Here is a 55,457-nt window from a genome sequence, read left to right as displayed (position 1 = left end):
CACAACGTGCCGATTTGTTTTTCTAAATGGTATTTAGGGTTATCTTTCATCAGATTCTTCTTCCAACGATAATAAGATGCTCGTGAGATACCTAAATGAATACAGATATCCTTTATGGTCATTGTGCTGCGCAATGCTTCTACAAGCTCGACTGGCGTTTCGCTATCAGCTTCCTTTCCAATTCGTTGTACTTTTTTAACACTTCATTCTGTTGTCTCAGATAACGATTTTCTGCCTGCAGTTTCTCTAATTCGGAAGAATACTCTGGACCTTTTCCATAAGAATATTGCTTTCCGACAGGTTGTTCGAATCGATGTGTGTCCCCAGCTTTATACCACCTGACCCATGTCTGCACCTGCGTCTTATTCTTTATATTCAATTCCTGCATGATCTCCTTCACAGGCACGCCCGCCAATCTCATTTCTACAGCCTTCTGTTTGACTTCAACCGGATAACTCACTCTTGCCCTCATAGAAAAACACCTCCAAGTCTAATTTCGGATAACAACGATCCGTTTTCAAACTTGAAGGTGTTTTTTGTTTGTCTCATATTATGGGGTCAGTCCCATTCCGGCCTGCGTTTTTTTATTGCGCCCGGGGCTGCTTTTCTCCGGAGACGCATTTATCCAAAACGAAAAAAACCCCCGCCACAATCAGCTCCTCCGTCGTTGACAGCCAAATCTTTTCAATCAGTTTATCCGTCGTATACGCGGTCATCCAGAGGAACAGCAGCTGAACGGTGCTGGCTAAAAGGAGAAAAGGCAGCCTGCCCGTCCCAAAAAAGGTAAAGCTATGTATCATCAGCCGCTCAAGCGGTTCAAAACATAAACCGAGAAGAATAAAAAGCACGGAAAAAAGCAGGACGTACGCCATCGATCCGTAGCTCGTCCCGGCTAATGAAAATACGGCCATCATCACCATAAAATACCCGAATAATACGGCAGCGGCTGCCAGGACATACCGAAGCACATGAAGAAAAAACATTTTCGTCCCGTTTTGATTGATCATCTGTTCAGCTCCTTTTCACACAGAGGAGACTTGCAGAGACGGAACTCTGCAAGCCGGTGTGTATCTTCTTCAGCATTTCTTTTTGACGACAGGGTGTTTCTCTTTTGAAAGAATATCCGTAAAGTCTTTGCCCAGATCCAGATGCTGCTGGACGAATTTCTCAGGAAGCATGGCAAGCCATTGGTTCAGGGACACATCGGCATAGTGGTCATCCTTGAAGATTTCCAGGAAGACGAGCGGCTCATCTCCCAAATTCTCCACATAGTGGCCCATTGCGAACGGGACGTAACCGACATCCCCGGCCTGATAGTTAAATGTTCTCGCATGGCCGTCCGATGCAAAAACCGTCATCCGTCCTTTACCGGAAATATAATACTGCCATTCATGCGTGTTCGGATGCCAGTGCAGCTCTCTCATTGCGCCCGGTTCGACCACGACAAGCGCTGAAGCGATCGTTTTGGACACTTTGAAGTTTGTGGAATCCGCGATATATACTTTGCCGCCATCCGTCTCAGCAGTCGGACCTTCATCCAGCAGGCGGTAAGTGAACGGATAAGGCACTTCACCGTTCGGGCCTTCCACAATGTCATCTTTCAGCTTCCCGGGAACCGGCTCTTCAAAGATATATTTTTCTTTCCCGGGCAGGCCGGCGAGGTCTTTTTCTGAAACCCCGAAGTTGTTGGCGATGACATCAAGCGGTGTGTGGGCAAGCCAGTCAGTCACTTGGAATGTGCTGTTTTCTGAGAAAGAACCGTCATCAAAAACCAAGAGGAATTCACAGCCTTCTTTCAGCGCCTGAATGGAGTGCGGCAGGCCTGACGGGAAGTACCACAGATCTCCTTCCTTCACGTCATCGATAAAACTGCGTCCCTGTTCATCAACAATCGTGACCCGCGCTTTGCCCGTCAGCATATATGCCCATTCCGCTTCTTTATGCCAGTGCAGCTCACGGATGGCGCCCGGTTTTAAACGCATGTTGACAGATGCCAGATTCTCAGAAATCGGCAGCTCGCGAACGGTCACCTCACGCGCGTATCCGCCCTTTTCCAGCCGGTTGTGCACATCTGAGAAAGAGAATTTCATATTATCCACTGTGCCGTGATCCGTTTCCGGCGGCGTCAGCATATCCGGATTTTGGCGGTCTCTTTCAAGGTTGCGCGGAATCGTGACGGTCGCCCCTTTGTCTCCTCTGATCGGCTGCGGGATATTGCAGTTGTTTTCTTTTGACATGTAAATCGTCTCCTCTCAAGCTTTGTTTTTTCAGAAAGAGAATGTGAAAGGCCTTTCGTTTTCCCTTCTGCTTTGTTAAGTGATGCGTTCCGATGAAAAGTCAACTTCGTGTGAAAATTAATTTTTCATTTTCTGATCTTTCAGTTCCGTCATCAGTTCGATCAGGGCGTCAAACTTCTTCTCAAACCGTGTGAGAAGATACATGGCAATCAGAGCCGGAAAGCCGAGATTGCCGAGCTGTCTGACCGCTTCTTCTATAAAAACCTGATCCATTATCAGCCACCTCCTGACTTGACCTGCAGTCATGTATATAAGTGAAAGAAAGAGCGGCTCCTGTAAACCTGATATCGCGGTTGAGGGTCTTTTTTTGTTCCGGAAAATCCGGGACATAAGGAGTGCGGAATCTTAGTCGGAAAGGAGTAGTTTACTTTTTTTTGCTTTCTTTCATTTAATTTAAATAGGGGGCGGTTTTATGGACTATCAAGTTCTTTTACGGTCAAAATGCAAGGAAATTATGAAACATCCGATCGTTAAACATTTTTTAAGTGACCCAAAGCATTACGAGAAATTTAAAAATGTGCTGGAACATTCAGACGAGAAGGATGCAAAATCACTGGACGACCATTTTAAACAGTTTTATAAGGAAATCCGGATCATCAAATATATGAACTCTATGATCCGGATTTTCTCCATCGATTTTGACAAGCGCATCCGTAAAAATCAGAAGCGCTATCCGCTGACGGTGGATCAGCCGGAGGGAGGTGAAGCGCTTCCCTATGAAATGGGAAAAGACGCGTATGAAGAGTTTCTGCGGAAGCAGGGGGATTTGAGCCAGCATGTCCAAAACCGTGATTTATACGAAGCGCTTCAGACGTTAACCGATAAACAAAAAAGCGTGCTGACGAATATTTATCTTCACGGAGCGACGATGAAGGAGATTGCCGAGTCGCTGGGTGAATCACGGCAGAACATTTCCAATATTCATAAAAAAGGGCTCGACAATCTCAGAAAGCAGCTGGACAAGCAAAAAAAGGGGGAAAATAAGCAGTGAACGGGCCATTTGACTTCAACAAAGAGAACACAGATACCGACGAAATGGAACTTTTGATTTCGCGTTTTTCGCCAATGATAAAAAAAAAACTGAGCAATACATCATACCAGGAAAGAGAAGATCTTGAACAAGAATTGAAGATTAAAATAGTTGAAAAAGCGGACATGCTGTTATGCCAGGAAGTGCCGGGTTTTTGGGAATTTATTCTTCATCTTATAAATGAAAGCTCCTGACAAAAGCGGCGGAATGATGGATATTCCGCTCTGACAACGTGAGAAAAACGAGAAGAGATGTCCGGTCTCGTTTTTCTTTTCTGTTTCCCCGCAAGACCTCCGCACTAAAAAGGTACCAAATCTTATCCATATAATGATATGATGAAAAAAACAAAGAGAAAGGAACGTCCAAGGTGGAAAATGCGTCAATTTTAATTGTAGACGATGAGAAGGCGATCGTTGATATGGTCAAACGCGTTCTCGTCAAAGAAGGCTATCACAACATTAAGACAGCCGGAAGCGCTGAGGAAGCGATCGAGTTTGTTAAACATGAAACCGCGGATCTGCTCGTGCTGGATGTGATGATGGAAGGCATGTCCGGTTTTGAAGCATGCACCGAAATCCGGAACTATACCGACGCTCCGATCTTTTTTCTGACCGCCCGTTCTTCTGATGCGGATAAGCTGTCAGGATTTGCATTGGGAGCTGACGATTATATAACAAAGCCGTTTAATCCGCTCGAATTGGCTGCGCGGATCAGAGCGACGTTAAAGAGAACCTATAAGCGCGAAGAGAAAACGGCGGTAAAGACGTATTCATACAGTCATTTTTCCTATTCACCGCAAAACGCCGAGCTGATCGTCGGGGGCGAGCCCGTCAGCTGCTCCGCACAGCTTCTGCAATTGCTTCAATATTTCTGTGAACACCCTGATGTGGTGCTCTCAAAAGATCAGATCTATGAAAAAGTATGGGGATATCCGTCTTACGGCGACAACAACACCGTCATGGTGCATATCCGCAAGCTCAGAGAAAAAATTGAAAAAGACCCCAGCAATCCGTCTTATATTGTAACGGTGCGCGGCCTCGGTTATCGGTTTATTCCCGATCAAGGAGAAAAAGGAACCCGCTCATGAGAATGCGCGGAAAATTTCTGCTCCACTTTTTCGGACAGCTGCTGCTTGTCATCCTGCTGATGTCCGTTTTGGCCGTCGCTTCTTTCTTCTATTTGGATTGGCGTTTCAGCGAAGCGGAAGCCAATGCGGGACTGACCAAAGCGACCGCGGACTCGTTTGAAGCGTGGCTTGATAAAAACGAAGACGGCACATGGGATGTCGATGAGTTTTTAAAGATGTCGGTCCGAAAGCAGAAGGGCTGGCTGCAGATCATTAATGATAATGAAAAAACGGACTACGCGTACAGAGTGCCGAAAGACGTCCCGAGCCATTACAGCAGAAAAGATCTCTTATCCATTTACCAGTACCGGAATTTTGACAACTACAAGCTGAATTACTGGACGGTCACGATAAATGATGAGACCTATTTGATTCTGTTCGGCTGGAAATCCGCCAGTGAGCAGCTTCTCACTTACATCGAATCACAGGAGCCATCCCTCGCTTCCCTTTCTCAATATAAAAAGAGCACGGTTGATTATATTAAACGGGAAAAAGGGGCGGTCTACCTTCTCGAAGACAGCGGCAGACTGCTCGGGGATATCAACAGCACGAAAAAAGAACGGAGCACCGTCAATGAGCTTGAATTGCTGAAATACAGTTCCAAGCCGTGGAATTACAAACGGGAAATTTCTTTTAAAAGACTCGATAAAACGAAATGGATGGTCGCGTCGGTGCCGAACCCCGTGTACATCCCCGATCACGAGTTTAACAAATCATTTTTGAGAAATGTGATGAAAACCCTCTTCCTCTTGATCGGAATCCTGGTATTTATGATCTGCATCCTGACCATCTGGTACTCTTTCCGTTTCGGCTGGCCGCTGTTTCATACCATCAAATGGCTCGTCAATTTATCAAAGGGCCGGCTTGAAGAGCCGAAGAACCGCAAAGGACAGCCGGTCAGCAAAAACAAAAAAGGCAAAACAAAACAGCCGTTCCGCTTTTTCGCCGAGATTTTCGAATCGATGGATCAGCTGACCGACACGCTGAAGCGGGATAAGAAAAACAGAGAAAAAATCCAGGCGACAAGGGAAGAGTGGATCGCCGGGCTGAGCCATGACTTAAAAACCCCGCTGAGCACGATTTACGGCTACAGCATGATGCTTGAATCGAAGCAATACGACTGGACCCCGGAAGAAGTCAAAGAAATGGGGCAGATCGTCCGGGAAAAATCAGAATATATGTCGAAGCTGATTGAGGACTTAAACTTAACATACCGCCTCAAAAACGCGGCCCTCCCGATCGAACGGCGGCTGATCAACGTCGTGCCGTTTATCAGAAACGTCACGAACGATTTCACGAAAAACACGTTCTCGGAAGGCTATGACATCGCCTTTGAAACCAAAAAGGAAGACATTCTTTTCGCCATTGATGAAGCGTGGTTCCGCCGTATTCTGGAGAATCTGCTGGCAAACGCGGTTAAGCATAATAAGAAAGGGACCGCCATTCGGGTCGTGCTTGAGGAATCAGCCGAACAGCTCATTCTGAAGGTGAAAGATAACGGAAGAGGAATGGACGACGAAACGATTCACCAGCTGTTTAACCGTTATTACCGGGGAACGAATACGAAGGGACCGTCAGAAGGAACGGGACTCGGGCTCGCCATTGCCAAGGAGCTGGTTCACCTTCATAACGGAACCATCCATGTCAACAGCAGAATCAGCGCCGGAACGGTGATTACGATTCTTTTTAAAAAAGATTGAGTTTGGACGCCGCTTTGTCGGGAATAACAATAGAAGACTGACAAGCAAAAGAGGTGTTCACACATGGAAGCAGCATTACGAGCAGATACGAGAGCAGTTATCGGAGAAGGCCCATTATGGGACAAGGATAAGCAATGCTTGTACTGGGTGGATATACTGGGCAGCCAGCTGCATATCTTCACTCCGGCTGACGGAATCAACCGTTCCGTTAAATTCAAATCATTTGTCACGGCTCTGGCCTTGTATTCAAAGGAAGAGCTGGTGATGACGATGAAAGACGGTTTTTACCTGTACAATCTTCGGGAAGACACATTGACGAAGATGAAGCAGCCGAAAGACATGCGGGAAGATATCCGTTTCAATGACGCAAAATGCGACCCGTCCGGCAGATTATGGGCGGGAACGACGAGCATGGAAGGCAAAGAAGAGGAGGCTTCGCTGTACCGTCTGAATACGGACGGCAGCCTTGCCAAAATAAAAGACCAGGTCTCCACCTCGAACGGTTTGGATTGGGATCGGGACCGAAACCTGATGTACTATATCGACACTCCGACGCAGGAAATCGTCTGTTATGCATACGATCCTGAAACCGGAGCCGTATCAGATCCGAAAACGGTCTACCGCTTTCCGGAGTCGCAAGGATCTCCCGACGGAATGACCATTGACCGTGACGGAATGCTGTGGGTGGCTCTGTTCGGAGGCGGCCGTGCCGTCCGGATTGACCCGTTTTTGCATAAGGAAATTGCATCTATCGAAGTTCCGGCGAAATACGTCACCTGCTGCGCGTTCGGAGGCAGAGACTTGAACACGTTATACATTACGACCGCGACGGAAAAATTGACGGAAGCCGAAAGACTTGAGCAGCCGCATGCGGGCGGCCTGTTTTCAGCAGAGCTTGAGACGGGCGGCTGGGAGCCGGTTCCGTTTGCAGGCATGATGTAAAAAAAGCCCTGGCATATGGGGAAGTCCCCATTGTGCCCGGGCTTTTTTGTGTTAAATGGAGCGGATGATGCCGCCTTCAACCCGCTGTGCGGTGCCATTAATGGCAGAAGCCGCTGATGAAGCGAGAAATACAATCGTATTGGCGACTTCTTCCGGGGTTGCATAGCGCTGAATCAATGATGTCGGTTCATTCACTTTAAAATAATCCCGGACGAAGCTGTCTGTGTCTTCTCCGGCAGCCTTTGCGGCTCCTTCCATGTAAGAAGCGACGCCTTCGGTCCATGTCGGTCCCGGCAGCACGGAGTTGACCGTGACATTTGTGCCTTTCGTCATTTCCGCCATTCCCCGGGACAAGCTGATTAACGCCGTTTTCGTCATTGAATACGGAATCATTTGCGCAAGCGGTTTGACTCCGGCTTCACTGGAGATGTTCAGAATCCGTCCGCTGTTTCTCTCGAGCATTTGCGGCAGAAAACGCCGGCACAGGCGCACGGCGCTCATAACATTCACTTCAAAATACCGAGTCCATTCGTCATCAGACACCTCAGCGAAGTCTTTTACTTCAAAAAAACCGAGATTATTGACGAGAATATCGACTTCCCCGATTACACCCGCGCGCTTTATCAAGTCATCCGCCTCATCCTGACGCGATAAATCCGCAGCGATGCCGTGGACCGTTCCGTAAGCGGAAAGCTCCTCAACCGTCCGTTCCACAGTTTCTTTTTTTCTTCCGTTTATAATCACCTCGGCGCCTTCGGCTAAAAAGCTTTTTGCCGCGGCTTTTCCGATGCCTGAGGTTGATCCTGTAATCAAAACGAGCTTTCGTTCAAGCTGTAATTCCATGATAATCCTCCTTTTTACACCATTGTGTAACAGTATACATGATGAATTTTAGTGTGTACGAACAATTTGCTTTCATGCAAAAAGGCCGGATATACAAGCCTTAAAGACTTATAGTATAATTACTGCGAAAAAAGGATACGAATGTCAAAGAGACAATCGTTTACCATAATCAGGGGGAGTTAAAAGAATGAAGAAGATCACTGCCGTCTGGGCGGCGCTTTTGGTCACCGCCTTTGTGATCGCCGGCTGTTCCGGCGCACAGGAAGAAGGAAGCGCGGCCAAACAAAAAGCCGTCTCAACCGAAGCATTCCCGGTAACCATTAAGGATGCCGCGAACGAAAAAGTAACCATAAAGCAGGCACCGGAAAAAATCGTTTCCCTCATGCCGAGCAATACGGAAATTACATACGCGCTCGGACTGGGAGATAAGGTCGCAGGCGTCACGACAAATGATACATATCCGAAAGAAGCGGTAAAAAAACCGAAAGTCGGAGATATGAATGTGAACGCTGAAAAAGTCATCGCGCTGAAGCCGGATCTCGTGCTTGCCCACGCGTCCTCTATGTCCGCTTCCGCCGATGCGATGAAGCAACTGAAAGATGCGGGCATCACCGTCTTAACGGTCAATGATGCGCAATCGTTCCAAGACGTGTACAAATCTATCAGCATGATCGGGAAAGCGGCCGGCAAAGAAAAGCAGGCGGATCAGCTGATCAAATCGATGAAATCCGACCTTTCCGGCATAGAAAAGAAAGCGGCGGCCATTTCTGAAAAAGACGAAAAGAAAGTATTCGTCGAAGTGTCTCCTGACGGCTACACGACGGGAAAAGGCACGTTTATGAACGAAATGCTTGAAGATATACATGCGAAAAACGCCGCCGGCAGCCAGACCGGCTGGGTGCAATTGACAGATGAAGCGATTGTCAAAATGAATCCGGACGTCATCATTACGACAGACGGCGTAAAGGCCGCTGAAGTGGAAAAACGCGCCGGCTGGGGTGCCGTCAATGCGGTCAAACACCACAATGTCTATTCTGTTGATCCCGACCTTGTCACACGCTCAGGCCCGCGCCTTGTCAAAGGGGTCGAGAAGCTTGCAGAAAGCGTTTATCCTGAAACGTTTAAAAAGTAACCGCCCGCTGGCCTACACGGTCAGCCTGCTGTTTTTAGCCGTTTGTACGGCACTCGGCATTTCAATCGGCAGTCTGCATATTCCTTTATCCGACGTTTTTTGGATCGGGATCGGCCGGACATCCTCGGCTGACCCTATGAATGTAAATATTATGATGAATATCCGCCTGCCGAGAGTCGTTCTGGCTGCCCTTGTCGGAGCCGCGTTATCCATTGCGGGAGCGGCGTTTCAGGGACTTCTGAAAAATCCGCTCGCCGACCCTTATACACTCGGGGTATCTTCGGGAGCCTCAGCGGGAGCCGTTATCACCTTGTTTTTCGGCATTCAGATTCCCGTCATCGGCCGGTTCACACTACCGGTTGTCAGCATCGCCGCAGCCATTGCGGTCATGGCGGCGGTTCTGTTTTTCAGCCGCCTCGTTCATGCGTCGATGTCGGTTTCGACGCTCATTTTGACAGGCATCATCATGAATTCTTTTCTCGGGGCTCTCATATCGCTTGTGATCGCTTTAACGGGCAATGATCTGCTCCCGATTGTCCGCTGGCTGTTAGGAAGCGTGTCAATGAGGGGCTGGGGCTATGTCGCGCTGTTTCTGCCTTTTTTTCTGGCCGGGACGGCGCTTCTGCTTATCAATGGCAGAGAATTAAACATTATGACTTATGGAGAAGAAAAGGCAAGGCTGTTAGGCGTCAGTACGGGAAAAAGAAAATGGCTGATGATCGCCGCCGGATCTCTGCTGACGGGAGGAGCGGTTGCCGTCTCGGGGACGATCGGATTTGTCGGCCTTGTCATTCCCCACGTGACACGGCTTTTGTGGGGGACGGATCATCGCCATTTACTGCCGCTGTCAGCATTGACGGGCGCCGGGTTTCTCATTTTGGCGGATTTGTTTTCCCGCACCGTCATTGAGCCTGTCGAATTGCCGATCGGCATTATGACGGCTTTGGCGGGAGCGCCTGTGTTTGCCTTGATTCTGCTTCGCCAGCATCATGGAGGGAAACGCTTATGATCAGGGTGAGCAGCCTGTCCGGCGGGTACGGAGGCCGGATGATTGTAGAAGATGTCAGCTTTACCGCCGGAAAAGGTGAATTTGTCGGCATACTCGGTCCGAACGGCTCGGGAAAAACAACGCTGATGAAATTGCTGACGGGAATGCTCTCTCCGTCAAAAGGCGAGGTGCTCGTAGCAGGCAGGCCCGTCGGCGGATACAAGCCGCGGGAACTTGCGAAAATCATGGCCGTTTTGCCGCAGCATACGAAGCAAGCTTTTACATTTACCGTTAAGGAAACAGTGTCCTTCGGCAGATATCCGTATCAAAAAGGACTCTTCAGACAGATGGATCAACATGACGAAGACATTGTCCGGGAAGCGATGGAAATGACGGGCATCGACCGATATGCGCAGCAATCCGTCCGCAATCTGAGCGGCGGGGAGCGGCAGCGCGTCTTTCTGGCGCAGGCGCTGGCTCAGCAGCCTGAGGTGCTGTGTCTGGATGAGCCGACGACCTTTCTTGATCTCAAATATCAGAAAGACCTGCTTGATACGGTGAAGCGGTTGACGAGAGAAAGAGGCCTGACGGTCATCAGTATTTTTCACGACCTAAACGCCGCAGGCCAATATTGTGATCAGCTCCTGATGATGAAAGACGGACGCGCTTTTCCGAAGCAGACGCCGGATCAGGCTTTGAAAAAAGAGACGATTGAAGACATTTACGGCATCACCGTCAGCGCTGTTGCCCAGCAATCGTCACCGAAACCGCTGATCGCTTTCATGCCGGAAGCGCAGGAGGAAAGAGAGCCTGTCAACGTTCCGTTCGCCTCTCTGATAAACAAAAGCGGAAATACCGTAACGCTTCATACAGAACGGCCGTTCAGAATGTTGTCAACCGCATCTGACGGCCCGGGCTTTTCGTGGAGCCGCCGGCTTTCCGGCTCAGCGGCCGCTGGTTTGATCTGCCGTACGTTTGATTCGGTCACAATTGCCGTGACTGCGCAGCATACCGTTTGGGTGCTGATCAGCGGACGTTTATCGGAACAGGGATTTGTACGGCTGTTAACGGCAGCGGCTGAAGCGAGAATGCAGGCTCTTTCCGGCAGACAGGCAAAAGGCGACATTGTCATTTGTGCCTTGCAGACAGGAGAGGCGATGGATGTCCCTCACGCGGAAAGAGCCGTCAGAAGAGGAACCGCGGCATGTGTAAAAGCGGCGGAAGAAGGAGGAATACAACGATGAAGCTGTATACGAAAACCGGTGATAAAGGACAGACAAGCCTGATCGGCGGCAGAACGGATAAAGACAGTCTGCGGGTTGAAAGCTACGGGACGATTGATGAGCTGAACAGCTTTATCGGGCTTGCGCTTGCGGAGCTTGATGATTGTGAGAATTGCGGTGATGTGAAAGCCGAACTCCGAAACATTCAGCATGAGCTGTTTGACTGCGGCGGCGACTTGGCGACGGTCACTGAACATAGAAGCTATACATTAAGAGAGACATCTATTTCCGCATTGGAGGACTGCATAGACCGTTACACGGCTGAAGCGCCCCCGCTTGAGAAATTTATTCTTCCGGGCGGGCATAAGGCGGCTGCTCAGCTTCACATCGCGCGGACCGTCACGAGACGGGCTGAGCGTCTCATCGTGAAACTCGGCAAAACAGAAGAGATAAATGATACGGTGATGCGTTACTTGAACCGCTTGTCTGATTATTTTTTCGCGGCGGCAAGAGCAGTTAACGCAAGACAGGGCGTTCAGGATATAGAGTATGAAAGAAGCGCCGCGGTATTCCGTGATGATGAATAATGTTTTGTTCAGCCGGCAGCAGCAAGCCGGCTGTTTTTTTATAGAGATATCCATCAATTGAACCTTTATTGACAGGAGGAAAATGTATCTTATGCATTATTGACTGAAAAATTAAAAAATGAGATATTATAAGAAACATTGTAAAATAATGGGGGATTTGATAGATGGATACATATAATAAGAGCGAGAGCATCTGGAATAAAAATTTCACCCTTCTGTTTATCTCAAGGCTGGTTAAATTGTCAGGCGACGGTTTTGCCTTTAATTCCATTCTGTGGTTTTTGATTTTTGACGGGGAAGGCGCGATCGGCACGTCCCTGCTCATTGCGGTCACGTTCCTTCCGGAGGCGATGCTGGCGCCGATTACCGGGCCTTTTATGAAGCAGCATACGCTGAAATTCTGGATGTATTTCTCCGACCTGACGCGCGCGGCGGTCGTGTTGATCATTCCGGTCTGTTACTTTAACGGTTTTTCTCCTTTATGGTTTGTCATGCTTCTCATGATTGTGCATTCAGCCACGGGAGCCGCTTATAATCCTGCATCTATCTCATTAATCCCCAATATTGTCAGAGAAAACAGCCTGCAGAAAGCGAATGCGGTCATCCAGTCATCAGGCCAGATCGTCAGGCTTGCCGCCATTACGCTGAGCGGGGTGTTCTTAACATTTATCAGTCCCGCTTATTCTTTGTTTATCGCTCTTATATTCTATCTTCTATCAGGTTTTCTCGTACTCTTTATGTCATACCAAGTCCAGCATGCCAAACAGGATACAGTCGCCGTCAGACAGCGCGGGACGTATTTCGGAAGGCTCAAACGGGGTTTCGTTCTTGTCAGGAAACACCAGATTTTATACCCGCTCGCCATCTATTGTATCTTCATGAATTTTGCGGCCGCTCCGTGGGAGGCGCTCTCTGCCGTTTATGTCGCCGAAGATTTAAACATGCCGCCGATCATCTACTCGCTTTTGAAAGCGACAGGCACGGGCGGAGCCTTTTTAATGGGTTTTATTTTGGCTAAGGTGAAGGTGAACAAATACGGCCTCCTGTTTGTGTCAGCGGGAATCATAGAAGGAGCGGCATTTTTCATCACCGGCCTCAACACTTTTCTGCCGCTCGTCTTCCTCGCCGCGTTTGCGTTCGGATCTGCCGTCAGCGCTATTAATGTGCCGGAATATACGATTATTCAGACGTCTGTGGACCATGATGACCAGCCGCAAGTCTATGCCGTCATCCATATGATCTCAAACATATCCATTCCGCTCGGCGCGGTTCTTTGCGGATACGCGGCTAACGCCTTCGGTCCCGGAAAAGTCATTGCCGCCGGCGGTCTCGTTGAAGTCCTGTCCGGTCTCGGAATATTGTTCTTTACGAAGCTGGCCAAAGCCGAACGCTCAGATCTCATCAGGGAAAAAGAAGCGAGCATCAGAATATAGATTTTTCGTGAAACGCCCTGCGCCGTCCGGTGCAGCGGCGTTTTTTTATGCGAAGGTCCGGGGGCTTATACGACTCCGGTCTGATATGAAAATCAATCTCTGACTCGTTTTGCCGGCCGCGGGATTTGTTTATAGTAAAGACAAGGAAAACGAAAGGAGGATCTGCATGAATATAAATGGCAAAACGGCAGGCGGCTTTCTGCTGATTGTGTTCGGACTTTCTGTCTTTTTCGGAGGAGGCCATTTCGCATTTATCATCCCGCTGGCGATCGGAGGCCTGATGCTTTACTGGGGAATCAAACGTTTTTCAAAAGGCCGGGCGGTATCGGGTATCATCGCGGGCGTCATCGGAGCTATGATTCTCGTCGGTTCTCTTCCATTTATCGTTGCGATCGGACTGGCCGGCGCCATGGTGTATTTCGGGTGGAAGATGATGAAGCAGGGCGGCTCAGATACCGCTTCCCGCCAGTATGAACCGGAAGCGGCATCACCGGGCTATCAATCCGGATTTGACTCTGAATGGGAAGAATTTCTGAAGAAAAAATAAGGAGGAAGACAAAATGGTCTTAAAAAGAATAAGAAATATGTTCGTCGCATCTGTTAACGAAGGGCTTGATAAATTAGAAAATCCGAAAGTCATGCTGAATCAATATGTGCGTGATATGGAAAGTGACATCGCTAAGGCGAAACAAACGATTGTCAAACAGCATACGATCGTCCATCAGTTTAAGAAAAAACAGGAAGACGCCTCCGAAACGGCGGCAAAACGGAAAAACCAAGCTCAGCTTGCTTTTGACGCCGGGGAAGAGGAGCTAGCGAAAAAGGCGCTGACTGAAATGAAATACCTTGAGGGAAAAGCGGCCGAACATGAAAAAGCGTATGAGCAGGCGAAAACACAGCTGGCAGAGCTGAAAGAGCAGCTGGAAACTTTAGAAACGCGCCTCCGCGACGTAAAGGATAAAAAACAGGCGCTCATCGCCCGCGCAAACGCGGCAAATGCGAAGGAACATATGAACGCTTCTTTCGACAAAATTGACAGCGAAAGCGCCTACAGAGAGTTCCTTCGAATGGAAAGCCGCATTGAAGAAATGGAAGTCCGCGTTAAATACGGCACTTCAGCTGAGGCGAACACAGAATACAGCCGCTCCCAATATTCAGACGAGGTGGAAGCTGAGATTGAAAAAATGCGCTCGCTTTCTCTGGAAAAAACAGAGCGTCAAAAAGCGGCTCATGAATAATGTGCACAAGGGAAGATCGGCGCGTTTACGCCTCTTCCCTATACGCACGTATCAATTATCCGGCTTTTCCTTTATAATAAAATGAATGAAAAAGGATGGAACGTAATGAAGCGTAAGATTGCCAAAGGACTGATGGCGGCGTCCGTTCTGATCTGCTGTCTGTTTTTGGTGAAAGAAGTGTTTGCCGGGCGTTTTTTTCCGCTGTACGAAACAGAAGCGGAATCGGCAAGCATACCGCCGCGTGCCGTCAACAGCCTGTCGGTTTCATCGGAACAGACGGATGTAAAAATCATCGCGGAAGCGCGGAATGATATCGCGGCAAACATGACTGGACCGGCGGGGAAAATGTTTGTCCAAAGCAGGGGAAAGACCCTCAATCTTAAAGCAAAGGAGAAAGGGTTCCAATTTCTGAATCTCTTTCAGCGTCCTCTGCTGATTGTCCGCATTCCGTATGATTATCATCGAGACATCACCGTCCATACATCAAGCGGCAGCATTGCCGTCGACGGAAACAAGGGGCTGTCTCTTGCGCACCTCGGCGTCCGTTCTGTAAGCGGGAACATGTCGCTGAAGCACGTGAAGACGGATGTGTTTGAAGCGAAGGGGCTGTCGGGCAATCTCACAGCAGCAGGCCTTGCGGCAAAAACGGGGGCTGTCCGTTTATCCTCGGGACATGTCGGGCTTCAACATGTGGCGGGCGCCCTTGACGTGCGGGTCGCTTCCGGCAGTGTCGATGCCTCGCTTGAGACGGCGGATGCTCCCGTATCCGTCAGGCTTGCGAGCGGCAGCGCAGCGATCAGCCTGCCGAAAGACGGAAGTTTTACGGTGAACGCCGAGACGGCAAGCGGAAGGATTCGGCCGTCTTATTCCTTTGAGAAAACGAGTAAGGAAGGCGGGGCATTTACCGGCATGAAAGGCAGCGGCGCCAGGCCGATTGATATAAAAGTGACGAGCGGCAATATTGCACTGCAATAGTCAAGGAAAGGAGGGGCAAGCAGCTGATGGCAAAAAAACAGATTCTCGGACTTATCATCGCCTTATTAGGAGTCAGCATGTTTTTGCGTATTATCGGCATCGGCGACTTCTTGTTTTGGCCGCTCTTTTTTCTGATCACAGGTTATATTTTTAATAAATATTCCCGCGGCTGGCTCGGCTCCGTCCTGTATATCTTCGCCGCTTTTTTATTTTTGAGGAACCTGTTCAGCGCCACCTTTAACCTGTTCGGCTATGCCTTCGCCGCCTTTCTCATATACGCGGGCTACAGGCTCCTGAAAGGAAAGCGCGTGTATGAACATAAAGAGAAGAAAATCAATCTTGAAAAAGAAGAAAAGCCTTCCGCCCAGACGGAAAGCAGACAGCCGGACCTCCGCAGCTTTTTTATCGGCGAGCTCCGGATGATGAAGGACCCGTTTGAGCTGAATGATTTAAATGTTTCCGGATTCATCGGCGATGTGAAAATTGATTTGTCAAAAGCGATGATTCCCGAAGGAGAAAGCACGATGACCATCAGCGGTGTCATCGGCAATGTCGATGTGTACGTCCCGCCGGATATCGAAGTGTCCGTCAGTTCATCGGCTTTTATCGGCGATATGAACCTGCTCGGCTCTAAGAAAAGCGGCATGAGCCCGAATCTGTATAAAGTATCGTCTGAGTACGGCGACTCGCCGCGGCGGATTAAAATTTCAATTTCGTTATTCATCGGCGATGTGGATGTGAAGTATTTATGAGGAAAAAATTACTCGCCAATATTCAGTGGCGCGCCATGCGGATGACCGCGGGACTCAGTCTGCTCCTTTGCGCGGTGTTTATTACGCTGATGCTGCTGTATTACGGGCTTGACCCGATGCTGCTGTTTTCTTCCGGCTGGTTCGGTATTCCGTTTGTGGTGATCCTGCTTCTGGCGTCTCTTTCGGCGGGATTGATTTCCGGTTATGTATACGGCGGCCGCCTGAAAACAAGGATGGATACACTGATTGAAGCGGTTTTGAAATTTGAAAACGGCAATTTTGCTTATCGGGTGCCGCCGCTCGGCGATGATGAAATCGGTCTGGCGGCAGACCAGCTCAACGAAATGGCCAAGCGGGTCGAGCTCCAGGTCACATCGCTGCAAAAGCTCTCCAACGAACGGGCGGAATGGCAGGATCAAATGAAAAAATCGGTCATCACTGAAGAACGCCAGCGGCTGGCGCGCGATCTGCACGATGCCGTCAGCCAGCAGCTCTTTGCCATTTCTATGATGACATCCGCCGTCTTAGAGCAGGTGAAAGATGCGGATGACAAAATCGTCAAACGGATTCGCATGGTTGAACATATGGCGGGGGAAGCGCAAAACGAGATGAGAGCGCTGCTATTGCATTTGCGGCCCGTCACTTTAGAAGGAAAAGGCTTAAAAGAAGGGCTGATTGAGCTGTTAAAAGAGTTCAAAGCGAAGCAGCCGCTGGATATTGAGTGGGACATCAGCGATACGGGTGTGTCAAAAGGCGTTGAAGACCATCTGTTCCGCATCGTGCAGGAGGCGCTTTCCAACGTTTTCAGACATTCAAAGGCGACCAAGGTCACCGTCAGGCTCGGCGCGAAACATCAAAAACTTCAGCTTAAAGTCATTGATAACGGGGCGGGTTTTACGATGGATCAAGTCAAAGCATCCTCATACGGCCTGCATTCCATCAAGGAAAGAGCGAGTGAAATCGGCGGCATAGCGGAAATTATCTCCGTAAAGGGAAAAGGCACGCAGATCGACGTGAAAGTCCCGATTTATCAGAAAACAAAAGGAGAGAACGACAGTGATTCGAGTGTTACTGATTGATGATCATGAAATGGTCAGGATGGGTCTGGCCGCATTTTTAGAAGCACAGCCGGACATTGAAGTCGCCGGTGAAGCATCAGACGGGCAGCAGGGCGTCGATCTGGCCGCAAAGCTTTTGCCGGATGTGATTTTAATGGACCTCGTCATGGACGGCATGGACGGTATCGAAGCGACAAAACAGATCTGCGCGACACTCAATGACCCGAAAATCATCGTGCTGACGAGCTTTATTGATGACGACAAAGTGTATCCGGTGATCGAAGCGGGAGCGCTCAGCTATTTGCTGAAAACGTCCAAGGCGGCAGAAATAGCCGAAGCCATCAGAGCGGCTGCCAAGGGCGAACCGAAGCTTGAATCGAAGGTGGCGGGAAAAGTGCTGTCAAGGCTGCGCCATTCAGAGAATCAGCTTCCGCATGAAACGCTGACAAAAAGAGAACTGGAAATCCTCTGTCTCGTCGCGGAAGGCAAGACGAATAAAGAGATTGGTGAAGAGCTGTTCATTACGATTAAAACGGTGAAAACCCACATTACGAATATATTGTCAAAGCTTGATGTCAGTGACCGCACGCAGGCAGCCGTATATGCCCACCGCAATCATCTCGTGACATAAGAAAAGGAGAGCGGTGCCAGCACACTCTCCCGAGGAACGGGGTCATTGGGACATTCCCTTTGTTCCGAAATCCCTGATGGCGACTTTGACTTTGTATTCAATATCCGATTCACTGAAGTGATGATCCCAGTCAGAGGATATCTTTTTCCATTTATCGGGATAATGAATCCGGACTTGATCGCCTAACCCGGTAATATCCACTTTCAACTCATGCTGCATGTAATCAATGAATGCCATGACATCTGAATGAATGCTGCGTTTTACCGCGTTTTTGATTTCATTTATATAGGACTCCTTGAAGGAATCTTCTTTCGGGTTCCAATCCTCAGATAGACGGCCTTCAACAAACCGGGTAACGATAAACTTGAATTTTCCGTTTTTATATTGTGTTTTTACATCATATTTGCTGGAAAATACCTCGAAAGACAAATAATAATTGTCATGCTTTGCAAACGTAACGCCTCCCTTTACCGTGCCTGTGAACAGGTTCATATTCTGGACTTGTAAAGGAGTTAGATTCGCATACCAGAATTTATTTTTAATAATGGTAGCGCCCCAGATTTCCAGTCTGCTGCCCACTTGGCGAACTTGAGGAAGGGCAAAGGTCTCGCCCTTGGCGATTCTCTCGGATATTTCCCCCAATGTCACGGGCTCCATCATCCGGATGGTGACCGCATTATTCTCCGTTAAGTCATAGATCGTATTTGACGCAGGCTCTCCCTGGTCACTGATTTTGAAAATATCTTTCGTTTTATCCGGCACCGTCATCACATTGCAGCTTCTTCTCGTACCGTTGTCCCTGATAAATTGGTTCATCAATGCGTCAAGCGGGATGTCGTCCTTTAACAGCGCCTCGGAAAACAGCATGATACGCAAGTGCTGGGAGAAAGCGGGGTGATTTTTTAATGATGCCGTTCGTAAGGCTTGATGGACGGTTTCTCCGGAAGTGGAAGTCACCTTTGTCGTGTCGCTCCCTGACGACGACTGCTGGGAACTTGCTTTTTGCGGAACCAGAATCTGCTGCGTCACTTCCACGTTTTCTTCCTCGGGTTTATCGAGCCCGACGCCGATAACGAGACTCAAATCTTCTATATTGCGGCTGTCCCAGCATCCGGCTAAAAGCAATGTGCAAAGAATGATTACGATATATTTCTTCATTGCGCTTTTTTCACCTTCCTTTTCACAGCGACGACTGCAAACATCAGTAAAGGCAGCAAAAAGAAAACCAAGAAGATATAGCCTAGAATATCACTGAACAGCATCAGCTTGTTAGCGTCTTTGGGCATCAATGATCCGAAGAATGTCGCAATGCCTACGAAAATGATGCCCTTTTTGTGCTTCAGCCCGAAAATTTTATTAAGACCCGATGTCGCGAAATATCCGTACGATACATAGGTGGCGAAAAATTGGATAATCCAGACGGCAAGCAAAAAAGACTCGAATCTTTCGATAAAAAGCCCTTTGATTTCAAATGATTGAAAAAGCGCAATCGTAGGCCAGATCATTGTTTTGACATCCTGGGTGGTTAAGGCGCCGACGACGAGCACGTAGGTAATGATGTATAAAATAATCGGGATGCCAAAGCCCATGGCCGACATACGGAACGTGTGCTTTTTATTTTTGATGTGCTCAGGGAGAAACAGCATAATCTCAATTCCTAAGAATGAAACAGAAACGACGGTCAAGGAAGCCATAACGGGAGAAAACCCCTGTCCGAGCACCGGCCGCAGGTTGTCCAGATCAAATATTTTAAAGCTGAAAGAAAACACCACCAGCAAAATAATGATCGTAATCGTTAAATAGAAAGGAAAGAGCCTGCCGAGATCGCTCATGCCGCCGATAATTAAATAAACGGAACAGGCGATAAAGATAAACAGCGTAACCGGCACGGGCGTTCTCTCCAATAAAAAGAACTTGACCATTTCCGCCATCGCCCGGGCTTCGAAGCTGGCGACTCCTATAAAATAGAGACAGATCATAAGATTGACGATATTTCCCGCCCATTTGCCGAGGCCTTCGTTCATATAATCAAACAATGATCCGTACTGATGCTTTTTCATAATGAGCGTATTGAGATAAATCAAAAAGATAAAGATGACGCCTTCCAGACATAATGCAATCCAGCCGTCCGGCGAATTCGCCCTTGATGACAGCGACCGCGGCATGGTAAGGAGTCCCGCCCCGAGCATCGTGTTGGAAATCAATGCCGTCCCTTGATAGCTAGTAAGCTTATTGAGAGTTGTTTTCTGGCTCATTTACGTTTTTCGCCTCTTTTGGTTGATTTTTAATAGGGAGACGGAGAATAGAGTCGTTTGCGTTTTTTAAGCTGAAAAATCCATTCGGCGAGAAATACGGAGAACCGAAGCTTCGCTGTCTCGATAAATGAGTGTAGATCGCCAGCATAAATAAAATCATGCCGTACAGCCCGAAAGCTGCCGCGGTAAACATCGAAATGAAACGGAGCACACGGAACGACAGACCCATCCCGTACTGCGGCACCGTAAATGAAGCGAGCGCGACAATGCTGACCACGATGACCATGATGGAGCTGACAATATTCGCTTCAACGGCCGCTTGGCCGATGACGACTCCGCCCACCAATCCGATCGTCTGGCCGAGCGGGCTGGGAAGCCTCAAGCCCGCTTCTCTCAGCAGCTCTATCGTAATTTCCATTACCATCGCTTCAATGATAGGCGGGAAGGGAACGTTTTCTCTGTTCGCCGCGATGGTGACTGCAAGCGACGTCGGCAGCAGCCCTTGGTGAAACGAAACGAGGGCGATATAAATGGACGAAAAAAACAGCGTAATAAAAATAGACGTAAACCGCAGCACCCGGATGAGCGAGGCGGAAATCCACCGTTCATAATAATCATCGGGAGACTGCATTAAAATTCCTAAAGAAGCCGGAACCACCAGCGCAAACGGCGAGTTGTCGACAAGGATGGCGACGCGGCCGTTGAACAAGGCGGAAGAGACTTTATCAGGCCGTTCCGTATTTTGTATTTGCGGAAAGGGCGAATACTTATTATCCTCAATAAGCTCCTCAAGCGTTCCGGAATCCTGAATGTCGTCCATCTTCACTTCGCTGAGGCGCTTTACAACATCGCTGACGACAGATGGGTCCGCCTTATCATCTATGTACATGACCGTGGCGTATTTTAACTTATTTTCTCCGATCGGAACCTTTTTCGTTTTCAGCTTCGGATGGTTCGTGCGCTGCCTGATCATGGCGACGTTTGTATCAGAATCTTCTATGAAGGCGATTTTCGGACCTCTTACGACCTTTTCGGATGTGGGTTCATTCACGCTTCTTTTTTCTCTTTTTCCCGTGGACAAAATGTATACGCTGTCAAGTCCGTTAATAAACACGGCGCATTTTCCCCGCAGAATGGAGATGACGGCTTCCTTCGACGTAAAGACGGGACGGGCGTCGATCTTATCAAGACGTTTCGTCACCGTATCCAGCGTCAGAGTGTCTTCCTCCCGAAGCAGCGTTTCAATCGCCTCTTTTATTTTGTCTTCGTCGTTCATTTCACTCAGATACATATAATAAAAAACAAGCCCGTTTGGAAGCATCTTTTTATTTTGAACCAGGTCATCATTCTGCTCTACGTGGGGAAGCACCAGTGCCAGATTAACGTGTATGTATTCCTTGAATTCCGATTGCGCCATCGACAGTCACCCGCCTTCCAATCCTTAATTGAGGTTATCTTTTCCTGTTAAAAAAATGATATACTATGATAAAGTATTTAATGGTACAAGTTTTTTTATGAAAGCGGAGGAGAGATGTGGCACAAGTCAGACTGGCAGGAAATGCCGAAGAAATTGAACAGCTCATCAAATCATTTGAAGCGCATTACGAAGTGGCTTACACGTCGAAAGAATACCGTAAAACAAATCCGAAGTATAAATACTCTAAGGATTCGCGCGTCTATCTTGAGCTGAAATTAAAAACGGCCAAGGCCGAAAAATAAAAAGGGTTTCATCTGTTACTGGCGAATAATACTCAGGGTGAAGCAACTGTTATGGAGGGATACATAAATGGACTACAGAATTGAAAAAGACACCATGGGAGAAGTTAAAGTTCCGGCAGATAAATTTTGGGGCGCTCAGACACAGCGCAGCAAAGAGAACTTCAAAATCGGTTCAGAAAAAATGCCTCAGCGTGTTGTGAAGGCGTTTGCAATATTGAAAAGAAGTACAGCGATCGCCAACGAACGCCTCGGCAACTTAGAGTCTGAAAAAGCACAGGCGATTGCCGCTGTATGTGACGATGTTTTAAACGGCAAATACGACGATAACTTTCCGCTCGTTGTCTGGCAGACGGGAAGCGGCACGCAAAGCAACATGAACATGAATGAAGTGGTGGCCAACCGCGCGACTGCTTTATTGAAAGAAAAAAATTCCGAGCTGAAGATTCATCCGAATGATGACGTTAACCGCAGCCAAAGCTCAAACGATACATTCCCGACGGCGATGCACGTTGCGGCGGTTCTTGCCGTATATGAGCAGCTCGTTCCGGCGCTTGATCAGCTGCGCGCGACGCTTGATGAAAAAGCGAAAGCTTATCAGGATATTGTGAAAATCGGACGCACGCATTTGCAGGACGCCACTCCGCTGACGCTCGGACAGGAAATCAGCGGCTGGGTATACATGCTTGACCGTTCGAAAGAAATGATTCTTGAGTCAACGGAAAAAATCCGCGCGCTTGCCATCGGAGGCACGGCAGTCGGCACGGGAATCAACGCTCACCCGCAGTTCGGTGAATTCGTCGCGGAAGAAATCACAAAAGTAACGGGGCAGACATTCAAAAGTTCGCCTAACAAATTCCACGCGCTCACAAGCCATGATGAAATCACTCACGTTCACGGCGCGTTAAAAGCATTGGCTGCCGACCTGATGAAGATTGCCAACGATGTCAGATGGCTGGCTAGCGGCCCACGCTGCGGAATCGGCGAAATCGTCATTCCTGAAAATGAGCCGGGAAGCTCTATCATGCCGGGCAAAGTCAATCCGACGCAAAGTGAGGCGCTGACAATGATCGCCGCGCAAGTGATGGGAAATGACGCGACAATCGGATTTGCGGCCAGCCAAGGAAACTTCGAGCTGAATGTCTTCAAACCGGTTATTATCTATAACTTCCTGCAGACCGTGCAGCTGCTCAGTGACGGAATGAATTCCTTCCATGACAAATGCGCTGTCGGTATTGAGCCGAACCAAGAGACGATTCAGGAAAATCTCTCTAACTCATTAATGCTTGTTACGGCGCTTAACCCGCACATCGGTTATGAAAACGCCGCGAAAATCGCCAAGCTTGCCCACAAAGAAGGCCTGACGCTGAAAGAAGCGGCATTACAGCTGAACCTTCTGACAGAAGAACAATTTAATGAAATGGTGCGTCCGGAAGATATGGTGCACCCGAAAGCATAAAAAGAAAGAACGGCTGCAGTCATTGCGGCCGTTCTTCTAAATAAACTGCTGTTTCAGTAAAAATCTGAGCTGTTCTGCATCTTCAGCCAGCAGGTCGGATTCCTTCAAATTCAGTATCATTCCTTTGATGATTGCCGGTTTCGGCGACTTTTTCTTCATTTCCGCTTCCAGAATATCCAAGCTCTCGGTGAATTCAGATGCTTGCGCCTTGTCCATCGTGCCGATGCGCGTGCGGAGGGTCTGCAAGATCGATTGGCTTAAAGGATCGGGCTGCCCGTTATGAAGGGGCCCAAACAGTGAGCTTGCCTCATCAAGAGAAATAAACGCTTCATCATGTCTGTCCGCCATTCCGTTTACGATGTCATCAATTCTGTGAATCACGGTATTTGCCAAAAGCGAAGGCTGTACGGACCGGCCGGTCAGAATGAGATATTCAAGATACATCTGACTGATTCCTTCTATTAAAAAACAAAGCTCGGCTGTGTATGGTTCAGCTTTTTCTCCGTAAATCGCAAGAAGACTGTCGATATGAAACTGCAGGATCGACCGGCGGATTCTCTTTCCGCACTGCGCCGCTTCTTCGGTATAAGGAAGTGAACCGTCTTTCATCTGCACGGTAATAAAATCCTGATGGGCGAGAATCGATTCGTAAAACACCGCAAGCTGTTTTTGGTAAGCGGCTCTCGGACTGTCGCCCTCCGTTTGGATCGTCGTGATTCGGGTAAACGTTTTATCATAGTAGTAATTCAGCATGGATAGAAGCAGTGCTTCTTTGGAAGGAAAGTATAGATAAAAAGCGCCTTTTGAGATTTTGCATTCATCGGCGATTTCCTGAACCGATGTAGATTTGTACCCTTTTCGGGCAAACAGTTTAATTGCTGCTTCAATGATCAGCTTTTCTTTTTCCTTCAATGGTTCCACCCTTTCGGAGCCAGGAGGCTGGCTTGTGCTGCTCTTGTATGACTATATGGTCATATTGATATTCCGTAAATTTAACCTGATTGTAACTTGTTTTTTTGTTTTGTTTTATTTATATTATAAAGTGAGCTGACCGAATGGTCAAAGTTCTGGCGAAAGGGTGAATCTGAAAATGAAAGAATTAGATGAAATGATCAGCCGCTTGCGAAACAGAGGAATTAAAGTCGAAAAGGTGAAATATCCGAAAAAGACAATTTGTGAAAAGAAATGGGTTCATCAATGCCAAAAACCGCTGAAAGCAAACTACAGAGATTTTAACGGCTATTCCTTCACATAAAAAAAAGACTGCAATGAAACACTACAGTCTACTTTGGTATGATAATTTGGTAGATTACACCCGATTGGTCATTTTCAATTGAAATTGATGCTTTATGCAGGGTTAAAATCCGTTTTACGATGCTGAGTCCTATGCCGAACTCGCCTTTCTTCCCTTTATTAAAAGGCTCGTACAAGCTGGATAGCATCTCATCCTCGATCGGAGGCCCGTCATTTTTAACCGTCATGACAATCTGCTGCTGATTTTGGCTGATCCGAATGTGAATCGCCGTTTCTGCATAGCGGATTTGATTTTCGAGAATGTTTTCAAGAAGTTTGCTCCATTGTTCCGGATCACCGGGCATCATTAATGCATCTTCTGTATCAACGGTCCACGATAATTCCTTCCGGGCCCATTTGAGCCGTTCAATGACTTCTTCCGTGACCTTCACAATGTCAAATGTCTCATGGTGCACCCGCTGCTTCATTAAATAATCAAGCTTCGTTAAATATAATAAATCCTTAATTTTCTTCTCAAGTTTTTCTGCTTCGCCTTCAATGACATCAATTGTGGTTTCCAGATCCCCCTTAGGAAAAATCCCGTCCTTTATTGATTGAGTATAGCCCCTTATCACCATGACAGGCGTTTTTAAATCATGAGAGATATTTTGCAGGAGCGTTCTTTCCGTTTCATCCTTTTGCACCAGCTTGCTCCGCATGTCTTCAATGGTATGGCCTAATTTTCCGATTTCGTCTTTTCTGTCGACGATGACCGGATCATCCCAATCCTGTTTTGAAATCCGTTTGACATGCTTCTCTAAGGAAACGAGCGGGCGCGAGAGATATTTGGCAAGCCAAATCGCCGGAATCCAGCTTAACAAAATCACGCCGGCAATGATAAAGAGCAGCTGCTTGAACAGGGTGAATGCCAGATCATCACGATAAGAATCAAGGGCGTAAGACAGCATCATCGCATCCTGGCCGTTAATGGTGAGGCCTTTTTTAATGACGAAAAACACTTTTTCACCGCTGATGTCCGCGCTGTATCGTTTCGTGACGCTGTGCTGGCGGCCCGCGAGCTTGTACACCTTATGGATAAAGGAAGAAGAAAAGTAGTTCAAGTCTTTGTCACTGGCCGATTCCTCCCGTTCCGGCAGAAGAACGTGCTGAACGGATCGGAAAGTCGTCGGCGCGGTCGCATCCTCGCTGTAATATCCCCGCTCGATCGATCCGGGCAGCCGGTACTCCGTCAGTACATGCTGTTCATTTTCAATGGTCGTATACGTTTCATCCGTGAAAAAATTACGCAGCGTATTTGAGAACAGCACGAGAAGCAGAATCGAGATGGCTAAAAGGATGCCTGAGATGACCACCCATATTTGAAAAGCAAGCGGCTTATTTTTCATGACGTCATCATCCTGTAGCCGAATCCGTAAATGGTTTCAACCTTTAACCCGGGCATTTTTTTCCGCAGCCTCCGCACAAGATCATCGACCACCCGGTCAGTGCCGAAATAATCATGGCCCCATATTTTCAGCAGGATATCTTCCCTGGAAAAGGGGTGTCCTTTATGGTGAAGAAATAAAAGCAGCAGATCAAATTCCTTAGACGTCAAATTGACCAGGCTGCCGGTTTCATCATAAACCTCTCGGGCATCTTCGATCACATTGTAGGAAGAAACGGTGATGCCGGTTTTCTTTGCGGCGGGCTGTTCTTTATACACGAGCTCGAGCAGCTTCTGGACCCGTATAATAAGTTCTCTCGGCAAAAAAGGCTTGGCGATATAATCATTGCTTCCAAGCTCTAACCCGAGGACTCTGTCAATATCGGCATCCCGCGCGGAAATGAAAATAACCGGCACATCGGGATCTTTTTCTTTTATTTCTTTTATCAATGTATAGCCGTCCGTATCCGGAAGCATGATGTCAAGAATCCACAAGTGGGGAGACGGCTGCATCTGCTTTCTGGCATCTTCGCCTTTTGTGAAAGATGTAATGTTCCAGCCTTCATTCTCTAAATATTTTGTGAGCAGTTCATTCAGGTTATCCTCATCTTCAACTAGATAAATGGTGTATGACAAGGCATTTCACATCCTTTCAACGTCATTATACTAGTTTTAACATACTCAAGCCGCATTTTCATAATTTCACATATTCTTTTCATTTTTATCCCACAATGTTTGTTTATGATGTGTATAAGGGAAGAAAGGAAGAAAAAAAGCGGGGAAGATAACATGTTCAAACACATTTTGTTTTGGAGCTTTGCTTTTCTCCTTATTATTGGGACAATAGAACTTGTACATGCGATGAATATGTAATCGATAGAATGAAAACATGCTGAAGGAGTGTGCGTGAATATGAACGATCATCGAGATGACGGCAGAAGCCGCGATCAGTCAGATCTTTCACATACGGAACAAAACAGAAATGAACAGCAGCAGATCAGCCATCAGGAGCCCGAGCTGCTCGAAGGGCCCGTCTCGAAAGAAGCGGAAAACGAGACGGCGGCCGGTACGGAATTTGAAAAAACGGCTGCCGTGAAAAAAGAAAAAAAACGGAGAGCCGCTTGGCTGAGCCCGATTTTAGGCGGCATTATCGGCGGCGGCCTCGTGCTTGGCATTGTGCCGAACCTGCCGGGTGAGCAGCATAAGACAGAAGCCGTTTCTGATACGAAACAAGTTCAGTCTTCGAATTTTACGTCAACGCCTTTGAAAAATACCTCAAGCGTAGCGGATATGGTGGAAGACTTGGAGCCCGCGATTGTCGGAGTGTCCAACTACCAAGCTTCGCAAAGCAGCCAGTTCGGACTTGACGGCGGTTCAAGCTCTGAAACGGAAAGCGGCACGGGGTCAGGCGTCATCTTCAAAAAAGACGGCGAAAAAGCGTACATCATTACAAACAACCATGTCGTAGAAGGTGCGAACAAACTGTCGGTCACTCTTTACAATGGGAAAACCGAAACGGCAAAGCTTGTCGGAAAGGATGCCATCAGTGACTTGGCTGTATTGGAAATCAGCTCGTCCAATGTCAAAAAAGCGGCCAGCTTCGGGGATTCCTCCAAGCTCCGCATTGCCGATAAAGTGATTGCCATCGGCAACCCGCTCGGCCAGCAGTTTTCCGGCACCGTCACACAAGGTGTCATCAGCGGGCTGAACAGAACGGTAGACGCCGATACATCCCAAGGCACGGTGGAAATGAACGTGATTCAGACGGATGCGGCGATTAACCCCGGAAACAGCGGCGGCCCGTTAATCAACTCAAGCGGCCAAGTTATCGGGATCAACAGCATGAAAGTCAGTGAAAACGGCGTGGAGTCACTCGGCTTTGCCATTCCGAGCAATGATGTAGAACCGATAGTCGACCAGCTGCTTGCAAAAGGAAAAGTCGAGCGCCCATTTTTAGGTGTGCAGATGATTGACATGGCGCAAGTGCCGGAAACTTATCAGGAAAACACGCTCGGACTGTTCGGCGACCAGCTGTCTAAGGGTGTTTACGTAAAAGAAGTGCAATCCGGCTCACCGGCTGCGAAAGCGGGCATCAAATCAAATGACGTCATTGTACAATTGAACGGCAAAGATGTCGGCAGCAGCGCTGATATCAGACAGATCTTATATAACCAGCTGAAAATCGGCGATAAAACGACTGTTCAAGTTCTCAGAAACGGAAGCAAAAAGACGCTGAACGTCACATTAACGAAACAAACCGAAAGCGCAAGCTGAACGCATAAAAAAAGCTGAACCTGCAACTGAGGTTCAGCTTTTTTCGTTATTCTCCCAAGTAGGCTGACAGCATCCACACATGCTTGTCCGCTTCTTCAACTAATCCGACAAACAGGTCGGCAGTTGACGGGTCATTTTGTTCCTCGGCGATGCCGATGACAAATTTTGATTCGCGGCTGATTTGTTTATAGTCTTGAACCAGTGATTCCACCATTTCAGAAGCCGTTTTTTCCTGACCTTCATCCGTAATGGAAGCTTGTTCAAGGTAAGTGTGTAAAGTCGCCGCAGGCTGTCCGCCGATGGCCAGAAGTCGCTCTGCGATGGCATCCGCCGTTTCCGCCGCTTCGTTATACAGCTCTTCAAATTTTTCATGAAGCGTAAAGAAATGAGGGCCTTTTACATACCAATGGAAGCGGTGCAGTTTAGAGTAAAGGATAAACCAGTTTGATAATTGTGTGTTCATTGATTTCTCAACAAGAGTTTCAGTTTTTTTCGCGTTTTGTGTATTCATATTCATCGTCCTCCCTGTGATCTGATAATTTAATTATATCACATGTTAAATAAAAATCAATACTAAATTATAATAATTATAATTTAGGTTTAAGTGAACAGCTTTTTCTTTATAATCGATTCCCAGGCGGACCACGGAAAGAGTGAGCGGAAAGCCAATGTCAGCTTAACGCCCCTGCCGATCGGATACCGCAGTTTCTTCAGCCGTTTCCTTTGTGCCAATTGATAAATCAGCTCCGCTACGTCATCAGGATCGCCGCTTTTGGATGCGTTGGCTTTGAAGTAAGCTTCTATTTGCTGATAATAGCGGTAATAAGGCGAATCTTTGCCGGGTGCCGTAAGATGATTGGAGAGAGATGTCTCCCATATAGACGTTTTGTAGGAGCCCGGTTCTATTAAAGCGGCATCAATTCCTAAAGGCAGCAGTTCGAGGCGCAGGCTCTCTGTAAACCCTTCAACCGCGAATTTGGAAGAGACATACGGAGATAGAGCCGGGAAACCGGTCAGTCCGCTGATACTGCTGATATTGAAGATTTTCGCCCCGCTATGTTTTCGCATATAAGGCAGCACGGTTTTTGTGACGTGAATCAGACCCAATACATTTGATTCATACTGCTGTCTGTAATGTTCCATCAGCACATCGTCAATAAACCCCCCGTACGCAGTGCCGGCGTTATTGACGAGCAGGTCAATCGGTCCGAAACCGCTGATGGTGTTCCCGAAGTCAGACACCGACTGCTCATTTGTCACATCTAAAGAAACGACCGTAACATGTTCGGATGCACCCGCTTGAGCGGCGGCCTCTTTCAGTATTTCAGCTTTCTCCGGCTGTCTGGCTGTTGCGATGACGTGATAAGACCGGGCGAGCTTCAGCGCTGTCAGCAGCCCGAATCCGCTCGTCGCGCCGGTTACAATGGCAATTTTTCTGTTCATCTTATAATCCTCCCCGTTTGTTCTTTTCTCATAGTGTATAACATCTCGCGGAAAGAAGGAGAAATCGTTCGGAAATATGTCAGAATTGTTTTATAATGGAGTCAGCTTCGGATAGAAAGGGGTAAAGAAAAGATGGCATTAGAGGGATTGAAGGAAACATGGGATTTAAACTCCATTTTTGAGGGCGGGAGCCGGTCGGAAGAGTTTCAGCAATACATACAAGAGCTCAAAAATCATCTAAGCGCTTTTCAACATGCGGTTGAAGCGTTTACAGCTCCGACGCATGCGGATGAAAGCCGGGAGCTGATCAATCTGATTGATAGGTTTGAACGGTCAGCGATCATGATCAGGCAGGCGGGAGCGTTCGTCGGATGTCTTCAGGCTCAGAACACTCATGATCAGAAAGCGAATGAATGGAGGGCGCGGATCAATCAGCTGAGCAGTGATTTTAAATCCGCTCTGGTCACCCTTGACGATACACTTGCCCGGATTGACGAGCCGGTCTGGGAGGAGCTGCTGCAAAAACCGGAACTTCAGGATCTCACATATGTTTTAAATGAAAGAAGAGACCGGGTCAAAGAGAAGCTCAGCGCTTCAGAAGAAAGGCTGATTGAAGGCCTGGCCGTTGACGGCTATCACGCATGGGGCGACCTGTATAATGCGGCTGTCGGCAGAATGAAGATTCCGTTTGAGGATAAAGAGCTGTCGGTCGGCCAAGCGGAAAATATGATGTCGCACCCGGACCGCCGCATCAGACATCAAGTGTTCAAAGAGCTTAATGAAGCGTGGAAAGGAGAAGAGGAGCTTTTCGGCAGCACGCTGAACCATCTGGCCGGCTTCCGCACGGAAATCTATAAAGCGCGGGGCTGGAAAAGCGCTTTGGAAGAGCCGCTTGCGATCAACCGGATGAAAATAGAAACGCTGGATGTCATGTGGCAGGTCATTACCGATCATAAAAAGCCTTTTGCCGAATACCTGAATCGAAAGGCGTCTCTTTTAGGGCTTGAGCGGCTGAACTGGTATGATGTGGACGCGCCGATCGGCGAGGCTCCGAAAGAATACACATATGATGAAGCGGCCAATCTGATTGTCAGCCAATTTTCGACGTTTGGCAAAAAGCTGTCCGCATTTACGGAAAAAGCGTTCCGTGATCGGTGGATAGAAGCGGAAGACCGCAGCGGCAAACGGGTCGGCGGTTTCTGCACCAGCTTTCCCGACAGCGGAGAATCCCGGATTTTTATGACGTTTTCCGGAAGCGCTTCGAATGTATCGACGCTGGCGCATGAGCTCGGTCACGCGTTCCATCAGGAGGCCATGCTTCAAGTGCGGCAGCTGAACAGAGCCTACGCTATGAATGTCGCTGAAACAGCCTCGACCTTTGCGGAAATGATCGTCGCCGACGCCGCTTTGAAACAAGCGGAGACAAAGGATGAAAAGGTGTTCTTGCTTGAAGATAAAATTCAAAGAAGCGTAGCCATGTTTATGAATATTCATGCGAGATTTTTATTTGAAACGCGTTTTTATGAAGAGCGCAAGCAGGGCGTCGTTCCGGCTGAGAAACTGAATGAACTGATGGAAGCGGCGCAGAAAGAAGCATTTTGCGATTCATTAGGGGAATACCACCCTCATTTCTGGGCGTCAAAACTGCATTTTCATATTACGGGAGTGCCGTTTTACAACTTTCCGTATACGTTCGGTTATTTATTTTCGCTTGGAATATATGCAAGAGCTCTTCGGGAAAAAGCGGATTTTGAAGAAAAATATATCGCGCTTTTGTGTGACACGGCTTCGATGACTGTTGAGGATTTGGCGATGAAGCACCTTGGAGCGGATCTGACGGAACGGTCGTTTTGGGAAGACGCGGTCCGCCTTGCCGTACAGGATGTGCAGGAATTTTTAGAGCTGACTGAATGATAATCTGGAGATGAACCGGCCGGAGTGTTACCGCTCCGGTTCTTTTTTGTTTAATGAATGACAGCCGCCTCCCTTGGAAATACCTAAAAACGATCGGAATGGAATGGGAGTGAATCGCATGAAATGGATCAGAACGGCGGGCGTTTTATGTCTTACGCTGATGCTGATTGCCGGCTGCCGATTGAATGAAGAAAAACGGGAAGCGGAACAAGACAGCACACCCGTGTCATCCGCGAAGCCGGTTCCTTACAGCAGCTTTGCCCTTCGCGTCAGCTACGGAGCCGGAGAGCATAACCGCTATGAAGGTTTGTATGAGAGAAAAGGCGGTCATGAAAAGGCTGACATCCGGGACAAGCTCTCAGGGGTTCACAGAGAGGGCGAGGAAGCGCTTGATGAAATGAAGATGATCCTTGGAGAACTTGCCGTAAACAGCCGGATGAAGGAAAGTGAGGTCGTCCGGCAGGTGCTCTCGGCTTTTAATTTGGACAGCCGCTATGACCATTTTTATCTGAAACTGAAAAAGAATGATGGAGAAATGACGGAAATAAAAAAATAACCGCCGTCCGCTGCTTTTTTGCCCAAAACTAATTGATAATGATATTCAGAGTCATTAATTTCTGTTACAATATAATCATGATCTCACGTTGAATGTTTAGGCAATTTGTTTATATACATAGTGTTGGGAAACTCAAAAAAGGAGCGGTTAGCGGTATGAGTGCAATTTCTACAGAGACGCTGAGCTTAGGGTACGGAGAGACTGTTATCATTGACGAATTGGATGTCGCGATTCCAAAAGGCGAAATCACTGTATTGATCGGAAGCAACGGCTGCGGAAAATCGACGCTTTTACGTTCATTGGCCCGGCTGATGAAACCGAGGGGCGGTACTGTGCTTTTAGAAGGAAAAGCCATCGCTAAGCTTCCGACGAAGGAAGTGGCAAGAGAGCTCGCTATTTTGCCGCAGAGTCCGTCAGCTCCCGAAGGCCTGACGGTGCATCAGCTTGTGAAGCAGGGAAGATACCCTTATCAAAGCTGGCTGAAGCAATGGTCCAAAGAGGACGAAGACGCAGTGGCAAAAGCGCTTAAAGCGACGAAGCTTGAGGAAATGGCCGACCGTCCGGTGGATTCCTTGTCAGGCGGACAGCGCCAGCGCGCATGGATTGCGATGACACTCGCTCAGGATACGGATATCATTCTGCTTGACGAGCCGACAACCTATCTCGACATGACGCATCAAATTGAAATTCTTGATTTGCTGTTTGAATTAAATGAAAAAGAAAAACGCACAATCGTCATGGTGCTGCACGACCTCAATCTGGCATGCCGTTATGCCCATTATCTGGTCGCCATTAAGGATAAACAGATTTACGCAGAGGGCCGTCCCGAAGAAGTCATCACTTGCGAGCTTGTACAGCAGGTCTTTGCGATGAACTGCCAGGTAACGCAAGACCCGCTGTTCGGCACGCCGCTTTGCATTCCGCACGGACGCGGCAGATGTATCGTGCAGGAAGCGGCCCTCACCGCCCGATTGTCATAATCATGAAAAAGGGAAGGGAACGGTATGGAAGAGAAACTGCAGCAGCAGCTGGACGGCCTGCTTGAGAAATACACGGAACTATTGCTTGGCGAAACAAACCCGGATGTAAAGGAAGAAGTCAGGCAGTGGATTTTGTATACACATATCGCAAAAAGCATGCCTCCGCTCGTCAAACATTGGAATCAATCCTACCCGGACGCCAAAGAGGGCATCAAAGCTGCGATACAGCATATTAAACAGCTCAATGAAGCACACAGAAAAAAACAATAAAAAAGCTTTCGGCATCAAAGAGAGGTGCCGAAAGCTTTTTTTGCTGAAAAGGAATCAATAAAGGCGCCGTTCAATTCATAGCGAAGAACATTAATGTAACTAATGCACCCGTTTGTTTACGTATATTTCTTCCGCTTGCTGAACCAAGAAAAAAGGACCGCCGCAGCAATCCCTTTCTCTCTTTCCTATATATCACATTTCCTTTCGGATACGTAATAACTCTTCAAATGCTTTTATATTTGTATCAAAATTGGGCACTGTTTGAGATTCCTCGGCACATTTGACTTGTGCTACAACCAAATCATGAAAAGGTGTTGAAATGCCCGTACCTTCTGCCATTTTGGGAATAACTCCATTAATATAATCAATTTCAGTTTTGCGTTTTTTCTCAAGATCCTGGAGCATACTTGCTCTTAGCAGCCTAGATGGTGCCATGGCTGACCTAAAAGTTTGGATACGTTCAGGAATATCATTTTCACTTCTTAATTCCAAAGATTCTAAATCAAGGCCGCCCATTTTCGCAAATTTGACCCCATTGGCGTGTCCAACCTTAATCGTCTCATCTGCGATATGGACTGCACTAACAATGCCGATTTCATGGTCAAGAATGTCTCCGTATTCTCCGTTTAATGCTGCCGATAAACCACTGAATGCATTATTGATAAGTAATTTTGACCACTTCGTTCCAACTAAATTATCGGAAATATGTGTTCCGCCGATAAGGTCTAAAACCGATTTAATACGCTGGATTCTTTCTGTTGTTTCACCATGTAATTCTCCAATTTGAAAAGCGTACTCTTTAAATTGAGTATACTCAGTTGTAAGTCTGGATACGCCCGGCTCAATAAACGTAGCACCAAATTCAACAGAACCTGCAATAACACGTTCATCACCAACGATCGAAGCAACTTTCTGTTCAGGTATACCGTTTTGCAAGGAACATACTACACTGTCATCCTTTAAAAAAGGCAGCAACTCTTTAAGAATGGAGTCATTATATAATTGTTTCGTCAGAAGTAATATGAAATCATACTTGCCTGACTTGTTTTCAGGGGTAATGGCTTTTACCTTTGCCTGAAATGCCGTTGTACCAACTACTTTAGCACCAATTTGATTTAGAGTATCTACATGTTCTTTGTACGAATCAATCAATTCGACATCCATTCCGCCAGCAGACAGATATGCTCCAACTATGGTTCCTAAAGAACCTGCTCCTAAAACTGCAATTCTCATTGTCAACGCTCCTTATTTTTCCTCTAAGTAGTTATAAACCGGCTGTGCTGCATTTAAGGTTAGATCCGTAATAATATGAGATGCTGAAACGACTTCTAATACAGGCAAATCTGCAAGAGGTGCCAGAGCATGTTCAAATAATTGAAGCCGCGCCGGTCCAGTCCAGGCACCTTTAACTTCTATATTCGTTATTTGCGTCCGCACCAAATCACAAACCCTTAAATCACCATTGTAATCAGTGGCAATCTTAACCATAAAATTAGGTCGGCAAATTTCCCTTTTCGCTTTTTCCTTATCCATTTCGAAATGTTTATATCCCATAGTCGCAGTTGCCACACGAAGACTGCCATAATCCAATGTGCCAACAAGAGTATCAGAGTCTATATACAGCTTAGGGGCACCCAATTTCTTTGGATATGCAGTAAGTTCCCGTCCGCTTGCAATAGCCGGGAAATTGTCAACATACATAGAATGTACATAATCTCCTTCTTCACCATTAAAGCTGACAGGGATGACTTGTCCTGCCTCTGTATAGGCACCAAGTCCGGAAACATCGGGCATCCACATGACTTCGAATTTCACTAAAGGTTCAGTAATTTCAAGAGGTTCCGGCACTGCCGCACGTAAAGCTTTTTCATCCGTTCGGTAAATAATATTTAAATATTCACGGTTAACAAATTGATAATTTGGGATAGGATAAGCAGGGGCTGTTAGTGGCGTACTTAAATTTTTTGCTATATCTTTCACATCAATTTTCATTGAATGACACCCTTTCCTTTTCTTTAACTATGCTATTATCTTACATTCGCATTTACATTTAATCCAATACATAATAAGGTATATATATATTTATTGAAATAAATGAGGGGGGTGCAGACAGATGGAATTGCTGCAGCTAAAATACTTTCAGACAGTTGCCTATACTGAACATATTTCTAAAGCAGCAGAACAATTAAAGATTGCCCAGCCTTCTTTAAGTCTCACTATAAAAAGACTTGAGAATGAACTGGGAACAACCTTGTTTGAGAGAAAAGGCAGAAATATTAAGCTGAGTTCAGCAGGGAAAATTCTTTTAAAACATGTAAACAGGATTTTTACTGAGATTGAAAATGCACAAACGGAAATTCAATTGGAGGAACATCAAATTTCTGACACCATCAGAATATCTATTTCCAATCCAAGATTCCTTGCAGGACTGATGAGTGAATATATCAACCGCTCCCCTCAATCAAAAATTCTCCAAGCAATCGGAGTTAAAAGCGAGATCATAACAAGTTTAAAAAAAGGGGACATTGATTTAGGAATAACAGGTCATCCGATTCAAGATGAAGAGATAGAGAGTTGTGTGCTGGTAAATGAAGATATCGTTCTGGCTTTGCCCTCAAACCACCGATTTACGGGTAAAACTGAAATTTCTTTACGCCTTGTCGCCGATGAACCATTTATTACCCTTGCTAATAATGAAGAGTATAGAGGTTTCACAGCTTCGCTTTGTGAGAAAGCTGGTTTCACCCCAAATATTGCATTTGAGGCAGATTCTCATTTACTGGTCGAGATTATAAAGCTGGATCAAGGTGTGGCGTTGCTTCCTATTTCAGTTTGCAGAACATTGGGGCTGAATTTTATAAAAGTGACTGATCACTCTGCTTCATATCCAGTCGGCTTATCTTGGATGAGACATAAGCTATTATCTTCTTCGGTAAGAAATTTTCGTGACTTTATTATGTCGTACTATAAAGATAACTATGAAATGTTTAAGGTTTATTAAAGAATTCCATCACTATTTTTTTGAATTTTCACCCCCCATTTCCAATGAGGCGGAAGACTGGTCATTCCCAGATGATATAAAAAAATCCCGCGGCATCCGCGGGATTTTTCTTTGTTAAACGGCTTTCGCCTTTTCTTCTTGTTTGCCTGTCTTTTTGTTTGTCAGTTTAATTGATTTAACAAACAGCGTGAGGATCAATCCGGCAGCGATAAAGGCCAGGCCTGTGAAAAACACGCTGTGAAGCGAATCCATCAGTGACGTTTTCAAAACCGGCACGATATGGGAAGAAAATGCGGCGGGAATCTGCTTAATCGATTCCTGGCTGAACAGGGATTGAAGCAGCCCTTCAGGATTCTTGTCAATCATACCTTTAAACTGGGCGGCAAAGGCACTTGCCTGTTTCGGGAGTGAGTCTAAGTAAGGCACCAGTCTGTCGGTTAAAAGGCTTCCTGATCTGGCATTCATGACAGCGCCGAGCACCGTAATGCCGAACGTTCCCCCGATCATCCGGAAAAATTGGCTTGAAGAGGTCACAACACCCAGCTCTTCTTTTGAAAACGTTTCTTGCAGAGCGAGTGTGAGAAGCGGCATGACGAGCCCCATTCCCAGACCGATCACGGCCATATAGCATGTAGCCGCGAGCTTGCTTGTATCCAGCTGCAAAGTCGTTAATAAGAAGAAGCCGACGGCCATGATCAGCATGCCGATCATGATTTGCGGTTTAATACCGATCTTATAAACCAACTGGCCTCCGATAATACTTGTGATAATCATAGATACCATCATCGGCGTCATAATCGTGCCGGACGCGGTGGCGCTGACTCCGATAATTCCCTGCATAAAGAAAGGAACGAACGTAACGGCGCCGAACATGCCGATACTCATGAAAAAGCCGATCAGATTCAGTACGGTAAACGTTCTGTTTTTAAACAGGTACATCGGCAGAATCGGTTCTTTTGCTTTGATTTCAGCGAAAATGAATCCGACAATCCCGGCAAGTGCAAGCGCAAAGAGACCGAGAATCTGCCAAGAGCCCCATGCGTAATCCTTTCCTCCGAAGCTGAGCGCGAGGAGGAGGCTGACGATTCCGACGATCATTGTGAAAATGCCGGCGATGTCAAAGTTAATCGGCCCGGTCTGTTTTCTGCCTTGAAGTCCTCTTGCGATAAAGATCACGGCTAAAATTCCGACAGGCAGGTTGATGTAGAAAACCCATTTCCAATTTAATGAGTCAACAATCCAGCCCCCGATTTGCGGGCCGATCACGGAAGCAAGCCCGTAAATCGCTCCGAAAAGCCCTTGGAACTTGGCACGCTGTTTCCCTGTGAACAAATCCCCGATGACGATCATAGCCATCGGCATCATGACACCGCCGCCGATTCCCTGAAGTCCGCGGAAAATAATCAGTTCCGTCATGTTGCTGGCCATTCCGCACAGTGCGGAAGCTCCCATAAAAATCAATAAACCTGATACATAGACGACGCGGCGCCCCAATAAATCTGCAAGTTTCCCCGCAATCGGAACGATCGTCGTCGAAGTTAAAAGATATGCCGTGGTCAGCCACGTCATCATGCTTAATCCCCCGAGGTCACCCACGATTTTAGGAATCGCCGTTCCTACGATGGTGCCGTCAAGGGCTGAGAAAAACATGGCGATGATTAAGCCGGTTATTAATAATGTGCGTTTTGGATCTTTCTTTTCAATGCTCATGTTTCGGCAGCTCCTCTTTTCTATTCGTTTTCTTTTTGCTCAGCCGCGTATTTCTCGGCGGCTTCCGCTACTTTGCGGATGATGTTCACGGACTGAATCAGTTCATCGTCAGTCAGAACGGATAGGTTTCGCGCCAGTATCGCTTTCCGTCCTTCCACAACATCTTCGAATTTTGTTTCGCCTTTTTTGGTGAGGCTGATGTCGATGACGCGTCTGTCCTGCTGGTTATGTTTGCGGACGATAAGTCCTTTTTGTTCGAGGCGGTCGGCCATCAGCGTCACTGCGCTCGGCTTTACCTCCATGCGTTCCGCAATTTCGGAAACTTTGCAGCTCCCGTGTTTTTTCAGGCTGGCTAAAACAAATAATTGGGCAGGCGTCACCTCGTGTTTTGCCATGCTTTCCACCATTTCAGGCTGTATGTTTTGCAGCAGCGTCTGAAGAGATTTCTGGATGTCAGACACATATTGATCCGCGTTTTTCATAACTCCTCCTCATCTTGTTCCTCGAGAAAATAATTAACATTAGTTAAATATAAATAAGGATTAATGACAAGTCAATCTTTTTGTGCAAAAATAAAAAAAGGATTGATGCTTGGCGAAAACATCAAATCCTTCTTCGTTTTACTGCTGGTAGGGAGACTGCTGCTGAATGGTCTGCCGGAACTTCTGATACGATTGCTGAAGCTTTTGGGTATCGGCTGCTTCAATGGAATACCAGCCATTTTGAAACATCACATCGTATAATCTTCTTTGCGCTTTTTGTGACTCATCGAAAATCGCCTGAATATCTTGATAAAGAGACTCGTGGCTGAACTCGTGCAGGGCTGTGCAATATGAAGCCGTGATGTATTTTTCCGTCGTCAGCAGCTCATTCACCAAGTCTCTGTCATTCATTTGCGCCGTATTGGGCACGGGCGTTTGCGGATTCGTGATTTTTTGGTTTTGCTGTTCCATGTATTGTCCTCCTATTGCATATAGCCTGTTGTTGTCTGTCCGCCTTGATCGGGGTTCAAGCGGCCTAATATGTGCTGATAATGCTTCTCATGCATCCGGCCGATCTGATTAAGCTCTTGTTTTAACGTCTGATTCTGGCAGTGTTCCGCCATAAAATGCGCTTTTTTCATGGCAAGCAGATTCCAGTTCAGCATGTCCTCAAGATACAAATGGTCTTTCGTTGAGATGACGGCAGGCGGCAAGTTTCCGTGCTGCTCTTGATTGTTCATATAAACGCCTCCTTCAATTCTGTTCTTTTTAGCTTTCTCTGCGATCGGGATTTCATACACGAATAAAAGAAAAAGGAGGGAGTTCATCCTTGCTGCGGAGCATATGTTTATTTTTGTCGAAAAATAAAATGCTTACAAAATTCGCCCAGGCTTACGGAATCCGCTTCGGTGCGGGAAGGTTCGTTGCAGGGGAAACACTCACGGAAGCTGTGAAAACGGTAAAGCGGCTGAACCAAAAAGGGCTGTCGGCTTCGATTGATTATCTAGGTGAATATGCGGGTTCAGAGAAGGATGCGAAAAGGACGGCGGAAGAATGTAAAAAAGCAATCAGGGCGATTGCCGAGAATCAACTGGATTGTGAGCTGTCGCTGAAATTAACATCCATCGGTCTGGATATTTCCGAGAAGCTCGCGGAACAGCATGTCAGAGACATATTGACGGAGGCAAAAGAACGCTGCGTGCATGTAACGATTGATATGGAGGACTATTCAAGATGCGGCCGTACACTTGAGCTGTATAAGCGGTGCAAGCCGGATTTCCCGATGCTCGGCACCGTCATTCAGGCTTATTTGTACCGCGCAGCTGAAGACATCAGCGGTCTGATGCCATACAAGCCGAGGCTCAGGCTTGTAAAAGGCGCTTATAAAGAATCGGCGGCCGTTGCATTCCCTGATAAAAAAGCAACCGATCTTCATTTTCAGCAGCTGATTAAGCTGCAGCTTTTGAGCGGCCATGAAACGGCGGTGGCGACACATGATGATGACATCATTTCTTATACGAAAACACTCATCAGCGAACATCAGATTCCCCGGGAGCAGTTTGAATTCCAAATGCTGTACGGCATCAGAACGGAGCGCCAGAAGGAGCTTGCCGAAGAAGGATACAGGATGAGGGTGTATGTCCCGTACGGAACCGATTGGTACGGGTACCTGATGAGAAGAATTGCCGAGCGCCCGGCAAATGCGGCATTTGTGCTGAAAGGGATCTTCAAAAAATAACGGCTGCTCCAAAAAGCAGCCGCAGCATGTTATTCCATGTTGTCTTTTTTATATTGCTGATTTTGGCTCGTCCGTTTGCCGCCGCCGTATTTTTGCTTCGGTCCCGCATTTCCTTTCATGCTGGCCGCGCTCACTGCGGCAGAAGACGGATCTTTTCTCCCTCGCACCATTCCCTTCACCTCCGGGTTTAAGTTTCCCGCCCGCGCCACGGAACATGCGGAAGCAGAAAAATTTAAAAAAATTCCATATTTGCTATTGAAGTCATCCTGAAAATCTTTTAAGATGTAAGAAGAAAAGGGTTTCATTTTTTTTGCCGAAAAAATGAATGACTATTCATTCAAAGTTCAAGGGGGATGACTCATGCACAAGTTTATAAAGAAAGCAGCCGTTCTCGGATCAGGCGTCATGGGGTCCGGAATTGCCGCGCACTTGGCTAACATCGGAATTCCCGTCCTGCTGCTTGATATTGTGCCAAACGAGCTGACAAAGGATGAGATGAAAAAAGGGCTGACATTAGAAAGCCCGGAGGTCCGCAGCAGGCTGAGCCGATCGGCCATGCAAAAGCTGCTGAAGCAAAAACCGGCGCCGCTGACTTCGGCTGCCAATCTCGACTATATAACGGCGGGGAATTTGGAAGATGACGCAGCTCAATTGAAGGATGCTGATTGGATTATTGAAGTCGTCGTCGAAAATCTTGACGTAAAAAAACAGATTTTCTCACTCGTTGATGAATACCGGAAACCGGGAAGCATCGTGTCGAGCAATACGTCCGGTATCTCCGTCACAAAAATGGCGGAAGGCCGATCTGCCGATTTTAAAGCTCATTTCTTAGGAACCCATTTCTTTAATCCGGCCCGCTACTTAAAGCTTCTGGAAATCATTCCGATTCAGGAAACAGATCCTGACGTGCTGGAGTTTATGACTTCATTTGCAGAAAACACGCTCGGGAAAGGGGTCGTCATCGCAAAAGACACGCCTAACTTTATCGCCAACCGCATCGGTACGTACGGCCTGTTGGTCACGGTAAGAGAAATGCTTTCTTCCGGCTGCCGCATCGGCGAGGTGGACACGGTGACCGGGCCTTTGATCGGCAGACCGAAAAGCGCGACCTTCAGAACCCTTGACGTTGTGGGGCTTGATACGTTCGCCCATGTGGCAAAAAATGTGTATGATAAAGCCGACGGCGCTGAAAAAGACATGTTTAAGCTTCCTGAATTTATGAATGACATGCTGAAAAACAATTGGCTGGGCAGCAAATCAGGCCAAGGTTTTTACAAAAAAGAAGGTAAAACAATATATGAACTCGATCCGCTGACCATGACATACGGTGAGCGCTCGAAAATGAAGACACCCGCTTTAGAAGCCGCCAAACAGGCAAAGGGTGCCAAAGGCAAAATGAAAGCGCTTATATACTCTGGTGACCGCGCCGGACGCCTGCTTTGGAATATTACATCGCAAACACTCTTATACTCAGCCAGGCTTTTAGGTGAGATCGCTGATGATATCAAAGCGATTGACGACGCCATGAAATGGGGCTTCGGATGGGAGCTCGGCCCGTTTGAGATGTGGGATGCCATCGGCGTCAGAAAATCAGCGGAGCGGCTCGAAGAAGAAGGCGCAGCACTCCCCGGCTGGGTGAAAGAAATGCTTGATCAGGGCCATGAAACATTTTATATGAAGGAAAACGGAACACCATTTTACTATTCAGACGGCCAATACAGGGCTGTGAAAGAAAATCCGAAACGGATCAGCCTGCAAACGTTAAAAGAAACAAAAGGCGTTATCAGTAAAAACAGCGGCGCAAGTCTGATTGATCTCGGCGATGATGTCGCGCTGCTGGAATTTCATACGAAAAGCAACGCGATCGGCTTAGACATTATTCAGATGATTGACAATGCGCTTGAGGAAACGGAGCGGAATTATAAAGGTCTTGTCATCGGTAACCAAGGCAGACATTTCTGCGCGGGGGCAAACCTTGCGATGATTTTGATGGAAGCTCAGGATGATAACTTCATGGAAGTCGATTTTGTCATCCGCCGTTTTCAGCAGACGATGCTGAACATCAAATACAGCGCTAAACCCGTTGTCGCGGCGCCATTTGGGATGACACTCGGCGGCGGCACGGAAGTCTGTCTCCCGGCGGCACGCGTTCAGGCGGCGAGCGAATCGTATATGGGTCTCGTTGAAACCGGCGTCGGTCTTATTCCGGGCGGCGGAGGAAACAAAGAGCTGTACATGAATTATTTGGACGGCGGAAGTGAACTGATGGACGCAGCGATTAAAACCTTCGAAACAATCGCGCTTGCCAAAGTGTCCGGTTCGGCACACGAAGCCCGTGATATGCAGATTTTGTCCGCGGCTGACCGTGTCAGCATGAATCAGGATCACCTGCTGCACGATGCGAAACAGCTGGCTGCTTCCTTATATGACAGCGGATACCGCCCGCCTGCCCGCAAAAAAGTGAAAGTCACCGGGGAAACCGGATGTGCGGCATTACTGCTCGGAGCAGACCAAATGAGACGGTCGGGTTATTTATCCGATCACGATATGAAGATTGCGAAGAAGCTGGCCCATGTCATTGCCGGCGGAAGAGTCCCGTTCGGCACGGAGGTTTCAGAAGAATATTTACTCGAGATTGAAAGAGAAGCCTTTTTAAGCCTCGCTGGCGAGGCGAAATCTCAAGCGAGAATGCAGCATATGCTCGTCAAAGGCAAACCTTTACGGAACTAGGAGGGTGTTTATGAGAGAAGCAGTCATTGTGGCCGGTGCGAGAACCCCGGTCGGTAAAGCGAAAAAGGGATCGCTTGCAGCCGTTCGTCCTGATGATTTAGGCGCGCTTTGTGTAAAAGAAACGCTGAAACGGGCAGGCGGATATGAAGGAAATATCGATGACTTAATTATCGGATGTGCAACACCTGAAGCCGAACAAGGATTAAATATGGCGCGGAATATCGGTGCGCTGGCGGGGCTTCCTCATACGGTGCCGGCCATTACGGTGAACCGCTACTGCTCTTCCGGGCTCCAATCCATCGCTTACGGTGCTGAAAAAATCATGATCGGCGCGGGTGACACCGTCATTGCGGGCGGTGCGGAATCCATGTCGCAAGTTCCGATGATGGGGCATGTGACCCGCCCGAATATCGCTTTGGCGGAGCATGCGCCTGAGTATTACATGAGCATGGGGCACACAGCGGAGCAGGTAGCCGAAACGTACGGCGTATCCAGAGAAGACCAGGATGCATTTGCCGTCCGCAGCCATCAGAATGCCGCAAAAGCTCTTAAAGAAGGGAAATTCAATGACGAAATCGTGCCGGTTGAAGTATCGCTGACAGAAGTCGGTGATGACCATAAGCCGCGGAAAAAACAATTTACCTTTTCTCAAGATGAAGGCGTTCGTCCCGGCACATCGGCTGACGTCTTGGCGAAGCTCCGTCCGGCTTTTTCTAAAACGGGAACCGTGACGGCCGGGAACTCTTCACAAACAAGTGACGGCGCGGCGGCTGTCATGCTGATGGATCGCGAAAAAGCTTCGTCGCTCGGATTGGCGCCGCTTGTCAAATTCCGTTCCTTTGCCGTAGGCGGCGTTCCGCCTGAGGTAATGGGGATCGGTCCGATTGAAGCCATCCCGCGGGCGCTCAAGCTTGCCGGACTCGAATTGCAGGATATCGGGCTTTTTGAATTGAATGAGGCCTTTGCTTCACAGGCCATTCAAGTCATCAGATCGCTTGGGATAGATGAAGAAAAGGTGAACGTCAACGGAGGCGCCATCGCGCTCGGACATCCGCTCGGATGCACGGGAACGAAGCTGACCCTGTCACTCATTCATGAAATGAAACGGAGAAACGAGCAATTCGGCGTGGTGACGATGTGCATCGGAGGCGGCATGGGAGCTGCCGGCGTATTTGAACTCATTTAAAAAAAGGGGGAAACGAACATGAAACAGGAAACGGTCAACGTCAAAAAAGGCGGCAGCTTTCTGATTGAAGAGACGGGATATGATCAAATATTCACTCCGGAGGACTTTACAGACGAACACAAAATGATCGGCAAAACGACAGAAGACTATGTCGTAAACGATGTGCTTCCTTATATCGATGAAATTGAAAACCATCAGTTCGAGCATTCGGTCAGACTGCTGAAAAAAGCCGGAGATCTCGGCCTCCTCGGAGCAGACGTGCCTGAAGAGTACGGCGGAATCGGCCTGGATAAAATCAGTTCAGCCTTCATTACGGAAAAGTTTTCACGTGCCGGCAGCTTTTCGCTGTCTTACGGCGCCCACGTCGGGATCGGCTCATTGCCGATCGTGTTCTTCGGAACGGAAGAACAGAAAAAAACCTATTTGCCGGACTTGGCTTCAGGACAAAGAATCGCGGCATACGCCTTAACTGAGCCCGGTTCAGGTTCAGATGCCCTCGGCGCGAAAACCACGGCTGTTTTGAATGAAGCGGGCACACACTATATTCTTAACGGAGAAAAGCAATGGATTACAAACTCCGCCTTTGCAGATGTCTTTGTCGTCTACGCTAAAGTGGACGGAGATAAGTTTTCTGCATTTATCGTAGAAAAGAACTATCCGGGCGTGTCAACGGGACCGGAAGAGAAAAAAATGGGGATTAAGGGTTCATCGACAAGAACGCTGATTTTAGATCAGGCGGAAGTCCCAAAAGAAAACCTTCTCGGCGAAATCGGAAAAGGCCATGTCATCGCTTTTAATATCCTGAATATCGGGCGCTACAAGCTTGCCGTCGGCACAATCGGCGCTTCAAAACGGGTGATTGAGCTGTCTGCCGCTTATGCAAACCAGCGCCGGCAATTTAAAACGCCGATCTCAAGCTTCACGCTCACTCAGGAAAAGCTTGCGACGATGTCAGCTCGGCTTTACGCGATGGAGAGCTCTGTATACAGAACAGTGGGCTTATTCGAAGATAATATGAGCAGACTGACGGAAGCGGAGCAAAAAGACGGACGCGAAGTCGCGAAGTCAATCGCCGAGTACGCGATTGAATGCTCGCTCAACAAAATGTGCGGTTCTGAAACGCTTGATTATATTGCCGACGAAGGCGTTCAAATTCACGGCGGTTACGGATTTATGCAGGAATATGAAGTGGAGCGCGCCTATCGCGACTCAAGAATCAACAGAATTTTTGAAGGCACAAATGAAATCAACCGCCTGATCGTAACGAGCACGTTCCTGAAAAAAGCCGTAAAAGGTCAGCTGCCGCTCTTTGAAAAAGCAAAAGCGCTCCAAGAAGAACTCATGATGCTGATGCCTGAAGAGCCGGGCTCGGAGCCTCTTGGACAGGAAAAATACATTGTCAGACAGGCGAAAAAGATCGCCCTCTTGACAGCGGGTCTCGCGGCGCAGAAATACGGCAAAGAGATCGAAGGCGAGCAGGAAATCATGGTGAACATTGCCGATATTGTCAGCGCGCTGTACGCTTTGGAATCAGCCGTCCTCAGAACGGAAAAAGCAATTGCAGCGGACGGTGCCGAAAAAGCTGCGCAGAAGCTGTTATATACGGAAATCTTTGCCCAGGAAGCCCTTCAGAACATTGAAGCGCACGCCAAAGAATCACTGATCGCCATGGAGGAAGGAGATTCCCTCCGCATGATGCTTTCCGTGCTGCGCAAACTGACGCGCCTGACGCCGAAAAACCTCATTCAGAAAAAACGTGAAGCGGCAGCCGCCGTCTTCCGTGAAGAAAAATATACGGTCTGATCACATGCTGAAAGCGCTCCTTCATCAGGGGCGCTTTTTCATGAAGCAACGTTATAGGTTTTTACAAGTGATTGTGTTAAAATAACGACGATCATTTACAAGGGGTGAAGAAGATGTCGTTAAATTTTTACTGGTACCCTAAATGCGGAACGTGCCGTAATGCGAAAAAATGGCTGGAAGACCGCGGTAAGGAAATAAACGAAATACATATCGCGGAGGAAACTCCGTCGAAAGAAGAAATTAAAGACCTCTATGAAAAGAGCGGTCTTGAGCTCAAAAAGTTTTTCAACACGAGCGGAATGAAATACCGCGAACTGAACTTAAAGGAAAAACTGTACCACATGTCAGAGGATGAACAGCTTGAACTCCTGGCATCAGACGGTATGCTCCTGAAACGCCCGATTACGACAGACGGCGAAAAAGTCACTGTCGGCTTTAAAGAAGACCAATTCGAAAAATATTGGATGTAATGCCAGGTTCAAAGAATTATGGTATCTTCTTATTATAAGAAAAAAATGGAGGGATTTAGATGAGCACACCGAAAGATATGCGTTATTCCAAAGAGCACGAATGGGTCAAAGTTGAGGACGGAAAAGCCCGCATCGGGATTACACATTTCGCGCAAGCCGAACTTGGCGACATCGTCTTTGTCGAGCTTCCGGAAGTCGGCGCCGAAATTAAAGCGGACGAGCCATTCGGCAGCGTGGAATCCGTCAAAACCGTTTCCGAACTGTACGCACCGATTAACGGAACGGTGACGGAAGTGAACGAAGACCTTGATGACAGTCCTGAATTCGTAAACGAGTCTCCGTATGAAAAAGCGTGGATGATCGTCGTGGAACCGGCTGATGCTGAAGAAATCGAAAACCTCATGACTTCCGAGCAATATGACGAAATGACACAAGAAGACTGATCGGATAGCAAAGGGGCCATTTGGACATTCTATCTGTAACGGGAGGTGTCTAAAATGGCTTTTGATAAACAAAAGGTCGATGTGACGGAGAACGTTACGGGCCGCTTTCAAAACGGCCGGTTTTCCTTGTTTCATGAAAATGAAGCCATCGGCGAGATGACAGGCATGGACCAGTACGAGCTCAAACAGGGCTTTTCATTTGAAAATCAAAAATTTTATAAAACAGCCGATGTCATAAACGGCAGCGATCCGAAATATGTCGATTGCGATTATGAGAATGGCTGGTGTTAACAGTTGGCGGTGAATTTCACTGCCTTCTTTTTCAATCTGACGCTAAAACAATCGGCAGGTGACGCGCTTATGTACAACGGAGATGAAAAGGTCATTATCGTAGAAGGAAAATCTGATAAAATCAAAGTCAGGGAAGTGCTCATCGAACCCGCGGAAATCGTCTGTACAAACGGGACGATCGGCCAAACCGAACTGGAAGATTTGGCGGACCGCCTGTTTGACAGAGACGTCTATATTTTAACGGACGCAGATGACTCCGGAGAAAAATTAAGAAAACAGCTGAAACGGGAGCTTCCCGACGCGCGCCATATTTATATAGACAGAACATACAGGCAAGTCGAGTCGTGCCCGGGCCATCATCTCGCATCTGTGCTGATCAGAGCCGGCTTTGATGCTGACACTGTATTTTTGAAAAAGAACGACCTGAGGTGGTAAACATGAAAGAACTCCAAGAAAATGAACTCGAATCGATTCAGGATGACGTTTATCTCCTGTATTTGTACACCCCGTTTTGCGGCACATGCCAGCTGGCGTCCAAAATGCTAACTGTCGTCGAAGAAATGCTGCCCGGCGCCGCCTTCTATAAAAACAACGTGAATTATTCCCCCGCATTCGCCAAAGCCTATCAGATTGAAAGCGTTCCGTGCTTTTTGCTGTTTAAAGGCGGAGAGCTTGTTGAGAAAGGATACGCCTTCCGCTCCGTTTCCTATTTATATGAGCTGATTAAACAAAAAACATCGCAAACGTTCCCGATGTGACAATATTTACAGGAAAATGTCGTGCGGTTTATAAAGGGTTCTGTCCGTTAAAAAGAGAAAGTGTATGTATGGCCATTAAAACGGGAGGTTATACGAGTGGAGAAAATAGAAGTTTCAGAGAATGACGGACAGCATCTGTTTTTGAAACCGCTATTAAACGCCTCAACGCTGCTGATTACATTCCAAGGAGAAACAGAAGCCTTAACGGTCTCAATTAACGGACAGGGAGAAATGAGAAAAACGTCGGTTTCAAAGGAAAAATCTAATTTGACCTTTTACGGAAACCAGACGGAAATCATTCATCTTCTGCATGGTGATGTCTCTTTGCAAAAGCTTATCCAAAGCGGAAAACTCAAAGTGAAAGGATCATTCAGAGCTCTGCTGAAGCTGGAGGCCATCCTCTGGCTGACAAACGGATTTTTTCAGGCGATCAGTAAACGGCCGTAACTCAATCTACTATGTGACAATAGCTTCCAATATTTATTTTATTGACTTTTTATCATTCGCCGTGCTATTCTACAGTAAGAATTTCCGGACGAAAATACGATATGTTTTCTCTTATCAAGAGAGGTGGAGGGAAGTGCCCTATGAAGCCCGGCAACCATCAACAATGTTGAAATGGTGCCAATTCACTCGAAGCGGTCTGCTTTGAAAGATGAGAGAAAGGCCTTTTTCAATAAGCCTTTCTGCTCATTTTTGCAGAAAGGCTTTTCTTTTGCGGAGAAACCCGGAAGATTTCTTAGAATAGTGTAAGGCGGGTGATTGCTTTGATCCATCTTCAAAATGTTTCAAAAATTTACAAAGCGAAGCATGGGGATGTCAATGCTGTCCAAGATGTCACTCTTGATATCAAAAAGGGCGAAATATTTGGAATTATAGGATATAGCGGAGCTGGTAAAAGTTCCTTAATCCGTCTCCTGAACGGCCTTGAAAAGCCGACGTCGGGAACCGTGGAAGTCGCGGGGACGGAATTAAATAAAGTAAGCAGCCGCGGGCTGAGAAAAGCGCGCCAGGAAATCAGCATGATCTTCCAGCATTTTAACCTTCTGTGGTCGCGCACCGTCCGGGAGAACATTATGTTTCCGCTGGAAATCGCCGGCGTGAAAAAAAGCGAACGGGTCCGCCGCGCTGATGAATTGATTAAACTGGTCGGATTAGAGGGGAAAGAAAAATCTTATCCGTCGCAGCTGAGCGGCGGTCAAAAGCAGCGTGTCGGCATCGCCCGGGCGCTCGCCAATAATCCGAAAGTCCTTCTGTGCGATGAAGCGACATCAGCGCTCGATCCGCAGACGACCGATTCAATTTTGGATCTTTTATCCGATATAAATGACAGACTCGGCCTGACGATCGTGCTCATTACCCATGAAATGCACGTCATCCGAAAAATCTGCAACAGAGTCGCAGTCATGGAAAACGGGAAAGTCGTTGAAGAAGGCGAAGTACTCCAAGTTTTCAGAAACCCGCGCGAACCGATGACCAAGCGTTTCGTTCAGCAGGTGACAGAACCAGAGGAGACGAAAGAAACCATCCAGCATTTTCTGCAGGAAACAGCGACAGGAAAAACGATTCAGCTTTCATTTGTCGGGCAGGCAGCCGAGCAGCCCCTCATTACGGAAATGATCCGAAACTTTGATGTGGACGTCAATATTCTGCAGGGGAAAATTTCACAGACGAAGGACGGAGCCTACGGTTCTTTATTCATTCATATTGACGGTCAGGAAAAAGAAGTAGAAAACGTGATCCGGTTCATCAAAGACAAACAGGTAGAAGCAGAGGTGATCACAAATGTTTGAAAAATGGTTCCCGAACGTTGATATAACCGAGCTGTGGACGGCCACATACGAGACCCTTTATATGACGGTCATCGCTTTAGTTTTTTCATTTATCATCGGAGCGGTTCTCGGTCTTCTGCTCTTTTTAACGGGCAAGGGAAGCTTATGGGAAAATAAAATCATTAACACCGTGATTGCGGCGGTCGTTAATATTTTCAGGTCTATTCCGTTTCTTATTTTAATTATTCTGCTTCTCGGCTTTACTAAGATTTTGGTCGGATCGATTTTAGGACCGAACGCCGCATTGCCGGCGCTGATTATCGGCTCCGCGCCGTTTTACGCCCGTCTTGCGGAAATTGCGCTCCGGGAAGTCGATAAAGGAGTCATCGAAGCTGCCAGATCAATGGGAGCAAAGACATCGACGATTATCTTCAAAGTGCTGATTCCTGAATCAATGCCTGCGTTAATTTCAGGCATCACCGTTACGGCCATCGCCCTGATCGGATCTACCGCCATTGCCGGCGCCATCGGTTCAGGCGGACTCGGAAACCTTGCATATGTAGAAGGCTACCAGTCCAATAATACGGATGTAACGTTTGTAGCGACAGTATTTATACTCATCATCGTCTTTATCATTCAGATTATCGGTGATGTAATTACAAATATAATAGACAAAAGATAAGGGAGGATTTACATTGAAAAAGATTGTATTAAGTGCGCTGCTGCTTGTGTTCGCGGGAGTTTTGGCCGCCTGCGGATCAAACGGCTCGAATAAAAAGGAAATCGTCGTCGCCGCGACAAAAACACCGCATGCTGAAATCTTAAAAGAAGCGGAACCGCTCTTGAAGGAAAAAGGCTACACATTAAAAGTAAAAGTGCTGAACGATTACAAAATGTACAACAAAGCGTTAGCTGATAATGAAGTGGATGCGAACTACTTCCAGCACGTTCCTTACCTTGAACAGGAAATGAAGGAAAATAAAGATTACAAACTCGTGAATGCCGGAGCCGTTCACCTTGAGCCATTCGGAATTTACACGAAAAAATACAAATCACTGAAAGACCTGCCTAAAGGCGCGACCATCATCATGACTAACAATGTCGCTGAACAAGGCCGTATGCTGGCGATGCTTGAAAAAGCCGGACTGATCACACTTGATCCGAAGGTGAAAACGATTGAAGCGACTACGAAAAACATTACGAAAAACCCGAAAAACCTGACATTCAAAAAAATCGCCCCTGAATTAACGGCGAAAGCATATAATGAAGAAGAAGGCGATGCAGTCTTCATTAACGTCAACTATGCGATTCAAAACAAACTGAATCCGTTAAAAGACGCGATTGAAGTGGAATCAACGAAAAACAACCCGTACGCAAACATCATCGCCGTACGCAAAGGTGACGAAAAATCAGAGAAAATCAAAGCGCTTATGGAAGTGCTTCACTCTAAGAAAATCAAAGACTTCATTGAGAAAAAATACGACGGAGCCGTGCTTCCCGTATCTGAATAAAGCGAAAACCCCGGATGAGTCATCCGGGGTTTTTTTCGGGTATTAATCGGAGAACTGTCCATAATAAAAGGGAAGGTTAACTTATTGGAGGGAATGGCAGTGGCTCAATACCAGGATAACGGCAAAAGCGTGCATGACGCGTTAAAACAATACAAAGAAGGTTTAGGCATATTTGAACAAAAAATGCCGATGATGGGGCGGAAGTTTAATGAATTTACTGAACAGTGTTTCTCAGCGGATTCATTAACTGAAAAAGAGAAACAATTAATCGCTCTGGGCATCAGCATCAGCGCTCAAGATGAATTTTGCATGATTTATCATACGAAGGGCTGCCTTGACCAAGGGGCCACAGAAGAAAACATCCTTGAGGTCATCAGCGTCGCGGCGGCATTCGGGGGCGGCGCGGCTCTCAGTCAGGGAGTGACCCTCGTGCAGCAGTGCATTCAGGAATTCGGACATACGACGCATTAGAATGAGCAATCGTGTGAATACCGTTTTTCAGATAAAGCGAGCGCCGGTTTCCGGCACATTCGAAAGGATTCAGGGGCACACACTCTTTGGCCGGAGCAGCGGATCATTGTTACAATAGAAACAAATATTATGAAGGGATTGATTCATTATCTGCACCAGCCACGAGAGACTGGACCTTGACTATACGCCTGAAATGGAAAAAGCGATGCAGAAGTCACACGGCATCGGCTACGAGGAATACGGACGGCGTCTTTCAAAAAGGATGGAAGTCGAACGGCAGAGGGAGCTTGAATATCAAAAAAGCAAGTTCCTCGCAGCGCAGCTTAATGAGAAAATCGGTCAGTAAAAAAGGGTGGATTTCCGCCCTTTTTCTGTTTCAAACAGCTTTAATTACGCCTTGATCTTTGATAAACTTTAGGAATGTTCCGGGTAATATAAAAAGTTGTATTTACTTTTCATTTGTTATAAAATTAGAATGAGAATAAATTGAGAATAATGATTATATATTTTGGAGGTATAGATATGGCTGCTTCAACATTAACGATCAAGGATCTTCACGTTGAAATCGAAGGAAAAGAGATCTTAAAAGGTGTAAACCTTGAAATAAAAGGCGGCGAATTCCACGCTGTCATGGGGCCGAACGGCACCGGTAAATCCACGCTCTCAGCAGCGATTATGGGACACCCGAAATACGAAGTTACAAAAGGCAGCATCACGCTTGACGGCAAAGATGTACTGGAAATGGAAGTGGACGAGCGCGCTCAGGCGGGTCTTTTCCTTGCGATGCAGTATCCAAGCGAAATCAGCGGTGTGACAAATGCCGATTTCCTTCGCTCTGCGATTAACGCACGCCGTGAAGAAGGCGATGAAATTTCTCTTATGAAATTCATCCGCAAAATGGACGAAAACATGGAGTTCCTTGAAATGGACCCTGAAATGGCGCAGCGTTACCTGAACGAAGGTTTCTCAGGCGGTGAGAAAAAACGCAACGAAATCCTTCAGCTTATGATGATCGAGCCGAAAATCGCCATTCTTGACGAGATCGATTCAGGTCTTGATATCGATGCGCTTAAAGTCGTTTCTAAAGGAATCAACAAAATGCGCAGCGAAAACTTCGGCTGCTTAATGATCACTCACTATCAGCGCCTTCTGAACTACATCACGCCTGATGTCGTTCACGTTATGATGCAGGGACGCGTAGTGAAATCCGGCGGCGCGGAGCTTGCACAGCGCCTTGAAGCGGAAGGTTATGACTGGATTAAACAAGAACTAGGCATTGAAGACGAAACTGTAGGCCAAGAAGCGTAAGCGTTAGGGGGATAATCATGACATTGGAAACGAAACTAACCGTAGATCAGGAATATGTCAAAGGCTTTTCCGAAAAGCATCAAGAACCTGCCTGGCTGAAAAACCTGCGCTTACAGGCTCTTGAAAAAGCTGACGATCTGCCGCTGCCTAAGCCTGATAAAACAAAAATCACAAATTGGAACTTTACAAAGTTCAACAAGCATACAGTAGAAAATGCGCCGCTTGCTTCTTTAGAAGATTTAGCTGATGAAGCAAAAGCGCTGATCGATATCGAAAACGAAGACAAAACGTTATACGTGCAGCGTGACCAAACGCCCGCTTTCCTTTCTCTTTCTAAAGAACTGAAAGACAAAGGCGTCATCTTTACGGACATCTTAACGGCTGCCCGTGAGCACAGCGACCTCGTTGAGAAGTATTTCATGAAAGACGGCGTTAAGGTCGACGAACATAAACTGACTGCGCTTCATGCAGCATTAATGAACGGCGGGGCATTCCTTTATGTTCCTAAAAACGTTCAGGTGGAGACGCCTGTTCAGGCCGTTTACGTTCATGAAAGCAATGACACGGCATTGTTCAACCACGTGCTGATCGTCGCTGAAGACCACAGCTCCGTCACTTACGTTGAGAACTACATCAGCACGGTGAACCCGAAAGAAGCGGTATTCAACATTATCAGTGAAGTGGTCACAGGTGATAATGCCAGCGTGACGTACGGTGCCGTTGACAACCTGTCAGCAGGTGTCACAACATACGTCAACCGCCGCGGAGCCGCGCGCGGACGCGACAGCAGAATCGAGTGGGCGCTCGGACTGATGAACGACGGCGACACGATTTCTGAAAATACGACAAACCTCTACGGAGACGGCACATACGGCGATACGAAAACCGTAGTTGTCGGAAGAGGAGAACAGACGGAAAACTTTACGACGCAGATCATCCACTTCGGTAAGGCTTCTGAAGGCTATATCCTGAAGCACGGAGTCATGAAAGATGCCGCATCTTCCATCTTTAACGGAATCGGCAAAATCGAGCACGGCGCGTCTAAAGCAAACGCTGAACAGGAATCCCGCGTTCTGATGCTGAGTGAAAAAGCACGCGGAGATGCAAACCCGATTCTTTTAATTGATGAAGACGATGTAACTGCAGGACATGCGGCATCTGTCGGCCGTGTGGACCCGATCCAGCTTTACTACTTAATGAGCCGCGGAATTCCGAAAGAAGAAGCGGAGCGCTTAGTCATTTACGGATTCCTTGCTCCGGTGGTAAAAGAGCTTCCGATTGAAGGAGTTAAGAAACAGCTCGTCTCCGTCATCGAAAGGAAAGTAAAATAATGAATATCACCGATATTCGTGAACAGTTCCCGATCCTTCATCAGCAAGTGAACGGACATGACCTCGTGTACCTTGACAGCGCGGCGACTTCCCAGAAGCCGCGTGCTGTCATTGAAGCAGTGGATCAGTATTACAGCAAATACAATTCCAATGTCCACAGAGGCGTTCATACTCTTGGCACGAGAGCGACAGACGGCTATGAAGGTGCGCGTGAAAAAGTCCGTAAGTTTATCAATGCGAAATCAATGGCTGAGGTCATTTTCACAAAAGGCACGACAACTTCACTGAATATGGTGGCGCTAAGCTATGCCCGCGCCAGCTTAAAACCCGGTGATGAAGTGGTCATCACCCAAATGGAGCATCATGCGAATATCATTCCGTGGCAGCAGGCTGTAAAAGCAACCGGCGCGACTTTAAAGTATATCCCGATGCAGGAAGACGGCACGCTTTCGTTAGATGACGTCCGGCAGACTGTCACAAGCCATACGAAGATCGTGGCAGTCGCTCATGTGTCAAACGTGCTGGGCACGATCAACCCGATTAAAGAGATCGCCAAAATCGCTCATGACAATGGCGCGGTCATCGTGGTGGACGGGGCGCAAAGCACACCGCACATGAAAATCGACGTTCAGGACTTGGATTGCGACTTCTTCGCGCTTTCTTCCCATAAAATGTGCGGCCCGACGGGAATCGGCGTGCTGTACGGCAAGAAAGAACTGCTTGAGAATATGGAGCCGGCCGAATTTGGCGGCGAAATGATCGACTTTGTAGGGCTTTATGAATCAACTTGGAAAGAGCTTCCGTGGAAATTTGAAGCAGGCACACCGATTATCGCAGGCGCGATCGGATTGGGAGCCGCGATTGATTTTCTTGAAGAGATCGGACTCGACGAGATTTCCCGGCATGAGCATAAGCTTGCAGCCTATGCGCTTGACCGTTTCGAGCAGCTAGAC

The 55,457-nt window shown here is 47.4% G+C and carries 61 protein-coding genes, 2 pseudogenes and 1 riboswitch (1 of these 64 cut by a window edge); of the genes and pseudogenes, 43 read left to right on the top strand and 20 right to left on the bottom strand.

Going from position 1 to position 55,457, the window contains the following annotated elements:
• The 4 genes and pseudogenes from AC3WTF_RS09950 to AC3WTF_RS09935 all read right to left on the bottom strand — a co-directional run.
• Nucleotides 1-472 (bottom strand): annotated as a pseudogene (locus tag AC3WTF_RS09950) (helix-turn-helix domain-containing protein); the annotation flags it as partial.
• Nucleotides 473-584: 112 nt separating this feature from the next.
• Nucleotides 585-1,007 (bottom strand): acid stress-sensitive anti sigma factor RsiO, encoded by a 423-nt coding sequence (gene rsiO / locus AC3WTF_RS09945; protein ID WP_492314248.1) that lies wholly within the window; start codon nucleotides 1,005-1,007, stop codon nucleotides 585-587.
• Nucleotides 1,008-1,076: 69 nt separating this feature from the next.
• Complete coding sequence (locus AC3WTF_RS09940; protein WP_007410043.1) at nucleotides 1,077-2,237, bottom strand: oxalate decarboxylase family bicupin; 1,161 nt, start codon at nucleotides 2,235-2,237, stop codon at nucleotides 1,077-1,079.
• Between the two features lie 117 nt (nucleotides 2,238-2,354).
• Nucleotides 2,355-2,510: a YvrJ family protein gene (locus AC3WTF_RS09935; RefSeq protein WP_007410044.1), complete on the bottom strand. Its 156-nt coding sequence runs from the start codon at nucleotides 2,508-2,510 to the stop codon at nucleotides 2,355-2,357.
• Nucleotides 2,511-2,751: 241 nt separating this feature from the next.
• On the opposite strand from AC3WTF_RS09935, the gene AC3WTF_RS09930 reads away from it, so the two are divergent.
• From AC3WTF_RS09930 to AC3WTF_RS09910, 5 genes are all read left to right on the top strand, one after another.
• The gene (locus AC3WTF_RS09930) at nucleotides 2,752-3,288 is read left to right on the top strand and encodes a sigma-70 family RNA polymerase sigma factor (protein ID WP_087920805.1); all 537 of its coding nucleotides are present in this window, start codon (nucleotides 2,752-2,754) and stop codon (nucleotides 3,286-3,288) included.
• The gene (gene rsoA / locus AC3WTF_RS09925) at nucleotides 3,285-3,521 is read left to right on the top strand and encodes a sigma-O factor regulator RsoA (protein WP_003151778.1); all 237 of its coding nucleotides are present in this window, start codon (nucleotides 3,285-3,287) and stop codon (nucleotides 3,519-3,521) included. The genes AC3WTF_RS09930 and rsoA overlap by 4 nt, the downstream gene beginning before the upstream one ends.
• 173 nt (nucleotides 3,522-3,694) lie before the next feature.
• Nucleotides 3,695-4,414, top strand: coding sequence for a response regulator transcription factor (locus tag AC3WTF_RS09920; RefSeq protein ID WP_003151779.1), 720 nt, complete (start codon nucleotides 3,695-3,697; stop codon nucleotides 4,412-4,414).
• Nucleotides 4,411-6,153 carry a HAMP domain-containing sensor histidine kinase gene (locus AC3WTF_RS09915; RefSeq protein WP_020956326.1) on the top strand — a complete coding sequence of 581 codons (1,743 nt, stop codon included), beginning with the start codon at nucleotides 4,411-4,413 and terminating at the stop codon, nucleotides 6,151-6,153. The genes AC3WTF_RS09920 and AC3WTF_RS09915 overlap by 4 nt, the downstream gene beginning before the upstream one ends.
• Before the next feature lie 63 nt (nucleotides 6,154-6,216).
• Nucleotides 6,217-7,095, top strand: a complete 879-nt coding sequence (locus AC3WTF_RS09910; RefSeq protein WP_012118417.1) for an SMP-30/gluconolactonase/LRE family protein — start codon at nucleotides 6,217-6,219, stop codon at nucleotides 7,093-7,095.
• Nucleotides 7,096-7,146: 51 nt separating this feature from the next.
• On the opposite strand, the gene AC3WTF_RS09905 is transcribed toward AC3WTF_RS09910, so the two are convergent.
• A complete protein-coding gene (locus AC3WTF_RS09905) occupies nucleotides 7,147-7,938 on the bottom strand; it encodes an SDR family NAD(P)-dependent oxidoreductase (RefSeq protein WP_007410049.1) in 792 nt (263 codons plus the stop codon).
• Nucleotides 7,939-8,125: 187 nt separating this feature from the next.
• On the opposite strand from AC3WTF_RS09905, the gene AC3WTF_RS09900 reads away from it, so the two are divergent.
• From AC3WTF_RS09900 to liaR, 11 genes are all read left to right on the top strand, one after another.
• Nucleotides 8,126-9,070, top strand: a complete 945-nt coding sequence (locus tag AC3WTF_RS09900; RefSeq protein ID WP_042635475.1) for an ABC transporter substrate-binding protein — start codon at nucleotides 8,126-8,128, stop codon at nucleotides 9,068-9,070.
• Nucleotides 9,033-10,079, top strand: a complete 1,047-nt coding sequence (locus tag AC3WTF_RS09895) for a FecCD family ABC transporter permease (protein ID WP_025285248.1) — start codon at nucleotides 9,033-9,035, stop codon at nucleotides 10,077-10,079. Before AC3WTF_RS09900 ends, AC3WTF_RS09895 begins: the two co-directional genes overlap by 38 nt.
• Nucleotides 10,076-11,302 (top strand): ABC transporter ATP-binding protein, encoded by a 1,227-nt coding sequence (locus AC3WTF_RS09890; RefSeq protein WP_492314247.1) that lies wholly within the window; start codon nucleotides 10,076-10,078, stop codon nucleotides 11,300-11,302. The genes AC3WTF_RS09895 and AC3WTF_RS09890 overlap by 4 nt, the downstream gene beginning before the upstream one ends.
• Nucleotides 11,299-11,868, top strand: a complete 570-nt coding sequence (locus tag AC3WTF_RS09885) for a cob(I)yrinic acid a,c-diamide adenosyltransferase (protein ID WP_007410054.1) — start codon at nucleotides 11,299-11,301, stop codon at nucleotides 11,866-11,868. The genes AC3WTF_RS09890 and AC3WTF_RS09885 overlap by 4 nt, the downstream gene beginning before the upstream one ends.
• Nucleotides 11,869-12,032: 164 nt before the next feature.
• Entirely contained in the window at nucleotides 12,033-13,301 is a 1,269-nt protein-coding gene (locus tag AC3WTF_RS09880; RefSeq protein WP_007410055.1) for an MFS transporter, read from the top strand.
• A gap of 166 nt (nucleotides 13,302-13,467) precedes the next feature.
• Nucleotides 13,468-13,848 (top strand): protein liaI, encoded by a 381-nt coding sequence (locus AC3WTF_RS09875; protein ID WP_007410056.1) that lies wholly within the window; start codon nucleotides 13,468-13,470, stop codon nucleotides 13,846-13,848.
• 13 nt (nucleotides 13,849-13,861) lie between these two features.
• Nucleotides 13,862-14,539, top strand: coding sequence for a stress responsive protein LiaH (gene liaH, locus AC3WTF_RS09870; protein WP_007410057.1), 678 nt, complete (start codon nucleotides 13,862-13,864; stop codon nucleotides 14,537-14,539).
• 105 nt (nucleotides 14,540-14,644) lie between these two features.
• A complete protein-coding gene (gene liaG / locus AC3WTF_RS09865; RefSeq protein ID WP_015240556.1) occupies nucleotides 14,645-15,514 on the top strand; it encodes a LiaG family protein in 870 nt (289 codons plus the stop codon).
• A gap of 26 nt (nucleotides 15,515-15,540) precedes the next feature.
• Nucleotides 15,541-16,266 carry a cell wall-active antibiotics response protein LiaF gene (liaF, locus tag AC3WTF_RS09860; protein ID WP_020956324.1) on the top strand — a complete coding sequence of 242 codons (726 nt, stop codon included), beginning with the start codon at nucleotides 15,541-15,543 and terminating at the stop codon, nucleotides 16,264-16,266.
• On the top strand, nucleotides 16,263-17,345 hold the full coding sequence (liaS, locus tag AC3WTF_RS09855) for a two-component system sensor histidine kinase LiaS (RefSeq protein ID WP_003151796.1): 1,083 nt from the start codon (nucleotides 16,263-16,265) through the stop codon (nucleotides 17,343-17,345). The genes liaF and liaS overlap by 4 nt, the downstream gene beginning before the upstream one ends.
• Nucleotides 17,323-17,955: a two-component system response regulator LiaR gene (gene liaR, locus AC3WTF_RS09850; protein ID WP_007410060.1), complete on the top strand. Its 633-nt coding sequence runs from the start codon at nucleotides 17,323-17,325 to the stop codon at nucleotides 17,953-17,955. The genes liaS and liaR overlap by 23 nt, the downstream gene beginning before the upstream one ends.
• Nucleotides 17,956-17,997: 42 nt before the next feature.
• Here liaR and AC3WTF_RS09845 read toward each other — a convergent pair whose 3' ends face one another.
• The 3 genes from AC3WTF_RS09845 to gerAA are packed head-to-tail and all read right to left on the bottom strand — an operon-like array spanning nucleotide 17,998 to nucleotide 21,627.
• Nucleotides 17,998-19,113 carry a Ger(x)C family spore germination protein gene (locus AC3WTF_RS09845; RefSeq protein ID WP_020956323.1) on the bottom strand — a complete coding sequence of 372 codons (1,116 nt, stop codon included), beginning with the start codon at nucleotides 19,111-19,113 and terminating at the stop codon, nucleotides 17,998-18,000.
• Nucleotides 19,110-20,210, bottom strand: coding sequence for a spore germination protein (locus AC3WTF_RS09840; protein ID WP_007410062.1), 1,101 nt, complete (start codon nucleotides 20,208-20,210; stop codon nucleotides 19,110-19,112). Before AC3WTF_RS09840 ends, AC3WTF_RS09845 begins: the two co-directional genes overlap by 4 nt.
• Nucleotides 20,185-21,627: a spore germination receptor protein GerAA gene (gerAA, locus tag AC3WTF_RS09835; RefSeq protein ID WP_020954311.1), complete on the bottom strand. Its 1,443-nt coding sequence runs from the start codon at nucleotides 21,625-21,627 to the stop codon at nucleotides 20,185-20,187. Before gerAA ends, AC3WTF_RS09840 begins: the two co-directional genes overlap by 26 nt.
• A 116-nt stretch (nucleotides 21,628-21,743) precedes the next feature.
• Here gerAA and AC3WTF_RS09830 point away from each other — a divergent pair, with 116 nt between their 5' ends.
• Nucleotides 21,744-21,929, top strand: coding sequence for a YvzF family protein (locus AC3WTF_RS09830; RefSeq protein ID WP_003151806.1), 186 nt, complete (start codon nucleotides 21,744-21,746; stop codon nucleotides 21,927-21,929).
• Nucleotides 21,930-21,996: 67 nt separating this feature from the next.
• The gene (fumC, locus tag AC3WTF_RS09825) at nucleotides 21,997-23,385 is read left to right on the top strand and encodes a class II fumarate hydratase (protein ID WP_007410064.1); all 1,389 of its coding nucleotides are present in this window, start codon (nucleotides 21,997-21,999) and stop codon (nucleotides 23,383-23,385) included.
• Nucleotides 23,386-23,421: 36 nt separating this feature from the next.
• Here fumC and AC3WTF_RS09820 read toward each other — a convergent pair whose 3' ends face one another.
• The gene (locus AC3WTF_RS09820) at nucleotides 23,422-24,297 is read right to left on the bottom strand and encodes a TetR/AcrR family transcriptional regulator (RefSeq protein ID WP_017418948.1); all 876 of its coding nucleotides are present in this window, start codon (nucleotides 24,295-24,297) and stop codon (nucleotides 23,422-23,424) included.
• A gap of 178 nt (nucleotides 24,298-24,475) precedes the next feature.
• Between AC3WTF_RS09820 and spxO the strand changes: the two genes are divergently transcribed.
• Entirely contained in the window at nucleotides 24,476-24,640 is a 165-nt protein-coding gene (gene spxO / locus AC3WTF_RS09815; protein WP_003151811.1) for an anti-adapter protein SpxO, read from the top strand.
• Nucleotides 24,641-24,668: 28 nt separating this feature from the next.
• On the opposite strand, the gene cssS is transcribed toward spxO, so the two are convergent.
• Both cssS and cssR read right to left on the bottom strand, forming a co-directional pair.
• Complete coding sequence (gene cssS, locus AC3WTF_RS09810; protein ID WP_047936124.1) at nucleotides 24,669-26,024, bottom strand: two-component system sensor histidine kinase CssS; 1,356 nt, start codon at nucleotides 26,022-26,024, stop codon at nucleotides 24,669-24,671.
• The gene (gene cssR / locus AC3WTF_RS09805) at nucleotides 26,021-26,698 is read right to left on the bottom strand and encodes a two-component system response regulator CssR (RefSeq protein WP_007410069.1); all 678 of its coding nucleotides are present in this window, start codon (nucleotides 26,696-26,698) and stop codon (nucleotides 26,021-26,023) included. The genes cssS and cssR overlap by 4 nt, the downstream gene beginning before the upstream one ends.
• A 276-nt stretch (nucleotides 26,699-26,974) precedes the next feature.
• On the opposite strand from cssR, the gene AC3WTF_RS09800 reads away from it, so the two are divergent.
• A complete protein-coding gene (locus AC3WTF_RS09800) occupies nucleotides 26,975-28,336 on the top strand; it encodes a S1C family serine protease (protein WP_007410070.1) in 1,362 nt (453 codons plus the stop codon).
• Nucleotides 28,337-28,382: 46 nt separating this feature from the next.
• Here AC3WTF_RS09800 and AC3WTF_RS09795 read toward each other — a convergent pair whose 3' ends face one another.
• A complete protein-coding gene (locus tag AC3WTF_RS09795) occupies nucleotides 28,383-28,847 on the bottom strand; it encodes a Dps family protein (RefSeq protein ID WP_007410071.1) in 465 nt (154 codons plus the stop codon).
• A gap of 89 nt (nucleotides 28,848-28,936) precedes the next feature.
• A complete protein-coding gene (locus AC3WTF_RS09790) occupies nucleotides 28,937-29,779 on the bottom strand; it encodes an oxidoreductase (RefSeq protein WP_492314246.1) in 843 nt (280 codons plus the stop codon).
• Between the two features lie 132 nt (nucleotides 29,780-29,911).
• On the opposite strand from AC3WTF_RS09790, the gene AC3WTF_RS09785 reads away from it, so the two are divergent.
• From AC3WTF_RS09785 to AC3WTF_RS09770, 4 genes and pseudogenes are all read left to right on the top strand, one after another.
• The gene (locus AC3WTF_RS09785; protein ID WP_047936122.1) at nucleotides 29,912-31,693 is read left to right on the top strand and encodes a M3 family oligoendopeptidase; all 1,782 of its coding nucleotides are present in this window, start codon (nucleotides 29,912-29,914) and stop codon (nucleotides 31,691-31,693) included.
• Between the two features lie 118 nt (nucleotides 31,694-31,811).
• Nucleotides 31,812-32,249 (top strand): YusW family protein, encoded by a 438-nt coding sequence (locus tag AC3WTF_RS09780; RefSeq protein WP_032869725.1) that lies wholly within the window; start codon nucleotides 31,812-31,814, stop codon nucleotides 32,247-32,249.
• A gap of 155 nt (nucleotides 32,250-32,404) precedes the next feature.
• Nucleotides 32,405-33,229 (top strand): ABC transporter ATP-binding protein, encoded by an 825-nt coding sequence (locus AC3WTF_RS09775; protein WP_007410075.1) that lies wholly within the window; start codon nucleotides 32,405-32,407, stop codon nucleotides 33,227-33,229.
• 2 nt (nucleotides 33,230-33,231) lie between these two features.
• Nucleotides 33,232-33,499 (top strand): annotated as a pseudogene (locus tag AC3WTF_RS09770) (YusU family protein).
• Between the two features lie 192 nt (nucleotides 33,500-33,691).
• Here the strand turns inward: AC3WTF_RS09770 and AC3WTF_RS09765 are convergent.
• Both AC3WTF_RS09765 and AC3WTF_RS09760 read right to left on the bottom strand, forming a co-directional pair.
• Nucleotides 33,692-34,732, bottom strand: a complete 1,041-nt coding sequence (locus AC3WTF_RS09765) for a ketopantoate reductase family protein (RefSeq protein ID WP_144463915.1) — start codon at nucleotides 34,730-34,732, stop codon at nucleotides 33,692-33,694.
• Nucleotides 34,733-34,744: 12 nt separating this feature from the next.
• Nucleotides 34,745-35,491 carry an acetoacetate decarboxylase gene (locus AC3WTF_RS09760; protein ID WP_216448282.1) on the bottom strand — a complete coding sequence of 249 codons (747 nt, stop codon included), beginning with the start codon at nucleotides 35,489-35,491 and terminating at the stop codon, nucleotides 34,745-34,747.
• A gap of 121 nt (nucleotides 35,492-35,612) precedes the next feature.
• On the opposite strand from AC3WTF_RS09760, the gene AC3WTF_RS09755 reads away from it, so the two are divergent.
• Nucleotides 35,613-36,500: a LysR family transcriptional regulator gene (locus tag AC3WTF_RS09755; protein ID WP_007410078.1), complete on the top strand. Its 888-nt coding sequence runs from the start codon at nucleotides 35,613-35,615 to the stop codon at nucleotides 36,498-36,500.
• Nucleotides 36,501-36,614: 114 nt separating this feature from the next.
• Here AC3WTF_RS09755 and AC3WTF_RS09750 read toward each other — a convergent pair whose 3' ends face one another.
• From AC3WTF_RS09750 to AC3WTF_RS09735, 4 genes are all read right to left on the bottom strand, one after another.
• On the bottom strand, nucleotides 36,615-38,210 hold the full coding sequence (locus AC3WTF_RS09750) for an MDR family MFS transporter (protein WP_007410079.1): 1,596 nt from the start codon (nucleotides 38,208-38,210) through the stop codon (nucleotides 36,615-36,617).
• 20 nt (nucleotides 38,211-38,230) lie between these two features.
• A complete protein-coding gene (locus AC3WTF_RS09745) occupies nucleotides 38,231-38,692 on the bottom strand; it encodes a MarR family winged helix-turn-helix transcriptional regulator (protein WP_015418172.1) in 462 nt (153 codons plus the stop codon).
• A gap of 138 nt (nucleotides 38,693-38,830) precedes the next feature.
• Nucleotides 38,831-39,163 carry a spore coat protein gene (locus tag AC3WTF_RS09740; protein WP_003151830.1) on the bottom strand — a complete coding sequence of 111 codons (333 nt, stop codon included), beginning with the start codon at nucleotides 39,161-39,163 and terminating at the stop codon, nucleotides 38,831-38,833.
• A gap of 11 nt (nucleotides 39,164-39,174) precedes the next feature.
• A complete protein-coding gene (locus tag AC3WTF_RS09735) occupies nucleotides 39,175-39,432 on the bottom strand; it encodes a hypothetical protein (protein ID WP_047936428.1) in 258 nt (85 codons plus the stop codon).
• Nucleotides 39,433-39,521: 89 nt separating this feature from the next.
• On the opposite strand from AC3WTF_RS09735, the gene AC3WTF_RS09730 reads away from it, so the two are divergent.
• On the top strand, nucleotides 39,522-40,430 hold the full coding sequence (locus AC3WTF_RS09730; RefSeq protein ID WP_047936116.1) for a proline dehydrogenase family protein: 909 nt from the start codon (nucleotides 39,522-39,524) through the stop codon (nucleotides 40,428-40,430).
• A 29-nt stretch (nucleotides 40,431-40,459) separates the two neighbouring features.
• Here the strand turns inward: AC3WTF_RS09730 and AC3WTF_RS09725 are convergent, their stop codons facing one another.
• Nucleotides 40,460-40,600 (bottom strand): YuzL family protein, encoded by a 141-nt coding sequence (locus tag AC3WTF_RS09725; protein WP_003151836.1) that lies wholly within the window; start codon nucleotides 40,598-40,600, stop codon nucleotides 40,460-40,462.
• Nucleotides 40,601-40,790: 190 nt separating this feature from the next.
• On the opposite strand from AC3WTF_RS09725, the gene AC3WTF_RS09720 reads away from it, so the two are divergent.
• The 17 genes from AC3WTF_RS09720 to sufS form a co-directional block, all read left to right on the top strand.
• Nucleotides 40,791-43,160, top strand: a complete 2,370-nt coding sequence (locus AC3WTF_RS09720) for a 3-hydroxyacyl-CoA dehydrogenase/enoyl-CoA hydratase family protein (RefSeq protein WP_032868011.1) — start codon at nucleotides 40,791-40,793, stop codon at nucleotides 43,158-43,160.
• Nucleotides 43,161-43,170: 10 nt separating this feature from the next.
• Nucleotides 43,171-44,346: an acetyl-CoA C-acetyltransferase gene (locus tag AC3WTF_RS09715; protein WP_003151841.1), complete on the top strand. Its 1,176-nt coding sequence runs from the start codon at nucleotides 43,171-43,173 to the stop codon at nucleotides 44,344-44,346.
• An 18-nt stretch (nucleotides 44,347-44,364) separates the two neighbouring features.
• Nucleotides 44,365-46,149 carry an acyl-CoA dehydrogenase FadE gene (locus AC3WTF_RS09710; protein WP_020956311.1) on the top strand — a complete coding sequence of 595 codons (1,785 nt, stop codon included), beginning with the start codon at nucleotides 44,365-44,367 and terminating at the stop codon, nucleotides 46,147-46,149.
• Between the two features lie 113 nt (nucleotides 46,150-46,262).
• Nucleotides 46,263-46,619, top strand: coding sequence for an arsenate reductase family protein (locus AC3WTF_RS09705; protein ID WP_003151843.1), 357 nt, complete (start codon nucleotides 46,263-46,265; stop codon nucleotides 46,617-46,619).
• 59 nt (nucleotides 46,620-46,678) lie between these two features.
• Nucleotides 46,679-47,062 (top strand): glycine cleavage system protein GcvH, encoded by a 384-nt coding sequence (gcvH, locus tag AC3WTF_RS09700; protein WP_003151844.1) that lies wholly within the window; start codon nucleotides 46,679-46,681, stop codon nucleotides 47,060-47,062.
• 54 nt (nucleotides 47,063-47,116) lie between these two features.
• Nucleotides 47,117-47,353, top strand: a complete 237-nt coding sequence (locus AC3WTF_RS09695) for a YusG family protein (RefSeq protein WP_003151845.1) — start codon at nucleotides 47,117-47,119, stop codon at nucleotides 47,351-47,353.
• A 69-nt stretch (nucleotides 47,354-47,422) separates the two neighbouring features.
• Nucleotides 47,423-47,788: a toprim domain-containing protein gene (locus tag AC3WTF_RS09690; protein WP_032868013.1), complete on the top strand. Its 366-nt coding sequence runs from the start codon at nucleotides 47,423-47,425 to the stop codon at nucleotides 47,786-47,788.
• 2 nt (nucleotides 47,789-47,790) lie between these two features.
• Nucleotides 47,791-48,111 carry a thioredoxin family protein gene (locus tag AC3WTF_RS09685; RefSeq protein ID WP_003151847.1) on the top strand — a complete coding sequence of 107 codons (321 nt, stop codon included), beginning with the start codon at nucleotides 47,791-47,793 and terminating at the stop codon, nucleotides 48,109-48,111.
• A 96-nt stretch (nucleotides 48,112-48,207) separates the two neighbouring features.
• The gene (locus AC3WTF_RS09680; RefSeq protein ID WP_007410085.1) at nucleotides 48,208-48,558 is read left to right on the top strand and encodes an SCP2 sterol-binding domain-containing protein; all 351 of its coding nucleotides are present in this window, start codon (nucleotides 48,208-48,210) and stop codon (nucleotides 48,556-48,558) included.
• Nucleotides 48,559-48,666: 108 nt separating this feature from the next.
• Nucleotides 48,667-48,773: riboswitch (SAM riboswitch) on the top strand.
• Nucleotides 48,774-48,878: 105 nt separating this feature from the next.
• On the top strand, nucleotides 48,879-49,904 hold the full coding sequence (gene metN / locus AC3WTF_RS09675) for a methionine ABC transporter ATP-binding protein MetN (RefSeq protein ID WP_003151850.1): 1,026 nt from the start codon (nucleotides 48,879-48,881) through the stop codon (nucleotides 49,902-49,904).
• Nucleotides 49,897-50,565, top strand: a complete 669-nt coding sequence (locus AC3WTF_RS09670) for a methionine ABC transporter permease (RefSeq protein WP_007410086.1) — start codon at nucleotides 49,897-49,899, stop codon at nucleotides 50,563-50,565. Before metN ends, AC3WTF_RS09670 begins: the two co-directional genes overlap by 8 nt.
• A gap of 13 nt (nucleotides 50,566-50,578) precedes the next feature.
• A complete protein-coding gene (metQ, locus tag AC3WTF_RS09665) occupies nucleotides 50,579-51,394 on the top strand; it encodes a methionine ABC transporter substrate-binding lipoprotein MetQ (protein WP_007410087.1) in 816 nt (271 codons plus the stop codon).
• 93 nt (nucleotides 51,395-51,487) lie between these two features.
• Complete coding sequence (locus AC3WTF_RS09660) at nucleotides 51,488-51,865, top strand: carboxymuconolactone decarboxylase family protein (RefSeq protein WP_031306536.1); 378 nt, start codon at nucleotides 51,488-51,490, stop codon at nucleotides 51,863-51,865.
• A 193-nt stretch (nucleotides 51,866-52,058) separates the two neighbouring features.
• Nucleotides 52,059-52,211 carry a YuzK family famiily protein gene (locus AC3WTF_RS09655; protein WP_003151857.1) on the top strand — a complete coding sequence of 51 codons (153 nt, stop codon included), beginning with the start codon at nucleotides 52,059-52,061 and terminating at the stop codon, nucleotides 52,209-52,211.
• 176 nt (nucleotides 52,212-52,387) lie between these two features.
• Complete coding sequence (gene sufC / locus AC3WTF_RS09650) at nucleotides 52,388-53,173, top strand: Fe-S cluster assembly ATPase SufC (protein WP_003151872.1); 786 nt, start codon at nucleotides 52,388-52,390, stop codon at nucleotides 53,171-53,173.
• 17 nt (nucleotides 53,174-53,190) lie between these two features.
• Nucleotides 53,191-54,504, top strand: a complete 1,314-nt coding sequence (sufD, locus tag AC3WTF_RS09645; RefSeq protein WP_492314245.1) for a Fe-S cluster assembly protein SufD — start codon at nucleotides 53,191-53,193, stop codon at nucleotides 54,502-54,504.
• Nucleotides 54,504-55,457, top strand: partial view of a cysteine desulfurase SufS gene (gene sufS / locus AC3WTF_RS09640; RefSeq protein WP_007410089.1) — the 5' portion only. The gene runs 267 nt beyond the window's last position; only the first 954 of its 1,221 coding nucleotides appear in the window; it begins with the start codon at nucleotides 54,504-54,506; its stop codon lies beyond the right edge, outside the window. Before sufD ends, sufS begins: the two co-directional genes overlap by 1 nt.

The organism is Bacillus sp. EB106-06-01-XG163 (assembly GCF_058791615.1).
This window is presented reverse-complemented; position numbering and strand designations above follow the sequence as displayed.

Bases quoted from the DNA above. Each gene is read 5' to 3' on its own strand.
- AC3WTF_RS09760 (WP_216448282.1), bottom strand. From the start codon at position 35,491: ATGAAAATTGATGTGAAAGATATAGCAAAAAATTTAAGTACGCCACTA.
- liaF (WP_020956324.1), top strand. From the start codon at position 15,541: ATGGCAAAAAAACAGATTCTCGGACTTATCATCGCCTTATTAGGAGTC.
- AC3WTF_RS09790 (WP_492314246.1), bottom strand. From the start codon at position 29,779: ATGAACAGAAAAATTGCCATTGTAACCGGCGCGACGAGCGGATTCGGG.
- AC3WTF_RS09780 (WP_032869725.1), top strand. From the start codon at position 31,812: ATGAAATGGATCAGAACGGCGGGCGTTTTATGTCTTACGCTGATGCTG.
- AC3WTF_RS09890 (WP_492314247.1), top strand. From the start codon at position 10,076: ATGATCAGGGTGAGCAGCCTGTCCGGCGGGTACGGAGGCCGGATGATT.
- AC3WTF_RS09775 (WP_007410075.1), top strand. From the start codon at position 32,405: ATGAGTGCAATTTCTACAGAGACGCTGAGCTTAGGGTACGGAGAGACT.
- AC3WTF_RS09875 (WP_007410056.1), top strand. From the start codon at position 13,468: ATGAATATAAATGGCAAAACGGCAGGCGGCTTTCTGCTGATTGTGTTC.
- cssS (WP_047936124.1), bottom strand. From the start codon at position 26,024: ATGAAAAATAAGCCGCTTGCTTTTCAAATATGGGTGGTCATCTCAGGC.
- fumC (WP_007410064.1), top strand. From the start codon at position 21,997: ATGGACTACAGAATTGAAAAAGACACCATGGGAGAAGTTAAAGTTCCG.
- gerAA (WP_020954311.1), bottom strand. From the start codon at position 21,627: ATGGCGCAATCGGAATTCAAGGAATACATACACGTTAATCTGGCACTG.
- AC3WTF_RS09740 (WP_003151830.1), bottom strand. From the start codon at position 39,163: ATGGAACAGCAAAACCAAAAAATCACGAATCCGCAAACGCCCGTGCCC.
- AC3WTF_RS09915 (WP_020956326.1), top strand. From the start codon at position 4,411: ATGAGAATGCGCGGAAAATTTCTGCTCCACTTTTTCGGACAGCTGCTG.
- rsiO (WP_492314248.1), bottom strand. From the start codon at position 1,007: ATGATCAATCAAAACGGGACGAAAATGTTTTTTCTTCATGTGCTTCGG.
- sufC (WP_003151872.1), top strand. From the start codon at position 52,388: ATGGCTGCTTCAACATTAACGATCAAGGATCTTCACGTTGAAATCGAA.
- liaS (WP_003151796.1), top strand. From the start codon at position 16,263: ATGAGGAAAAAATTACTCGCCAATATTCAGTGGCGCGCCATGCGGATG.
- AC3WTF_RS09905 (WP_007410049.1), bottom strand. From the start codon at position 7,938: ATGGAATTACAGCTTGAACGAAAGCTCGTTTTGATTACAGGATCAACC.
- AC3WTF_RS09715 (WP_003151841.1), top strand. From the start codon at position 43,171: ATGAGAGAAGCAGTCATTGTGGCCGGTGCGAGAACCCCGGTCGGTAAA.
- AC3WTF_RS09795 (WP_007410071.1), bottom strand. From the start codon at position 28,847: ATGAATACACAAAACGCGAAAAAAACTGAAACTCTTGTTGAGAAATCA.
- AC3WTF_RS09725 (WP_003151836.1), bottom strand. From the start codon at position 40,600: ATGGTGCGAGGGAGAAAAGATCCGTCTTCTGCCGCAGTGAGCGCGGCC.
- AC3WTF_RS09845 (WP_020956323.1), bottom strand. From the start codon at position 19,113: ATGAAGAAATATATCGTAATCATTCTTTGCACATTGCTTTTAGCCGGA.
- AC3WTF_RS09655 (WP_003151857.1), top strand. From the start codon at position 52,059: ATGGAAAAAGCGATGCAGAAGTCACACGGCATCGGCTACGAGGAATAC.
- spxO (WP_003151811.1), top strand. From the start codon at position 24,476: ATGAAAGAATTAGATGAAATGATCAGCCGCTTGCGAAACAGAGGAATT.
- AC3WTF_RS09685 (WP_003151847.1), top strand. From the start codon at position 47,791: ATGAAAGAACTCCAAGAAAATGAACTCGAATCGATTCAGGATGACGTT.
- AC3WTF_RS09885 (WP_007410054.1), top strand. From the start codon at position 11,299: ATGAAGCTGTATACGAAAACCGGTGATAAAGGACAGACAAGCCTGATC.
- AC3WTF_RS09785 (WP_047936122.1), top strand. From the start codon at position 29,912: ATGGCATTAGAGGGATTGAAGGAAACATGGGATTTAAACTCCATTTTT.
- liaG (WP_015240556.1), top strand. From the start codon at position 14,645: ATGAAGCGTAAGATTGCCAAAGGACTGATGGCGGCGTCCGTTCTGATC.
- sufD (WP_492314245.1), top strand. From the start codon at position 53,191: ATGACATTGGAAACGAAACTAACCGTAGATCAGGAATATGTCAAAGGC.
- AC3WTF_RS09755 (WP_007410078.1), top strand. From the start codon at position 35,613: ATGGAATTGCTGCAGCTAAAATACTTTCAGACAGTTGCCTATACTGAA.
- AC3WTF_RS09710 (WP_020956311.1), top strand. From the start codon at position 44,365: ATGAAACAGGAAACGGTCAACGTCAAAAAAGGCGGCAGCTTTCTGATT.
- AC3WTF_RS09765 (WP_144463915.1), bottom strand. From the start codon at position 34,732: ATGAGAATTGCAGTTTTAGGAGCAGGTTCTTTAGGAACCATAGTTGGA.
- AC3WTF_RS09840 (WP_007410062.1), bottom strand. From the start codon at position 20,210: ATGAGCCAGAAAACAACTCTCAATAAGCTTACTAGCTATCAAGGGACG.
- AC3WTF_RS09800 (WP_007410070.1), top strand. From the start codon at position 26,975: ATGAACGATCATCGAGATGACGGCAGAAGCCGCGATCAGTCAGATCTT.
- AC3WTF_RS09935 (WP_007410044.1), bottom strand. From the start codon at position 2,510: ATGGATCAGGTTTTTATAGAAGAAGCGGTCAGACAGCTCGGCAATCTC.
- AC3WTF_RS09910 (WP_012118417.1), top strand. From the start codon at position 6,217: ATGGAAGCAGCATTACGAGCAGATACGAGAGCAGTTATCGGAGAAGGC.
- AC3WTF_RS09735 (WP_047936428.1), bottom strand. From the start codon at position 39,432: ATGAACAATCAAGAGCAGCACGGAAACTTGCCGCCTGCCGTCATCTCA.
- AC3WTF_RS09750 (WP_007410079.1), bottom strand. From the start codon at position 38,210: ATGAGCATTGAAAAGAAAGATCCAAAACGCACATTATTAATAACCGGC.
- AC3WTF_RS09690 (WP_032868013.1), top strand. From the start codon at position 47,423: ATGTACAACGGAGATGAAAAGGTCATTATCGTAGAAGGAAAATCTGAT.
- AC3WTF_RS09940 (WP_007410043.1), bottom strand. From the start codon at position 2,237: ATGTCAAAAGAAAACAACTGCAATATCCCGCAGCCGATCAGAGGAGAC.
- AC3WTF_RS09880 (WP_007410055.1), top strand. From the start codon at position 12,033: ATGGATACATATAATAAGAGCGAGAGCATCTGGAATAAAAATTTCACC.
- AC3WTF_RS09670 (WP_007410086.1), top strand. From the start codon at position 49,897: ATGTTTGAAAAATGGTTCCCGAACGTTGATATAACCGAGCTGTGGACG.
- AC3WTF_RS09695 (WP_003151845.1), top strand. From the start codon at position 47,117: ATGGCTTTTGATAAACAAAAGGTCGATGTGACGGAGAACGTTACGGGC.
- liaH (WP_007410057.1), top strand. From the start codon at position 13,862: ATGGTCTTAAAAAGAATAAGAAATATGTTCGTCGCATCTGTTAACGAA.
- AC3WTF_RS09930 (WP_087920805.1), top strand. From the start codon at position 2,752: ATGAAACATCCGATCGTTAAACATTTTTTAAGTGACCCAAAGCATTAC.
- AC3WTF_RS09720 (WP_032868011.1), top strand. From the start codon at position 40,791: ATGCACAAGTTTATAAAGAAAGCAGCCGTTCTCGGATCAGGCGTCATG.
- AC3WTF_RS09745 (WP_015418172.1), bottom strand. From the start codon at position 38,692: ATGAAAAACGCGGATCAATATGTGTCTGACATCCAGAAATCTCTTCAG.
- AC3WTF_RS09705 (WP_003151843.1), top strand. From the start codon at position 46,263: ATGTCGTTAAATTTTTACTGGTACCCTAAATGCGGAACGTGCCGTAAT.
- AC3WTF_RS09900 (WP_042635475.1), top strand. From the start codon at position 8,126: ATGAAGAAGATCACTGCCGTCTGGGCGGCGCTTTTGGTCACCGCCTTT.
- gcvH (WP_003151844.1), top strand. From the start codon at position 46,679: ATGAGCACACCGAAAGATATGCGTTATTCCAAAGAGCACGAATGGGTC.
- AC3WTF_RS09660 (WP_031306536.1), top strand. From the start codon at position 51,488: ATGGCAGTGGCTCAATACCAGGATAACGGCAAAAGCGTGCATGACGCG.